At 36.1% G+C, this 44,326-nt stretch carries 32 protein-coding genes (1 of these 32 running past the window's edge); 16 read left to right on the forward strand and 16 right to left on the reverse strand.

Going from position 1 to position 44,326, the window contains the following annotated elements:
- The 8 genes from HGC4_RS09550 to HGC4_RS09585 form a co-directional block, all read right to left on the reverse strand.
- On the reverse strand, positions 1-388 hold the 5' portion of the coding sequence (locus HGC4_RS09550; protein WP_050709906.1) for a carboxylesterase family protein. It extends 377 nt beyond the left edge of the window; the window shows 388 of its 765 coding nt (coding positions 1-388); it begins with the start codon at positions 386-388; its stop codon lies beyond the left edge, outside the window.
- Between the two features lie 61 nt (positions 389-449).
- Positions 450-2,204: a family 43 glycosylhydrolase gene (locus tag HGC4_RS09555; RefSeq protein ID WP_050709938.1), complete on the reverse strand. Its 1,755-nt coding sequence runs from the start codon at positions 2,202-2,204 to the stop codon at positions 450-452.
- 160 nt (positions 2,205-2,364) lie between these two features.
- On the reverse strand, positions 2,365-3,729 hold the full coding sequence (locus tag HGC4_RS09560) for a glucoamylase family protein (RefSeq protein WP_050709907.1): 1,365 nt from the start codon (positions 3,727-3,729) through the stop codon (positions 2,365-2,367).
- Positions 3,730-3,889: 160 nt separating this feature from the next.
- Positions 3,890-6,157 (reverse strand): beta-glucosidase BglX, encoded by a 2,268-nt coding sequence (gene bglX, locus HGC4_RS09565; RefSeq protein ID WP_242047148.1) that lies wholly within the window; start codon positions 6,155-6,157, stop codon positions 3,890-3,892.
- Positions 6,158-6,180: 23 nt separating this feature from the next.
- Complete coding sequence (locus tag HGC4_RS09570) at positions 6,181-7,215, reverse strand: glycerophosphodiester phosphodiesterase (RefSeq protein WP_050709909.1); 1,035 nt, start codon at positions 7,213-7,215, stop codon at positions 6,181-6,183.
- A gap of 60 nt (positions 7,216-7,275) precedes the next feature.
- Positions 7,276-8,811, reverse strand: coding sequence for a RagB/SusD family nutrient uptake outer membrane protein (locus HGC4_RS09575; RefSeq protein ID WP_050709910.1), 1,536 nt, complete (start codon positions 8,809-8,811; stop codon positions 7,276-7,278).
- Positions 8,812-8,830: 19 nt separating this feature from the next.
- Positions 8,831-11,875: a SusC/RagA family TonB-linked outer membrane protein gene (locus HGC4_RS09580; protein ID WP_050709911.1), complete on the reverse strand. Its 3,045-nt coding sequence runs from the start codon at positions 11,873-11,875 to the stop codon at positions 8,831-8,833.
- A 269-nt stretch (positions 11,876-12,144) separates the two neighbouring features.
- On the reverse strand, positions 12,145-14,943 hold the full coding sequence (locus HGC4_RS09585; protein ID WP_050709912.1) for a triple tyrosine motif-containing protein: 2,799 nt from the start codon (positions 14,941-14,943) through the stop codon (positions 12,145-12,147).
- A gap of 188 nt (positions 14,944-15,131) precedes the next feature.
- On the opposite strand from HGC4_RS09585, the gene HGC4_RS09590 reads away from it, so the two are divergent.
- The 5 genes from HGC4_RS09590 to HGC4_RS09610 all read left to right on the forward strand — a co-directional run bounded on the left by HGC4_RS09590 (position 15,132) and on the right by HGC4_RS09610 (position 20,861).
- Complete coding sequence (locus tag HGC4_RS09590; RefSeq protein WP_050709913.1) at positions 15,132-16,568, forward strand: TldD/PmbA family protein; 1,437 nt, start codon at positions 15,132-15,134, stop codon at positions 16,566-16,568.
- 40 nt (positions 16,569-16,608) lie between these two features.
- Positions 16,609-17,325, forward strand: coding sequence for a DUF1003 domain-containing protein (locus HGC4_RS09595; RefSeq protein WP_050709914.1), 717 nt, complete (start codon positions 16,609-16,611; stop codon positions 17,323-17,325).
- 93 nt (positions 17,326-17,418) lie between these two features.
- The gene (locus HGC4_RS09600) at positions 17,419-18,129 is read left to right on the forward strand and encodes a DUF5020 family protein (protein ID WP_050709915.1); all 711 of its coding nucleotides are present in this window, start codon (positions 17,419-17,421) and stop codon (positions 18,127-18,129) included.
- 12 nt (positions 18,130-18,141) lie between these two features.
- On the forward strand, positions 18,142-19,470 hold the full coding sequence (locus HGC4_RS09605) for an NCS2 family permease (protein WP_050709916.1): 1,329 nt from the start codon (positions 18,142-18,144) through the stop codon (positions 19,468-19,470).
- Between the two features lie 59 nt (positions 19,471-19,529).
- Positions 19,530-20,861 carry a TldD/PmbA family protein gene (locus tag HGC4_RS09610; protein ID WP_087880161.1) on the forward strand — a complete coding sequence of 444 codons (1,332 nt, stop codon included), beginning with the start codon at positions 19,530-19,532 and terminating at the stop codon, positions 20,859-20,861.
- Between the two features lie 81 nt (positions 20,862-20,942).
- Here HGC4_RS09610 and HGC4_RS09615 read toward each other — a convergent pair whose 3' ends face one another.
- Positions 20,943-22,256 (reverse strand): T9SS type B sorting domain-containing protein, encoded by a 1,314-nt coding sequence (locus HGC4_RS09615; protein ID WP_050709917.1) that lies wholly within the window; start codon positions 22,254-22,256, stop codon positions 20,943-20,945.
- A gap of 107 nt (positions 22,257-22,363) precedes the next feature.
- Positions 22,364-23,575 (reverse strand): serine palmitoyltransferase, encoded by a 1,212-nt coding sequence (locus tag HGC4_RS09620; RefSeq protein WP_050709918.1) that lies wholly within the window; start codon positions 23,573-23,575, stop codon positions 22,364-22,366.
- 359 nt (positions 23,576-23,934) lie between these two features.
- Here HGC4_RS09620 and HGC4_RS09625 point away from each other — a divergent pair, with 359 nt between their 5' ends.
- The 7 genes from HGC4_RS09625 (at position 23,935) to HGC4_RS09655 (ending at position 31,778) form a co-directional block, all read left to right on the forward strand.
- Positions 23,935-24,801 carry a murein hydrolase activator EnvC family protein gene (locus HGC4_RS09625; RefSeq protein ID WP_050709919.1) on the forward strand — a complete coding sequence of 289 codons (867 nt, stop codon included), beginning with the start codon at positions 23,935-23,937 and terminating at the stop codon, positions 24,799-24,801.
- A gap of 7 nt (positions 24,802-24,808) precedes the next feature.
- Positions 24,809-25,957: a 1-deoxy-D-xylulose-5-phosphate reductoisomerase gene (locus tag HGC4_RS09630; protein ID WP_050709920.1), complete on the forward strand. Its 1,149-nt coding sequence runs from the start codon at positions 24,809-24,811 to the stop codon at positions 25,955-25,957.
- Positions 25,958-26,038: 81 nt separating this feature from the next.
- Positions 26,039-27,376 carry an RIP metalloprotease RseP gene (rseP, locus tag HGC4_RS09635; protein WP_050709921.1) on the forward strand — a complete coding sequence of 446 codons (1,338 nt, stop codon included), beginning with the start codon at positions 26,039-26,041 and terminating at the stop codon, positions 27,374-27,376.
- Between the two features lie 107 nt (positions 27,377-27,483).
- A complete protein-coding gene (locus HGC4_RS09640) occupies positions 27,484-28,434 on the forward strand; it encodes a methylenetetrahydrofolate reductase (RefSeq protein ID WP_050709922.1) in 951 nt (316 codons plus the stop codon).
- 89 nt (positions 28,435-28,523) lie between these two features.
- On the forward strand, positions 28,524-29,642 hold the full coding sequence (locus HGC4_RS09645) for a DNA polymerase III subunit (RefSeq protein ID WP_050709923.1): 1,119 nt from the start codon (positions 28,524-28,526) through the stop codon (positions 29,640-29,642).
- Between the two features lie 53 nt (positions 29,643-29,695).
- Positions 29,696-31,306, forward strand: a complete 1,611-nt coding sequence (locus HGC4_RS09650; RefSeq protein ID WP_050709924.1) for a PSP1 domain-containing protein — start codon at positions 29,696-29,698, stop codon at positions 31,304-31,306.
- Entirely contained in the window at positions 31,254-31,778 is a 525-nt protein-coding gene (locus HGC4_RS09655; RefSeq protein WP_242047143.1) for a gliding motility lipoprotein GldH, read from the forward strand. Before HGC4_RS09650 ends, HGC4_RS09655 begins: the two co-directional genes overlap by 53 nt.
- A 61-nt stretch (positions 31,779-31,839) precedes the next feature.
- Here HGC4_RS09655 and hemH read toward each other — a convergent pair whose 3' ends face one another.
- The 3 genes from hemH to HGC4_RS09670 all read right to left on the reverse strand — a co-directional run bounded on the left by hemH (position 31,840) and on the right by HGC4_RS09670 (position 34,827).
- Positions 31,840-32,808, reverse strand: coding sequence for a ferrochelatase (gene hemH / locus HGC4_RS09660; RefSeq protein WP_050709926.1), 969 nt, complete (start codon positions 32,806-32,808; stop codon positions 31,840-31,842).
- Between the two features lie 558 nt (positions 32,809-33,366).
- Positions 33,367-34,344: a type I phosphomannose isomerase catalytic subunit gene (locus HGC4_RS09665; RefSeq protein ID WP_050709927.1), complete on the reverse strand. Its 978-nt coding sequence runs from the start codon at positions 34,342-34,344 to the stop codon at positions 33,367-33,369.
- 36 nt (positions 34,345-34,380) lie between these two features.
- Positions 34,381-34,827, reverse strand: coding sequence for a NanQ anomerase/TabA/YiaL family protein (locus tag HGC4_RS09670; protein WP_050709928.1), 447 nt, complete (start codon positions 34,825-34,827; stop codon positions 34,381-34,383).
- A 277-nt stretch (positions 34,828-35,104) separates the two neighbouring features.
- Between HGC4_RS09670 and HGC4_RS09675 the strand changes: the two genes are divergently transcribed.
- Positions 35,105-36,664, forward strand: coding sequence for an NAD(P)/FAD-dependent oxidoreductase (locus HGC4_RS09675; RefSeq protein ID WP_050709929.1), 1,560 nt, complete (start codon positions 35,105-35,107; stop codon positions 36,662-36,664).
- Between the two features lie 99 nt (positions 36,665-36,763).
- Here the strand turns inward: HGC4_RS09675 and HGC4_RS09680 are convergent, their stop codons facing one another.
- From HGC4_RS09680 to HGC4_RS09690, 3 genes are all read right to left on the reverse strand, one after another.
- A complete protein-coding gene (locus HGC4_RS09680) occupies positions 36,764-38,032 on the reverse strand; it encodes a replication-associated recombination protein A (protein ID WP_050709930.1) in 1,269 nt (422 codons plus the stop codon).
- 79 nt (positions 38,033-38,111) lie between these two features.
- Entirely contained in the window at positions 38,112-39,182 is a 1,071-nt protein-coding gene (locus HGC4_RS09685) for a hypothetical protein (protein ID WP_050709931.1), read from the reverse strand.
- A gap of 101 nt (positions 39,183-39,283) precedes the next feature.
- Positions 39,284-40,348, reverse strand: coding sequence for a hypothetical protein (locus tag HGC4_RS09690; protein ID WP_050709932.1), 1,065 nt, complete (start codon positions 40,346-40,348; stop codon positions 39,284-39,286).
- Between the two features lie 224 nt (positions 40,349-40,572).
- On the opposite strand from HGC4_RS09690, the gene ilvA reads away from it, so the two are divergent.
- The 3 genes from ilvA to eis all read left to right on the forward strand — a co-directional run bounded on the left by ilvA (position 40,573) and on the right by eis (position 44,282).
- Complete coding sequence (gene ilvA / locus HGC4_RS09695; RefSeq protein ID WP_050709933.1) at positions 40,573-41,835, forward strand: threonine ammonia-lyase IlvA; 1,263 nt, start codon at positions 40,573-40,575, stop codon at positions 41,833-41,835.
- A gap of 161 nt (positions 41,836-41,996) precedes the next feature.
- Positions 41,997-42,902: an endonuclease/exonuclease/phosphatase family protein gene (locus HGC4_RS09700; protein ID WP_050709934.1), complete on the forward strand. Its 906-nt coding sequence runs from the start codon at positions 41,997-41,999 to the stop codon at positions 42,900-42,902.
- Between the two features lie 156 nt (positions 42,903-43,058).
- The gene (eis, locus tag HGC4_RS09705) at positions 43,059-44,282 is read left to right on the forward strand and encodes a GNAT family N-acetyltransferase (RefSeq protein WP_050709935.1); all 1,224 of its coding nucleotides are present in this window, start codon (positions 43,059-43,061) and stop codon (positions 44,280-44,282) included.
- Positions 44,283-44,326: the final 44 nt, after the last annotated feature.

A 44,326-nucleotide genomic window follows, 5' to 3' on the forward strand; every position in this document is an offset into this window, starting at 1 on the left:
AGGTTAAAGTCTCCATGGAAGGAGTTGCTTTATCCGAAAGACCGAATGTAAATGTAGTTTGATTCTTGAAAGTTTGCCTTTCTACGTTTGCCCAATAAGTTGTGGCAGGACATTGAGGTGCAATAACTATTGCAGGATATTCGGCTTGAAAATTATTAATCAAGAAATCTTTACCATGCGTAAGCTGTTTTTCGTTGTCATCACCACGTTCGCCCGCTCCGTGTAAGAATACCAGAAGTGGATATTGTTTGGTTGCATCATAATCTTTCGGAAACATTACCTGATAGGGTAGGGTGTAACCGTTGATCATATAGCTTGCTGCCTCAAACTGTGCATAAGTAAGAGTGGAACAGAAAAACAAGAGTACAATTAATAATTTCGATTTCATATTGTTAATAATTAATTCGTTTTGAATATTTATTACTGCATTTTATTAAAGGTATGAGACCTTATTTAGCTTCTCCTCGTGTCCAAGTTGATGTACCGTTTTCGTTGATGGCTTCAATTGCAAAATAATAAGGTTTGGTTCTATCCATACCCGCATAATAATACTCGTTTACATTATGAACCATAACACTACTATATAATTTATCAGGTTCTATTCCGATATAGATATTATAAGCGTAAGCGTTTTCAACAGGTTTCCATTTCAACCATGCACTGCGTTTGTCTGTTTCTGTACGTAATACCATAAACTGTTCAACGGCGCTAGGCTTTTCACCCGCTCCAAATCCAAATGCACGGAATCCAGAGATAGCAAATTTACCGGTAGGCATATGGATGTTTTCAAGCTTCAAGTAGCGTGCTTTAACAGGTTTTTCCAGTTGTACATAGTCATGAGGAACATCTGTTTTGTTGCTGCTTTTATCTATCAATACATCCCACTTTTTACCATCTAAAGACGAATATACTTTATATTGATGAAATTTCCCGGAAGTTTTTCCAAGAAATTCAACATCCTGATCAGCATAATTAAGCTGTACGGCATATACTGTTGAAACTTCGCCTAAATCAGAGATTAGCCATTCTCCTTTATCAGCCGTTTTAGCACTCCAATAAGTTTTAATGTTCTCGTCTACAATATTATTTGCATAATGTGTGCCCAAAGTAGATGATACCAGTACCGGTTTGTTGTAGTTGAGAAGCATCCATCCTGTAAATTGGCTTTTCAAATGATCAGCTTCTCCTGTTGGAATATAGTGTGGATAATCTCCGAATGTAGTATTGCAATACATATTGCCATCGCTATCAAATCCCGCAGGCCATATTCCGATACGACGTTCGAAGTTATTCTTTACATTGATAACCATAGTTGATGTATGCCAATAGTTATTCCAACGGTCTTGGAAAGTAGCTCCATGCCCTGCTCCACGTATAAAGCCTCCGGCTTTCATGCTCAAAGGTAAAGATGCATGCTCAAAAAATCCAAGAGGACTATCGCTTACCGCATATCCATCTGCATAGTGACTGAATTCTGTTCCGGGGCCTCCCCATTGCAGGTAATATTTACCATCGTGTTTTGTCATCCATGCACCTTCCATAAATGGTTTAAGGAAAGTATTATCCATATGCTCGCCGAAACGATGCCATCCTATTTTATCTCCATCCGTCAATAATAACTCTTTTCGGGTTCCTATTGGTTGGAATGTTTTTCTGTCTAATTCGATACCATATAACGGATATACGTTGCTACTTCCGTTGTACATGTAGAGTTTGCCATCGTCATCGGTAAAGAATGCAGGATCCCATCCTCCGATATCGAAATGTTCCACAGCTTTTTCCCATTTATTATTCTTAGGATCGGTACTGATCCAAATGGGGAAAATACGAGAGTATGTAGATCCAAAAACAACAAGTGTATCACCCATTGTCCATGCCGCAGGAGCGCAAAGATCGTCCCACTTATTGGCTGTTTGCTCTACTGCTTCTTGTGTAAGGAAAGGACGCGATACAAAGTTCCAGTTTAGCATATCGCTACTCCACCAATATCCGCTCTGATTTGTCGAGAAAAGATAGTAATCTCCCTTGTAATTAACAATGGCAGGATCGGCAGAGGTGCGATGTTTACCCCATTCCGTAAAGTTGGGAATCGGGCAATATCCGTAATCAATATTTATGGGATTGCAATATGTATTTTGCTGTGCATAGGTGTTTAATCCCAAAGCACATAACATAAGTAGTAGAGTGTATTTGAATATTTTCATGATGGTTATTAGATAAGTGATAAACATAGAGAGCTTGTTTTTGCAACAAGCTCTCTATTGTATCTTAATTGATCAAAGAATGTTACATATCTATTGCTGCATTATATAATAGCTTTTTCTGTTTATTATACTTTGCTAGGCAATAAAAAGGTATGTGATCTTATTTTTTCAAAGAAGGACTTCCGAAATTTAATTTCTTCAATCCATTTTGAACATCAGGATGGCTCATAAATAGTTTCCAAAGCAATTGGCTACGGTAGTTCTCTATCATTACAGAGATTGGACCTTGGTCTATTGCCAAGTAACGTTGAGGATACCAATTGTCAGTTTCGCTATATGCATCATAGAAACCATATTTCCCCCACATTTTGTCTCCCATAGAATAAAGGTTACGCATAACTTTCATTGACTCTTCGGGTGTATAAACAATTGAAGAAAGAGCAGCAGTAGGGGTAATTACACCATGATCGCCTCTCTCAGCAGGTTCGTGAGCTGCATATCCAACAGTAGAATAACTAGCAGTTAGTCCCCATGAATTTTCGCCATAACCTTTAAAACCTTTAGGGTTACGGATGCAGTATGCACGATTAACCAATGTGTAGTTTTTCATTTCTTCGAAATAATTAGGACTATAATCGTCTTTTAGATCGGTAGGATTCAATCCTAAGAAAGAATAATGTGCCCAGAATAAAGGACCAGCCTCTGTTCCTTGGTAACGTAGGTTCAGTTTAATACCTTCTATTGTATGAGGTTCTACTATTGCTCCGTTTTCAGCCCAACCTTCGTGATATACTTCGGCAGGTACTCCGTGAGTTGGAGAAGCCGCTGCAAGAACATAAGTAATCAGACATTCGTTGAAACCATGAATAGCAAAGTTCATTTCCCAAGAATGCTCAGGACTCCAGTGCCAGTATAGTACATTTTTGCCATTACGGTGCCAGTTCCAATCTACAGCTCTCCATAGTTTGTCGATACGGGCAGCTACAGCTTTTTCAGTATCAGTTCCGTTTACATAATATTGATGAGCTGCCAAAAGACCTTGCATAAGGAATGATGTTTCTACTAAGTCTCCTCCATTATCTTTGTCGCTGAAACCTCTTACTTTACCAGTTTCTCCATACCACCAGTGAGGATAAACTCCGTGGAAGCTATCTGCTTTTTCCAAGAATGAAACAATTTTGTCCATTCTCGCTACACCTTCTTCACGGGTAACATAGCCACGATCTATACCGGCTATAATTGCCATGATACCAAAACCGCTACCTCCTGAGGTTACTACGTTCGCATCGTCCAGAGGATATTCTCCATCTATATGATAACGTTCGCGAGCCATTCCGCTTGTTGGTTCTGCACCATCCCAAAAGTAATTGAATGTACGACGTTGAACACTATCAAGCAGAGCTTCATCAGTAATCTGTACCGATGGGTTTTCTTTACTGACGTCCGTATTATTATTGGTGTTTTTACAATTTGTAAAGACCAATAAAGAACTAAATATTATAAACGGCGTTAATACCTTTTTCATAAGATAAATAATAAAAATATTTAATGATATGCTTTAGAATGATATAGGCGATATAGCCTAAGCAAAGTATAAATAGGTCTACAGGTTAAAGATCGAAAGAGATTGCCTGAAATTATTCTGACAACCTCTTTCTCTTGAAATTATAGAACCTAAGAACAGTTTAATTTAAAGTGAATCGGGCTGTTTTGACATCTTGGCTATCACCACCAATCATAACATCAAAGTCTCCTGGTTCAAATACATATTCTAAATCGTAGTTATAGAATTTAAGTAATTCAGGAGTAATTTTGAAACTTACAGTTTTAGTTTCTCCAGCTTTTAATTCTATTTTCTCGAAACCTTTCAATTCTTTAACGGGACGAGTTACACTTCCAACTATATCACGAATGTATAATTGAACAACTTCTTTTCCATCATATTTTCCGCTGTTTGTAACAGTGATGCTAGCAGTAAGTTCTCCATTTGAATCCAATTGTGAAGAGCTAAGAGCAACATCTCCATATGTAAACTGAGTATAGCTCAATCCGTATCCGAATGGATAAAGAGCTTCGTTGCTAACATCTAAATAGTTACTACGGAATTTTTCAAACCATCTGCCTTCTCCTAATGGACGACCTGTGTTTTTGTGATTGTAGAAAAGTGGAATTTGACCTACATTTTGTGGGAAAGTTGCTACCAATTTACCACTAGGATTAACGTCTCCAAATACTACGTCTGCAATTGCAGGAGCAGCTTCGCTACCACCAAACCAAACGTTTAAGATTGCAGGTACGTTTTCATTTTCCCAAGTAAGAGTCAATGGACGACCAGTGAATAGAACTAACACTACAGGTTTACCTGTTTTTAGAAGTTCTGCTAAAAGTTCTTTTTGAACATCTGGAATATCTATGTTAGTACGGCTACTAGCTTCACCACTGAATTCAGAAGATTCACCTAATGCAGCAACAATAACATCTGCATCTTTAGATGCTTCAAGCGCTTCGTTCAACAATTGTTCTTTAGTACGGTCATCTCTGTTTAATGAGCGTCCAAACATAGTTGCATGCTCTTCCAATTTCGCATCTGCTGTTAGGTTACTACCTTTAGCATATACAACTTTTACGTCTTTGCCACCAACTGCTTGCATTGCTTCGATAACAGTTTGAGGTTTGTCAAGATTAACAGCTACACTCCATGTTCCGGGCATATTAGAGCGAGTATTAGCCAATGGACCAACTACTGCAATTTTGCCTTGTTTTTTCAGAGGTAAAACATTTCCTTCATTTTTTAGAAGTACGAAACTTTCTGATGCTATTTTACGAGCTACAGCACGATTGGCATCTGTGTATATTTCTTTTTTAGCGCGTTTAGCGTCTAAATATTTGTAAGGATCTTTAAATAGACCTAATTTGTATTTAGCTTCAAGAATACGACGACAAGCCAAGTCAATATCAGCTTGTGATACTTTTCCTTCTTTTAGAGATTTAGCGATAGTACCTGTAAAACCTTCAGCTACCATATCCATATCTACACCAGCTTTAAGTGCACGTGCTGAAACTTCTTGCAAGTCTCCAATACCATGCTCAACCATCTCGCTGATTCCGGTATAGTCAGTTACAACAAATCCGTCAAATCCCCATTGTTTGCGAAGTACGTCTGTCATTAACCATTTGTTTGCAGTAGCTGGTACACCATCTACTTCATTGAATGATGCCATAACGCTACCTACACCTGCTTCAATAGCAGCTTTGTATGGGTACATATATTCATTCATCATACGAATACGACTCATGTCTACTGTATTATAATCACGTCCTGCTTCACCTGCACCATATAGAGCGTAGTGTTTTACACAAGCCATAATGTGAGTATTATCCGAATAGGTATTATCTCCTTGATAACCACGAACCATTGCTTTCGCAATTGCTCCACCTAAGAAAGGATCTTCTCCGTTTCCTTCAGAAACACGTCCCCAACGTGGATCACGTGAAATATCTACCATTGGGCTGAATGTCCAAAATATACCATCAGCACTAGCTTCTATTGCAGCAATACGAGCCGATTGTTCGATAGCTTTCATATCCCAGGTTGCAGATAAACCTAATGGAATAGGAAATACTGTTTCGTATCCGTGGATAACATCCATTCCAAAAATCAATGGAATTTTCAGACGACTTTCTTCTACAGCTACTCTTTGTACATCGCGGATTTTAGCAACTCCTTTGATGTTGAATAATCCTCCAACCTGACCTTCTTTGATTTTAGAAGCGATATCACTACTCTTTGCCTGCCCGGTAGTAATGTCTCCGGCACTAGGTAAGTTGAGCTGCCCGATTTTCTCTTCGAGAGTCATTTTACTCATCAGATCGTCGATGAATCGATCCATTTTTACATCTCTTGCATTACTCTGCTGTGCTCCAACACTAATTGCGGCACAACAAAAAAGCATAGTTAATAGTTTTTTCATATCTATTATTTATAATGTGTTTCAATAAATTTCAAAAGTAATTCTGGCTCGTCAGTAGTAATATAATCTACACCCTGTTGTAGCAAATGTTGCATTTGCTCTTCGGTATTTACTGTCCAAACATTAGTTGTTAAGCCCAATTGTTTTGCTTTCTCTGTAAGCTTTTCATCGTTATAAAAAGCACTGTAATGATAATCTATTCCATCTACTTTAGTTGCAGATAATTCTTCCAAAGTTTTATTAGTTTCCAGATATGCAATAGTTGCTGTAGGGTCTAATTGTTTTACATGTAGCAGGGCTTCATAGTCGAAACTAATATAGTCAACCCAAGCCTGAGCCTTGTATTTATGAACGAGCTGAACAGCTGAGTCAGCAAGAGCTAAACTACGCTCTTTTCCTTTTTGTGAACCTTTAAGTTCTAACACCAAACGTGTTTTATTTTGTTGTTGTATACATTCAAGATATGCCTCAAGTGAGGGAACAAAATCTCCATTTTTTAATGGAATCTCCATCAATGTCTGAGCAGGAGTATCTTCTACAACCTTGCCACCTATTGTTGGGTCATGAGAAAGAATCACTTTATTGTCGGATGATAACCAAACATCAAATTCGGCAGCTTCACATCCTAATTCTATTGTATTTATTAATGAACTCATCGAGTTTTGACTGGCTTCATGATTTTTCCATGCGCCTCGGTGAGCTATTACTTTGTTGTGAATAAATTCATCTTTCACTAATTCGAAAGCTTTATTACCACAACTGCTTTTAATTATTATTTCGTATCTGAAGGGTGATGATGCAGAGAGTTCTACATTTGGTTTTAATCTAATATAACCGGATTGGTCAATTAGAAATAGGTTTGATGTGTCTTTTGCTAAAGTTACATTCTCGTTATTTGAGGATATAAATCTACCGATCGCAGCTCCTTTTACATTGACGGGTATAGTATATTTGTCAAGGGTAGGCAATATTGTTGTTGCTGAAATGGATAAACAAGACATACAAACTAATAGGAATAATATTGTTTTTTGAGCTCTCATGGGATTTAGATAAAAATATAATAGGGGCAAAAATGTGCCCCTATTATATAAATTTATTATTTAGAAATTAGGGTTCTGAACTAATACTCCATTTGATTTATCTATTTCAACCTGAGGTATCGGAAGTAATGCGTGCTTGTCTTGGTAATTTGTTTTACCTGCAGCATGTAATACTTCTTTTGCAATTCCCCAACGTACTAGGTCATAGAAACGGTCTGGTTCAAGACCAAGCTCTACTCGTCTTTCATGACGGATAGCATCTCTTAGCTCAGTTTGACCGTTAGTTGTAACTTTAGGAAGGATAGATGCATTGTTACCACGAGCACGGCTTCTTACTTGTTCCAAATAGTTTAGAGCATCTGAACTCATACCTAGTTCGTTAGAAGCTTCTGCAGCCATCAAAACAACATCTGCATAGCGTATTAATCTGATATTTACCCAGAATCCCGCATTTGTAAATTGTTGACGTAAAGCTGGGTCAGTATATGCTTTTTTATTATATGCAGCTCCCATTGCACTAGATATTGGAGACTCTCCAAATGGTGTATTGGTATTTTCTGGAGTGATAGGATCAATTACATTACCAACTTGACGACGGAAATACAATAGAGTTGCATCTTTACGTGGATCTCCTGCTTCATATGCTTTATCCTTAAGTATGCTAGTTGCCATATGCCATCCCCATCCAAGGTTCCATTGGCCACTACCTCTTACGCCTTGTACTTCTGCAAATTGACTTCCTATAGTTCCTGAATTTGGTTTAGCTGCAGTAGCTAAACATTGTAATTCGAAAACTGATTCAGGTGAGTTTTCTCCTTCATCTGTAAAGATTTTATCGTAAGGAGTACTTAGGTTATAGAAGCCTGAGTTTATAACTTCTTTTGATGCAGCTAGCATATTTGTCCAATCGTTACGCATCATATAAGTTCTGGCTTGTAATGATCTTGCTGCTCCCCAGGTCAATCGACCAGTAAAGCTATCTGACCAGTGGGTAGGTAAGTATTTTACAGCTACTTCCAAGTCTGCATCAATAAGCGCATATATATCTGCTGCTGGCGATTTCGCAATATTTGCTTGTGCAGGATCTGTCACTCTAAAATCTATCTTAGGCACTTCTCCAAAAGCTCTTACTAAATTAAAGAAAGCATATGCTCTGAAAAATTTAGCTTCAGCATAATTGATTGTGTCTTGACTTGTTTTAGTTGATTGTCCTTCAATACCGCTTATGGCAGTGTTACAGTTAACTATGATTTTGTAGTTTTCAGTCCAATAGCTAGCTAAAACTCCATTTGTTGTATTGTACTCAAAGTCATCAAAGAAGGCTGCTTGATCGGAACCATCACCAGCATCACTACCTTTTTCTGAGTCTTCAGAACGGAAATTATGTATGGCGAAAGCGGGTATACCAGCTGTAATATTGTAACCTCTCATTAGTCCGTAAAGCTGGAATACTCTTCCTTGATTTATACCACCGGGAGCATCATCTTCTGTTAAATCACCAAGAGGGCTTCTATCTAAAAAGTCACTACAACTTGTTAGAGATAGTCCGGCTATAAGTACTGCCGGAAGTATATATTTTTTTATTAATCGTTTCATAAAAATATTTTTTATATAATTAGAAAGTAAGATTTAGACCAAAAGTGTATATTGCAGGCATAGGATAAGAACCATTGTCAATACCAAATGCAGTAGCATCACCTCCTAATTCAGGTGTATAACCTGTATTGTTTTTCCAAGTTTTTAAGTTCTGAGCATTTACAAATACTTTTAATGCTTTTAAACGTACTTTTTTCAATGCATTTTGATCGAAAGTATAGCCTAATTGAATATTTCTAATTCTGAAGAAACTACCATCTTCGATATAATAAGTAGAATTTTCGTTATTGATTGTACGAGTTGTATTCAATATAGGTTCAGAGTTAGATGTTCCTTCTCCAGTCCATCTGTTAAGTCTGTGCTCCATGAAATTGAATTGAGACCAGTTATAGTTATCCCAAGTTCTGTAAATTTCATTACCTGCTACACCCATGAAATCAATACCTACATCAAAGTTCTTGTAATTAAGTCCTAATGTGATACCATAAGTGAAATCAGGAGTTGGATTACCGATCATACCTCTATCAGCTGTTGTGATTTGGCCATCACCGTTCATATCTTTAAATTTAAGATCTCCCGGTTTTACAGTGGTCAAAGTATTCTTTGGAGAATTAGCTATGTCAGCATCAGATTGATATACACCATCTACTGTATAGCCATAGAAAAATCCAATAGGATATCCGGCTGTAGTATGTGATATGTTTTTATCTCCTTTTATGATTGTATAGCCATCTTGAACAAGCGATTTTACTTTGTTATCTATTGTGGTTAGGTTACCACTTATGCTATATCCCCAATCGGAATTAATCTTGTCACTCCAAGAAGCAGCTACTTCAAAACCTTTATTTTGAATTTCACCTAAGTTTCCTAAGCCAGGAGTTGTTCCTGCAATACCAGGTATTTCAGCTAGAAGGTCTTTTGTGTTTTTCTTGTAATATACACTTTCTAAGCGCAATCTATTTGCAAGCATATTCATCTCAAAGCCAGCTTCCCAAGCTTCGATCTTTTCCCATCTTAAATTAGGATTTGGAATGTACTTCAATGAATATGAAGGATATTCTACTGATGGATTACCAAATATAGCAGATGTTGAATTAGTTAAAAGGGGTTGTGCTGGATATGGAGTCTCCATATTTTGGTTACCTAGTGTACCCCAAGATCCTTTTATCTTTAAGAAGTCAATAAATGACTGATTTTGCATGAAGTCTTCTTCAGACATAACCCATCCTCCACCAGCGGAGTAGAAATTTTGCCATTGGTTTCCTGTATAGTAGAATGCAGAAGAACCATCACGACGGAAAGAACCATTAAAAAGATATTTATTCTTATAGCTATAAAGCGCTCTTAAAAGGAATGATACTGTAGATCTCTCCCATTGCTCACTTTCTGTTTTTGATGTACTAGGGTCACCCATGCTTACATACCATTTGTCAGGGTTGTTAGGTATTGGTAATCCATTACCTTGAGCTCTTTCAGCAGTAAGACTAGTTAAGCTATTATAGAATGTCGTGAAACCTGCTGTTGCTGTAATGTTATGATCATTAATTTTATTAGTATAAGTTAAGATATAATCAGCTTGTATTTTAGTTTCATCAATTTTGATTTGTTTGATACTTGTTTTCTTAGTTCCTAAAGTATCAATAGGGTTAGGTCCTAGAATTGATGGATCATATACAGCAACGATAGGAATGTATGTGCGGCTATCATCTGATCTGTAGTCTAGAGCAAACATCGTTTTGAAATTGAAGTTTTTAAGGAAGTTGACTTCTCCATAAATATTACCTCCACCACGATAGTTTATAGCTTTCGTTGTATTGTTTCTTGCACTAACATCAACCATCGGGTTTTCTATTTGGCCTTTTTGAAAGCTAGGAAGTGCATGATATAGTTGGAATTCTTCATTGAATACCGGTGCTACTGGAGCTGCTCTCAAAGCTCTAAGAACCTCTTTTTGGTCAGCAGGAGTTAGTCTTGCTCCATTAAATTGGAATCCAACTTTAATGTCTTTAGTCAGCTTATAGTCGCTACTGAAATTTACAGTTGCTTTGCCAAATTTTTCATGCTGAATGTTTCCTTCTTCAGAAGCATAACCTACACCTAAATAGAATGTACTTTTTTCAGTAGAACCTGTTATGCTAATATTACTATTTGACATGAATCCTGTTTGGAAGATCTCGTCTTGCCAGTCTGTATCAGCTTGCCAGTTTGTAAAATCATAAGGTTTATTTCCTTGGTTTACTAATTGCTCATTGTAAAGTTCTTTAAACTGTGAAGCATTGGTAAGTTTAACCTTGTCTACAACTTTCTTAAAACCAAAAGCAGTATTAATGTTTACTAAAGTTTGGCCTTCTTTAGCTCTTTTTGTATTGATAATGATAACACCATTAGCTCCACGTACACCAAAAATAGCTAGAGATGAAGGGTCTTTAAGAATTTCCATAGTCTCTATATCTGCAGGATTCAGGAAATTAATGTTGTCATTAAATAATCCGTCTACTACATATAAAGGTTTGTATCCATTGATTGAGTTTGTTCCTCGAATACGAATCTCTGGATCTTGACCAGCTTTACCCGTGTTTATTACTTGAACCCCAGCTACTTTACCTTGGATAGAAGCTAAAGGATTGGTTGCTGGTTTAGTGAATACATCATCTCCTTTTACTGTTACAATAGATCCGGTAAGGTCTCTCTTTTTCGCTGTACCGTAACCAATAACAATTGCAGTTTCTAGTTGGTGTGTATCATCAGTTAAAACAACGTCAATTTTAGTTCTTGATCCAACTGTGATTGATTCGGGCTTCATCCCTAAAAATGAAAATTGAAGAATGTCACCTGCTTTCGCATTAATAGAGTAGTTACCATCAAAATCGGTAACTGTTCCTGTTGTGGAACCTTTTACTGTGACACTAACTCCGGGTAGTGGATCTTTTTGCTCATCGGTGACTACTCCTGTAACTGTAGTCTGAGCAAATGCATTTGAAATGCTTGCTGAGAAGATTAAGAATAGCAGAAGACAAAGCTTCATGCTCATTCTCCTCATAGAGGTTAATCTAGTTTCTTTCATGGATTTCTGATTTTACTGTTAAACATTTTTCATTCCTTCTGATAAGTATAATATTCCTTAAAGACGCCATAAAGAATTTTGGGAACTATTATCTTATTTTCTGTAAATGATTTAGAACAAATGTAAAAACAGTAAGTTCAGTGGGTACGAGATTTTTTGCATAACGAATACATCTGCCTCCGATTTAACAATGTGATCACCTCATTATTACTACTCAAACGAATATAATTATTTATATATTAAATATTTATGTTTTGTTTTTAGAGGGCTTATATTTGTAAAAAGAAGTCGTTTAAGTGCTGATGAGAAGGGATTTCAAGCTTTTTACGTAGCCTGTATCTGCTATTTTCTACTGCTCTGACCGAAATATTCATTAATGTAGCTATCTCTTTAGAATCTAAATTTAGCTTGAGACATGCGCAAAGTCGTAAATCATTAGCCGTAAGTTGGGGGTAAGTTTCCTTTATTTTTTTAAAGAAATTTGTATGTTTCTGTTCAAATTTAATAAGAAATGTTTTCCAATCTTCTTCGCTATCTAGACTGCTGTTTAGTAAAGTATTTATTTTTTGATATAGAGGTGTTAGAGTTTTGTTATTTTGTTTAGTTGAAAATTCTTCCACTTCATTTTTTATCTTTAGAATAAGTTCATTTCGCTGTATTATAAAAGAGGTTTGAGATAGAAGTTCAGCGTTCTTCTCTTCAACTTCTTTTTGTAAATGCTCATTAATAAGATTAAGACGCTTAGTTTCTAACGTACGAAGCTTCTTCAAATGTATTTTTTTGTATTTATACTGAATATAAAGTATTATAGAGGCAATAAGCATAATAAACAAGAGGCAATAAGCAAGAACAGCCCATCCTGATTGATGCCATGGGGCTAAGACTTCAAAGGGAAATTGTATTTCTTCAGATCTGTTCCCTTGTCTATCTACAGCTACTACGATGAAAGTGTATTTTCCTTTGGGCAGACGTTCATAGGTCATAAAATTTTGATTCTTTAGTGCATGCCATTGATCGTCTAAGCCCTCTAATTTATATTCAAAGGAGATATTTCGAGTAAGAGTTTCTGCTGTTGAGAATCGAAATTTTATTGTGTTGAAGGAATGATTTATTTGATTGAAATTATTATCCAGATAAACGGATTCACCATTGGCATTGGAAATTTTAATGGACTTGAAATAGGGTTGGGCTATAGGATCATTTTTTGCTGTCACTTTGTTCTGACAAAGTAAAAAGCCATTGTCTAAGCAGATGAGGCTCAGATCGTCATCTAGAGTAACTATGTTTTCGAAATTGTCAATCATCGAAAAGTTCTTATAACCGATGTCAATTATAAATTTTATTTGAGCTCTATTGTCATTATACACTACATTGTAGATAAGATCGTTTCCGATAATCCAGAAATTCTCAGGAGTGATGTTCACAACCTCTTTGAGACCCGAAATGCTACTAAAACAGTCATTTAAAGCTTGCTCTGGAACGATAGTTCCCTCAATATCGTTGTATGTATAGAATTTATTGTTTCCTAAAAAGGCTACACGTCCACCTACTTTAAAAAGTTTCAGTTTATACGGAATATCTTGTTTGTCTTCATTACCATAATACTTAAATGATTCTATTTTAGAAAAATCATCATTGAGTCGGGTTCTGTATATTCCCTTATTCATGTGTTGTAACCAAACATTATTCAAGTGATCTGTTTGTACTTTTTTTATTGGCTCTTGTACTTGATTTAGGACATGGAGAGTTTGAGTTTTCTTGTCTATGGACATCAAGCTAATATAAGTACCAAGCAAGAGGTGATCTTTGTCTTTCTCCATAGTATAAAACACACCGGTATTTATAGAGTAGGGAGATGTTACAGATAGATTCTGATCAATAATCAATAATCCTTGATTATGTGAGCAATATAGCTTATCGTCAATAACATTCAAACTCCAGGTTTGTCCTCCCGTTTTAGGAAGGAGTGTAAATTTGGATAGTGCATTCATACTATAAAGATCATTTTTGTCAATATAATATACACCTTGATTAGTTCCTATAAATAGTTTACCCTTATATAGTGAAGCAGAATAAACAGCTCCAATTTTACCAGTAGGATCAGTCATGCAACTTATTCCGTTTAGATACTGTATGCAAGAGATTCCCCTATCCAGACCTGCCCAAATTGTTTTAGAACGATCTTCATATAATGATAGTACTGTATTGTTGTGTAAGTATGTTTCGGTGTTGAAGTGATTTGTAATATTGCCATTAGGAGAAACCTCATAAATACCACTCAATATGGTTCCAAAGTAATAATTACCATTACTTGCAGCCAGACCGCAGTTCACGCTACCATCAATGAGAGATTTGTTGCTATTCCATATTTTGAACTCTGAGCCGTCGTAAATATATAGCCCCATTGACGATGTACCTATGATGTATTTATTGTCGGGTGTAGGAAGTACAGTTCTGACTTCGGTTTTTGAGAAGATTTCGCTGCCGGCTATTTTTTCGTATTGGTTACCTACGATTTTGAAAAGACTTCCCGCCATTTCCTGAATCCATAATTCATCTTTGACCTTTATCAGAAATAGTATGTCTTTTTCTTGTGGAAATTTATAAACATTGTTCTGATCGTAGATATAAATGTTTTTAAAGGATTGAAAATAAACGAGATTGTCCCTTTTCCATATTCTCCAAATATCATCATTGTGTAGTCGTCCACCCGGAAGGTTGTCGCTAAGCGATGTATATTTAAGTATTCCGCTAATATCTCTGTCCCATCGACCGAATTCTTCGTATCCTCCAGTAAATATCGTCTGATTAGAGGCTGCATATATAGCTCTTACTACATCTGCTTTATGTAATTTATTCAAGTTCCAATCAATTCCGTCGAATTCCAATAATCCGAGATCGTTTCCGATGTACATTATTCCTTTTTCGTCTTCGCTTAAAGACCAGTTTTTATTACCAGCTTGATAATCGCTTCTGCTGAAGTTTATAATGTTAGGATTGTTGGCTATTATTGGTGAATGTGATAATATAAAGACACTTATTAGTATCAAAAATAGATAACGGATCATCTTTTTACTGACTTTTTATTGTATATCTGGTATGGTTTCTGTAATGAAAAGATAAAGATATAGAAAAATAGATTAATTTTGATGTGTGAAAATATTAAAGGGTACCAATGTGCCTAATCTTAGATAAGTATTGTGCCTAAGATAGATATAATTGAGTATGGTGATAGATACTTGAAAAAGACTTATAGATGATAGAATTTAATAATGATATAAATATACAGGCTGTTTTGACACATTTTGGTGTGACAACAGAGGATTTACAAAAGGTATTATATGAAGCTTTGGCTAAAGGAGGCGATTATGCCGATCTTTACTTTGAGCATACTATAAACAGCAGTATATCTCTTCGGGATGGAGAGGTAAACAGAACCTCTTCGAATATCGATTATGGAGTAGGTGTTAGGGTAGTCATAGGAGAGCAAACAGGATATGCTTATGTTGAAAATACAGTGTTACCCGATATGCTTAGAGCTGCCCGAACTGCCGCAGGAATTGCTCATGCACCTAAGCAAAGTAATCCTATAAATATAAAAGAAGCTCATTTTCCTAATTATTATAAGGTTGGGAAATCGTGGGAAGATGTTTCAGTAAATGAGAAAAAGTCATTTATAGAAAAACTCAATGCGCGAATATTCGAAATGGATTTGCGAGTAATAAAAGCGAGTGTTAGTTTGAATCACTCAACATCTTATATTCTGTTTTTCAATTCGGAAGGAACCCTTTCGTGGGATTATCGTCCGATGGCTATAATGTATGGAGGATGTACTATGGAGCAGAATGGCAAAATAGAAAATGGTTTTGCTTCACGTGCCTATCGCAAGGGTTTTGAATTCTTGAATGATGATCTTATTGAAACATTGGCAAGAGAGTCAGTCTCTCAAACAGCACTAATGTTTGATGCTGTAAAACCTAAAGGAGGCGAAATGCCTGTTGTGATGGGTGCCGGAGGTTCCGGTATATTGCTGCATGAGGCGATAGGGCATGCTTTTGAGGCAGACTTTAATCGCAAAAACGTATCTATATTTTCTGATTCTTTAGGAAAAACGATCTGTAATCCCAATATAAATGTAGTAGATGATGGTACAATAGAATTTGCCAGAGGAGCTATAAACTTTGATGATGAAGGTATTGAAAGCCAAAAGACTTATATCGTAAGAAATGGTATTCTCGAAAGCTATTTACATGATAGAATCAGTGCTAACTATTATGGTGTGAAGCCAACAGGTAACGGACGCCGCCAATCATTTCGCTATGTACCTATGCCCCGTATGCGCGTAACGTATATGGAATCAGGTAATATGACCAACGAAGATATGATTGCGAGTGTAAAACAAGGTGTGTATGTTGATAATTTCAGCAATGGGCAAGTTCAGATAGGTGCAGGTGATTTTACGTTCTATGTAAAAACAGGCTATTTAATAGAAAATGGAAAACTGACTCAACCTATAAAAGATATTAACATTATAGGAAATGGTCCGAAAGCTTTAGCTGATATTACGATGGTGGGTAATAATCTGAAAATTGATGAAAGCTCGTGGACTTGTGGAAAGGATGGACAAAGTGTACCCGTAGGACAAGGTCTTCCTTCGGTTTTAGTTAGTAAACTGACAGTAGGGGGAGAATAGTGAATTCAGTTTTAAATTTGCATTATTAAATAAGGATGTAATGAAAGAATTTATAAGTGATATATCAAAAGAAAAATTTCCGATCTCCCAAAGGATTTCCGGAACATCAATTAGGTCATCTATTCTTGAATTGATTCAAAAAGAACATCCCGATTTTGATAGGAGTAAATTTCTTGCAATTCCGGAAATGAACCTTTTTCGCGAAAAATACATTTCGGCATATCTTACCGATCAGTTAGGTGCATTATCTGATCTCGAACAAAAAGTATTGTCTTCGGTAAAAGATCGTTCAACTTTAACAGATAAACTTGACGACGAACAAAATCAAAGATTAACAGCAGGTCAGAAAGTCGCAGATAAAGTGGCCACTTTTGGAGGAAGCTGGACTTTTATTATCTCTTTTGGCGTTTTTATTTTTCTATGGATATCATTAAATATATTTTGGTTTGCCAATAAAGGATTCGACCCTTATCCATTTATTCTACTAAATCTTTTGCTATCGTGTTTGGCTGCTATACAGGCTCCGATAATAATGATGAGCCAAAATCGTCAGGAGGAAAAAGATCGAGATCGTTCTAAAAAAGATTACATGGTTAATCTAAAATCGGAACTAGAAGTAAGAGCGTTGCATGAAAAGATAGATCATTTGATGATATACCAACAACAAGACCTTATTGAGATTCAGAAGATTCAAATAGAAATGATGAATGATATATTGGCCCAAGTAGAGAAAAATAATAAGAATAATCAATTTTGACTATATATATCCGAAGTCTGAGACTTACCTTATTCCGGCTAAATAAAACAGTATATAAATAATTAAAAAGTAATTAATCGAGCAAAGAAATCTATGAAAAAGCATTTACTTCTTTCTTTACTTCTATTCGCGGTATCCATTCTCTCTTATTCGCAGGAAATTCAATTACATTTCGATCCACGTCACACTTTGAATAATGATGTTGCTCCACGAAATTATTTTACAGCAACATTTCAGATGTTCAAGCCCGATAAATGGGGTTCTACCTTTGGTTTTATCGATTTTGATTTTAATCAAAGCAAGGGCAATATAGGTTTGGCTTACATGGAGATTTATAGAAATATAAAGGTTGGTAATAGTCCTATTATGCCTCACATCGAATTTAATGGGGGAATTGTGAGAGGTGACAACTTCTCTGGTTTTTCCATTCCCAACGCATATATGGTAGGAGGGGCGTACGATCATGCTTTTGGTTCAGTATTTATTAGTACTTATTTGGTTTATAAGTACAATACTTTTGATAAAGCGAGCCACGACGTACAGTGGACAGGTATTTGGAATACGAACTTATTCAATAATAAAGTGACATTAACGGGATTTATTGATGTGTGGACAGAAAATAAAGACAGAGTAACAGGTAAAGGTGGTAAGAAATTTATATTGTTGACCGAACCTCAGTTCTGGTATAACATAGATAAAAATATAGCTTTTGGGAGTGAAATAGAAATTACCAATAATTTTTATGCCAACTATAATAATAAGCTATATGTATTTCCTACTATTGCAGGTAAATGGACTTTCTAATACAATAGATCAATGAATAATATGTTAGAGAAAATTTTTAAACTAAAAGAAAATAATACAACTGTTCGTACAGAGTTGTTCGCAGGGTTGATTACCTTTCTGACCATGTCGTATATTCTGGTTGTAAATCCGAATATTTTGGGAGAGGCTCATATGGATAGAGCTGCTGTTTTTACAGCTACGGTTTTAGGTTCTATTATTGCAACACTCTTCATGGCGTTTTTCACCAATTTGCCGGTAGCACAAGCTCCGGGAATGGGACTTAACAACTTCTTTGCTTTTACCGTAGTGTTGACTATGGGGTATACATGGCAATTTGCTTTGACTGCAGTTTTTATAGAAGGTATTATCTTTATCCTTCTCACATTCTTTAATGTTCGGGAACTGATCGTCAAAAGTATTCCACGAGTTTTGAAAGAAGCTATTCCGGTAGGAGTAGGTTTATTTATAACATTAGTGGGACTAAAAAGTGCCGGAGTAGTAGTTGGTAACGATGCAACGCTGGTTTCTTTAGGTGATATGGCAAATCCACATGTCTGGATAGCATTAGCTGGTGTTGTTATAACAGGTGCATTATTAGCTCTCAATGTAAATGGAGCTATTCTTATAGGTATAGTTGCTGCTACAATTGGAGGTGTTTTTGCGGGAGTTGTTCACTTTCCCGAAGGTAATTGGGTTAGTTTGCCACCTTCTTTAGCTCCAACATTTGCCCAATTCGAATGGGATAAGGTCCTTAGTTTCGATATGGCCTTAGTTGTATTCACATTCTTGTTTGTGAATCTATTTGATACCGTAGGAACTCTTATAGGCGTTGTTTCTAAGGCTGGACTGACAGATAGTGAAGGCAATTTTCCACAAATTAAAAAGGCGCTGTTTGCTGATGCATTAGGTACAACTGTTGGTGCAGTGCTTGGTACAAGTCCCATTACTGCCTATGTAGAGAGTTCGTCAGGCGTTGCAGCCGGAGGGCGTACGGGATTGACTTCCGTAAGTACTGCCTTTATGTTTGTATTGGCTTTGTTCTTTGCACCTCTTTTCCTTATCGTCCCTGCTTCAGCAACGTCTCCAGCACTTATTGTTGTAGGTTTATTTATGATTTCGGCAGTGGCTAAAATTAACTTTAATGACATCACAGAATCATTACCTGCTTTTGTTACATTGATTTTTATGCCATTTACATATAGTATTGCTCAAGGAATTGTGTTTGGTATTCTTACCTTTTTCTTTGTGAAAATATTATCAGGCAGATATAAAGATGTTTCTGCTGTAATATACGTATTGGCAATTTTGTTTATAATAAAGTTAGGACTTGATGCTGCCCACATTTGGGAGAAAATGTAAAACAGATATTTCAGTAAGAAGTGTAACTGTAATTGTTTTATTTACTTAAAAAGAAAAAAATGAATCTTATAACAGATCAAAATAAAAGTATAGCACAGTGGGCAATGAATATAGCCTTGAAGAATGGGTGTTCTGCATCGAGAGTATCTTTAACTGTTGCCAACAATAATTCTTTTGAGTATCGAAATAGTCAATTAGATAAATTGCACCAGAGTTCAGAAAATAAGCTGTATGTAGAATTATATGTAGATGGTAGATATGGAACTCTTTCTACGAATAGGCTTGAAAAGTCGGAGTTAGAATCTTTTATAAAAGATGGCATTGCTTCTACTCGATTTTTAGCGCCAGATTTGTGTCGCCAATTACCCGATATGGCACGCTGTTACAAATCGGATAAAAATGAAGATCTGGATCTATTTGATCCTACATTCTTTGATTATTCTGTAGACCAGAAACTAGAACTAGCGAAGGCAACAGTAGAGGAAATTTATGGAACCGATCCGAGAATAGTATCCGTTGTATCGAGTTATGATGATGGGTGTGGAGCAGAGTATATGGTGGCTAGTAATGGGTTTGAAGGTGAGATACAAGATACAGCTTTCAGCCTTACATCTGAGGTTGCGTTGAAAACTGCGGGAGATGCCCGTCCCGAATCTTATTGGTACGATAGTAAATTGTATTGGTCTGATTTGGTAAAAGAAGGAATTTCTCAGAAAGCATTCAAAAGAGCATTGCAAAAACTAGGTCAAACAAAAATACGATCGGGTAAATACAATCTTATTTTGGATAATACAGTTTCGATGAAATTATTATCTCCACTTATTTCGGCTATGTATGGAAGTGCAATTCAGCAGAAAAGTACATTTTTATTAGATCGATTAGGTGATAAGATAGTATCGGACAAGCTTACTGTGACTGATAATCCTCACTTGAAACGCTCATTCGGATCGCGCTGGTACGATGGTGAAGGGGTTGCTACAAAAGATCAAGTGTTGATCGATAAAGGTGTTTTAAATACTTACTTTGTTGATACATATAATGCTCTTAAATTAGATATATTACCTACTATTGCATCCCCATCTATAATTAAATTGAAGCATGGAACTCGCAATCATACACAATTGCTAGAATTGATGCATCATGGTATTTGGGTGACAGGCTTCAATGGTGGAAATACTAATAGTACTACAGGAGACTTTTCTTTCGGAATAGAAGGATTTTGGGTTGAGAACGGTATTGCAACCACTCCAATCAGTGAGATGAATATTACAGGGAATGTACTTGACTTATGGAATAACCTAATAGAGGTTGGTAATGACCCTCTTTCTCTAAATTCATCTCGACAAATACCTTCTCTTTTATTTGAAAATGTTAGCTTTAGTGGGTTATAAAGATTAGAACCGAGAATTATTTATAATAGAAAAAGATGGAAGTATCACTTCCATCTTTTTTGTTGTTGTAAGGTGATAATCTTATTTTCTGCGAATCACATTTACATCACCGGCTTCTTTGTATCGTTTATTATCAGAGCCTAATGCTTCTATAACCCAGAAGTAAACACCAGTATTTACATACTTGCCATTATATTTACCATCCCATCCTTTCGACGGGTCTGTCCACTCATATATCTTGTTTCCCCATCGGTTGAATATAGAGCATTTGAACCTGATTAATGATTTATATTCTCCTATTCTGAACACTTTGGCTGTTTCGCTATTTGCATCAGGGGAGAAATAATTCGGTGGTTTTTCAAGCGAAGATTCCGATATTGAAAATTCTACACTTGTGCTGGTTAGGCAAGACGGACCTCTACTAACAGATTCCAGAACAACTTTATAGTTTCCAGATTCGTTGAATGTAAATCTAATGTTTCGATCAGTGTAGCGTACTATTGCATTCTCCAAATCGGAGGTGTTGTAAATAAACCATGTATAGAAATGTGCCGTTGGTTCATTGGCATATCCATAGAAGTTTATTTCGGCTGGAGCAGAACCTCCTAAATCTGAGGTTACCCCATTTGAAGCACTTGCTGAAACCTGCTCGGCTACAATGAAAACTTTGGTTGCAATGGCAGTATAATCTGTACTCTCTTTGTATATGTTTAATTGGAAGTGTTCAGCAAACTGATCTCCACTTATTTTGAATTTGGTATTCGTCAAAGGAGCATCAATTGTTCGATATGTACCTATATCAATTGGACCTATTTCTCTAATCAGAGGTGTGAAATCTTTAGTTGATCCATCCAGATCAGCGTATTCTATAGTGTATTTTCTAAGTACAGAGTATTCTCCTCCAATAGTAGAATAATAATGTAGATCGTCAGATTTATCAATAAGTAATCTCAAAACAGTACACTGTTCTTCTGTTTCAGCAGATCTGTCTGGTTCGATAGAGTTGAAGATGGGTAAATGTTGACTGTAATCTATAATCCATATTATGGGATTAGCTTTTCCGTTTACTTCAGCGAAATATCCTCTTGAATCCTGAAGATTATTTATAGTGTAGGTGGTTTTGTTTCCACTATTGCTCGTTGAGATTTCAGAGTAAGGTATTAATACTTTATCGTCAATAGAACGTGTGTACTTATAGAAACGTACTACCGCTGCATCGGATGTATAAGATATACTTGCTCCCGAAAAAGTATTTAATAGATAAACTTTCTCTATGCCCGTGCCTGCTAGTCCTTCTGTATATTCGTATGGCTGTCCTAGCCCGCCCGACACAGTATATTGTGCGGATAGGGTGAGGGTGAATAATAATAAAAGATTAGCTAAAAGATACTTCATTCTGTATGGAATTTCTTGCTAAGATAGTGTTTTGAGACTTTATTGAACAATAAACCCTCTATTCTTAACGAAAGAGGGTTTTATTTTATTATGTAGTAAGCTTTGTTTTAAGCTTTTTCCATGTTATTTGCAAGTACACCCATTTTTTTGAAAATGGCTCCGATTTTATCTAAGGCAATGTCTACTTGTTCTTTAGTATGAGTAGCCATTAGAGAGAATCTAATTAGTGTATCTTTAGGCGCAACAGCCGGCGATACTACAGGGTTTACGAATATACCTTCTTCGAATAGAGTACGAGTTATAATGAATGTTTTCTCGTTGTCTCTGATGTATAATGGTATAATCGGACTGCTTGTATGTCCTATTTCACATCCTAATTGGCGGAAGCCGTTCAATGCGTAATTGGTAATATTCCACAGATTCTCTACACGATCGGGTTCGCTCATCAATATATCAAGTGCAGCATTAGCGGCAGCAGTTGCTCCCGGAGTTACACTCGCACTGAATATATAAGGGCGTGAGTTGTGACGAAGATAATCGATAATTGTTTCTTCTGCTGCGATAAAACCTCCGATAGATGCTAGTGATTTGCTGAAAGTACCCATGATAAGATCCATGTTATCGGTTAATCCGAAATGATCATGAACACCTTTACCATTGAAATCACGACCGAAAACACCTAATCCATGAGCTTCATCGATCATTATGTTTGCATTGTATTTTTTAGATAACTCAACAATTCCAGGTAAGTTAATAACGTCACCTTCCATGCTGAATACTCCATCAACTACAATAAGTTTTACTTTGTCTGGTTCACATTTTTGAAGTTGTTTCTCCAAAGATTCCATATCGTTGTGACGAAATTTCAACTTTGTAGATAGTGAAGCTCTGTTTCCCTCGATAATAGATGCGTGATCTAATTCGTCCCAGAGGATGTAATCTTCACGACCGGTTATACAACCAACTACGCCTTGATTTACATTGAATCCGGTTGAATATACTAAAGCATCTTCTTTACCAACAAAAGCAGCTAATTTTTTCTCTAGCTCAACATGGATGTCTAGCGTTCCGTTTAGAAAACGAGAACCCGCCATACCAGTTCCGTATTTACGGGTGGCAGCGATAGAAGCTTCTATAACTTTAGGGTGATTAGTCAATCCTAGATAGGCGTTTGAGCCAAACATTAAGACTTTTCTACCATTGATAACGACCTCAGTGTCCTGATCGCTTTGAATTTCTCTGAAATAAGGATAGATACCTGCCGCACGAGCATTTCTGGCAGCATCATATCGATATAGCTTATTACTTAATAGGCTCATAACTTTATAATAAATAGGAATATTAATTATAACTACTTTTTCAAGCTTTTCTTCTCAAAAAAAGCAGGCTGCAAAAATAGCTAAAAAAAATTAAAGAAACGATTTTGGTGGAAATATTTTACTGAATGTGCTATTAAACGAATTAAAATGATCTAATTTAATTTTCTTTAATGAAATACTAAAATGCAAAGCCACAATCTGTGTTTCTTTTATTAAATTTGCATTCTTGATTATATTGGAGATAATGAATAGGTACGTACGTCCTTTTTGTATTTCTCGGATAGATGCCACATTTGAAACGGGATATAATCCTTTAACGTATCTGGAAGCATCAATATACTAGGGAGTGGAATAATTTAATGGCAAAAAGAAAAGATAAGAATCGACATAGTTTTTGGAAACGACTACATTTTAAGTACCGTTTATCTATTTTAAATGAAAATACACTTGAAGAAGTGTGGAAACTTCGTGTTTCTATGTTTCATGGTATTATGTTGTATCTTACTTCTTTCTTCATACTGATGGTTATTGCCTCAGTTATTATTATAACAACACCTATCCGTAACTATTTACCGGGTTATCTTGATTCTGAAATCAGGGAACAAGCCATTCGCGCAGCTATTCAGGTCGATTCGTTGGAGCGTCAGCAAAGTTATCAGTTGGCGTATCTTGACAACATAAAAGATATTTTTGCAGGAAAGGTTCAGCCTGACTCTGAAAGTAAAGTGGATACTGTGACCATCTCAGAAACAGATAAGTCTTTGCAAAGTACCGATCGCGAACGCAAATATCGTTCTGAGTATGAAGATGCGGAGAAGTATAACTTGTCAACTATTTCTACTTCGGATGCTACTCCTACCGAAGGGGTGACTTTCTTTCGCCCGATTAAGGGTATAATTACAGGTAAATTTAATCTTCCTTCTCGTAACTATGGGGTTCAGATAGTAACGGCTGGCGAAAGTGTAGTAGCTACGCTCGAAGGCTCTGTTGTATTTGCTGGATATGCGGACAATGGATACATTATGCAACTTCAACATAAAAATGGCTTTATATCTGTGTACAAAGGAGTATCAATGGTTTTGAAGAAAACGGGAGATAAAGTTCGAACCGGTGAGGCTATTGCTATGGTAGGTAGTGGAAAAGATAATTCAGAAAAGAAAACATTACAATTCGAGCTTTGGTATAAGGGTAACCCTATCAATCCCGAATTATATATATCATTCTAAAAAATAGATGAAACGTAAACTCGCTATATTAGGATCAACAGGATCAATAGGAACGCAAGCATTAGATGTGGTTAGAGAGCACCCCGATAAGTTTGAGGTATATGCTATCACTGCAAATAATAGCTTGGATTTGCTGGTGAAACAAGCCCGTGAATTTCAACCTGAGGTTGTTGTGATTGCTAATGAAGATAAATATCAGGCATTAAAAGATGCCTTAGCCGATCTGCCAATTAAAGTTTGGGCAGGAATGGATTCTATTGTTCAGGTCGTTCAAAGCGAACCGATAGATATTGTTCTGACTGCTATGGTTGGTTATGCAGGTTTGGCACCCACAATCAGTGCTATAAAAGCAAAAAAGCCTATCGCTTTAGCTAATAAAGAAACGTTGGTTGTTGCAGGTGAATTGATAACCGAATTGGCTTTAGAGAACAAAGTGCCTATATTACCTGTAGATTCGGAACATTCGGCTATCTTCCAATGTTTAAATGGAGAGAATAGTCCGATTGAAAAAATACTACTCACAGCATCGGGAGGTCCTTTTCGAAAACTCAGTAAAGACGAGTTGCAAAAAGTGACTAAACATCAGGCTCTGAAACACCCTAATTGGGATATGGGGGCTAAAATCACTATTGATTCGGCAACCTTGATGAATAAAGGGTTCGAAATGATCGAAGCTAAATGGCTGTTTGGACTTACTCCTAGTCAAGTAGAGGTGGTTGTACATCCACAATCTATAATCCATTCGATGGTGCAGTTTGAGGATTCCTCTATAATAGCGCAAATGGGATTGCCCGATATGCGTTTACCCATTCAGTATGCATTTGCCTATCCGAATCGTTTGAAATCTAACTTCGAGCGTCTCGATATATTTAAGTTGGGTACTATGACCTTCGAAGAGCCTGATATGGATCGTTTCCGTAATCTGGCTTTTGCTTTCGAAGCGGCTAATAAGGGTGGAAATATGCCATGTATAGTAAATGCTGCAAATGAAATTGTAGTAGAAGCATTCTTAAAAGAAAAAATAGGATTTCTTGAAATGAGCGAAATCATTGAGAAAACAATGCTAAAGGCTTCATTTGTAGAGAGACCAACATACGACGACTATGTACAGTCGAATATCGAAGCCCGGGAAGTTGCCTCCGGTTTTGTAAACTAGTTGAAAGACAAGGGTTACGGCACGAACAAATTATAGAAAAAAGATCAGCGATCTTAATTATTTATTTTCTAAAACAGACTGATGGAAACATTTTTCATAAAAGCGTTACAATTAATTCTAAGTTTATCAATATTGGTTATTGTCCATGAATTCGGACACTTCTTTTTTGCCCGAGTATTTAAAATAAAGGTTGAAAAGTTTTACCTTTTCTTTGATATAGGTTTTTCTTTATTCAAGTTTAAGCCTAAAAATAGCGATACAGAATATGGTATCGGTTGGTTACCTCTTGGTGGGTATGTGAAAATTGCTGGAATGATTGATGAATCGATGGATAAAGAGCAAATGCAACAGCCTGAACAGCCTTGGGAATTTAGATCGAAACCTACATGGCAACGTCTATTGGTGATGATTGGCGGTGTATTGTTCAACGTTATTCTGGCGATATTTATATATTCTATGATTCTTTTCTCGTGGGGCGATTCTTATATCTCTTTTAAAGATGTGAGTCATGGAATGGAATTCAGTCAGGTTGGAAAAGATGCAGGTTTCCAAGATGGAGATAAAATTATAAGTGCGGATGGTAAAGAGTTGAAATTCCATATGGATAAAACATTGGATATAAATACTCTGATGAAATTTGCAAATGCTAAAGATGTTGTTGTAGAGCGTAATGGAAAGCTCGAAACAATAGCTATGCCTGATGATTTTGCCGATAAGATGATCTCTTCTAAGAAGATGGCCTATGAAATGAAGATTCCTCCTCTTGTAGATAGTGTGATGGTTGGAGGTGCAGCCGAAAAGAGTGGATTAATGAAAGGAGATAGCATTGTCTCTGTAAATGATAAATCTGTAGAATCTTTCGCAGGAATTAGACGAAATATTAGCGAAAATCTTAATGCTGATGTGGTAATTGGTTATTACAGAGGAGACTCGTTGCATCAGACAACTGCTCGTGTTGATAGTTTAGGTATTTTGGGTTTTACAGCAGTTCCTTTGACTTCTATTTGTGAGTTAAGGCATGATAATATTGGCTTCTTTGCGTCGTTTCCGGCAGGAGTAAATCTAGCAAAAGAGACATTTCAAGGATATATTGCACAGTTCAGATTCGTATTTACGAAAGAAGGTTTATCTAACCTAAGCGGATTTGGTGGTATAGGTGGCATGTTTCCTGCTACATGGGATTGGCAAGCGTTTTGGTTTATGACAGCATTTTTATCTGTGATTCTTGCTGTGATGAACATTTTACCAATACCAATGTTGGATGGTGGACATGTAATGTTCTTGCTATATGAAATGATTACTCGCCGAAAACCAAATGAGAAATTTCAGGAGTATGCTCAACTAGCAGGGATGGTATTTATTTTTGCTTTGCTGATTTATGCAAACGGAAATGATATATTTAAAGCAATATTTAAATAAGGTCTCAGACCTTTTGGTTATTCAGGCAAGTAAAATAACTATAGTTTAGCTATAACTTTAAAATATAGCATCAAATATTCACATTACTTAAAGAGTAAATACGGATAATGAAGGTCACAGATTTAATTCAAAATAATGGAAAAACCGCTTTTTCTTTTGAGATATTACCTCCTTTAAAAGGAAATAGTATTCAGAAAGCGTACAATATAATAGATAAGTTGATTGAGTTTGACCCTAAGTATATAAATATTACAACGCACCATAGCGAGAATATATATAAGGAGATGCCCGATGGAACAGTAACGAAGGTGAATGTAAGAAAACGCCCGGGCACTGTGGCTATTGCAGCCTCTATACAGAACAAGTACAATATTACAGCTATTCCTCACATGATCTGTAAAGGTTTCAGTAAAGAGGAAACAGAATATGCTTTGATCGATTTAAACTTCTTAGGCATTCATAATCTTTTATTATTGAGGGGTGATGCTCATAAGCTAGAGTCTGATCAATTGGCGGGTAATATGAATCAATACGCAACAGATCTGCAAATACAAGTAAATCAGTTTAACGAAGGCATAACCGCGGATGGAAGTAATTTCGAACGTTTCGAAACTCCGTTTTCTTATGGAATGGCGTGTTATCCGGAGAAGCACGAAGAAGCACCTAATTTAGAGTCGGATATCTATTATCTGAAAATGAAGCAGGCGCAAGGTGCAGAATATTTTGTGACTCAAATGTTTTTCGATAACAGTAAATATTTTTCATTTGTAGAACGCTGTCGTGCCGAAGGTATTACTATACCTATCATTCCGGGAGTTAAACCAATTTATAAGATCAATCATCTGACTCTTTTACCTAAAACATTCAGATCTGATATCCCCGAAGAACTTGCTGCCGAATTGAGAAAATGCAAATCGGATATTGAGGCAAAAGAAGTGGGTATAGAGTGGGGTATTAAGCAATGTAAAGAATTGATTCGATACGGAGTGCCTAGCATTCATTTTTATGCATTAATGGCTACCGAAAGTGTACGTCGTATAGCTAAAGAGGTATATTAATTAAATAAGTCTTGGACTTGTTTAAGTAAAAAAGACTCCGCAGTTTGATAATATACAAGTGATTATTCTAAAAAAGAAGATAAAGAAAAGTGTTTTTTAAAGATATAATAGGGCAGGAAGACGTAAAAGAGCAATTAATAAGTTCGGTAAAAAAAGGTATTATACCTCATGCCCGACTCTTTTGCGGACCGGAAGGGATAGGTAAATTATCTCTAGCAATCTCTTATGCCCAATATCTGAACTGCCTTGACCCTCAGGATAATGATTCTTGTGGAAAATGCAGTTCTTGTCTTAAATATAAGAAACTGGCGCATCCCGATCTTCATTTTGTTTTTCCAGTAATAAAGAAAGATAAAAAAGAGGTGTGTGATGATTATATTAATGAATGGAGAACTTTTGTAGGTGAACATCATTATTTTAGCTTAAGTCAATGGCTTGCATATGTTGGTGCAGAGAATGCTCAGGGTATGATTTATGCCAAAGAAAGTGAAGAGATAATCCGTAAACTTAGCCTTAAGATATATGAGGCCAAGTATAAAACGATGATCATCTGGTTACCTGAAAAAATGCACGAGGCTTGTGCTAATAAATTGTTGAAAATCATAGAAGAACCCTATGATAAAACTGTTTTTATATTAGTCTCTAACACGCCCGATCAGATTATAACAACAATACAGTCGAGATGTCAGCGTGTCAATATTCACAATATAACAGAAAGTGCTATTGTTGAAGCCTTGAAGTCTGACTATAATATATTACCCGAAGATGCTGTTTCGGTAGCCCACATTGCCAATGGTAGCTATCTGAAAGCTGTTGAAACAATAAGTTTAGATGAAGAACATAAGTTCTTCTTTAATCTTTTTGTACAGATGATGCGAGCTTCTTATGCTCGTAGTATCAAAGATATCAAGACTATTGCTAATGAAATAGCAACGGTTGGAAGAGAAAGGCAAAAGAATTTTTTAGTATATTGTCAGCGAATGATACGAGAGTACTTTGTCAGTAACCTCAGACACTCGGAAATGGTATATCTAAATCAGGATGAGAACCGCTTCGGAACTCGTTTTGCACCTTTTATCAACGAAAAAAACATAATAGATTTTACTGCTGAATTGGCGTTGGCAGAACGACATATTGAGCAGAATGTAAATGCAAAGATGGTTTTTTTTGACTTATGTCTTAAAATAACCATGCTTTTGAAAAGATAAATAATATAAACCCACAAAGTCGGAAAAGGGGCTTTGTTTTATTTTTAAACATTATGGAACTTAATTTAAATCCCAATAAACAGTACAAACCGGTAAACGATTGTTTAGGCACATGCAAAACGCCGACTGGTTGTACATGCGGTAGAAAGAAACAAACCGTTATAGTAAATGGACTGACAGTGAAGGCTTGTGGTTGTGGTAAAAATCCGGGAGGAGCTTGTGGTGGGGCCTTGAAAAAGGCTGAAGCTGAGGCTGCCGCGGGTTCATCATCAGAATCGGCTGCTCCGGCAGCATCAACAGGAGGAAGCTGTTGTTCGTCAGGCGGTGGAGGTTGCTCATCGGGTGGTTGTTCTTCAGGCGGCTGTTCGTCCGGAGGGTGTTCATCAGGTGGAGGCTGTTGTGGAAGTAGTAGTAAAGGTACTCATAAGCTAGAGGTTTTTGACTGGCTTTATGACATGCCAGAGTCTCAATTAGAGACCCAAATGGTAGAGGTTCAGTTTAAAAATACACGTAAAGGTTATTATTTGAATAGTAATAATCTTGATTTGTATAAAGGCGATATTGTTGCAGTAGAAGCTACTCCTGGACATGATATCGGTGAAGTTACTTTAACAGGAAAACTTGTTCTTCTGCAAATGAAGAAAAGTAATAATAGAGGACAACAAGGTGAACAGAAGCGAATCTATCGAGTTGCTAAACCTTTGGATATTGAGAAATTCAATGAAGCAAAGGCTTTGGAGCATAAAACAATGCTTAGAGCTCGTGAACTTGCAGAGAGTCTAAATCTGAATATGAAGATCAGCGACGTAGAGTATCAAGGCGATGGTAACAAAGCTATATTTTACTATATTGCTGATGAGCGTGTCGATTTCCGTCAGTTAATCAAGGTTTATGCAGAGCAATTCCGTGTAAAAATTGAAATGAAACAAATCGGAGCTCGCCAAGAAGCAGGAAGAGTAGGAGGGATTGGACCTTGCGGTAGAGAATTATGCTGTTCAAGTTCTATGTCTAACTTTGTTTCGGTATCAACGTCTGCGGCTCGTTTTCAGGATATATCTTTAAATCCTCAAAAACTTGCTGGGCAATGTGGTAAACTGAAATGTTGTCTTAATTATGAAGTAGATACTTATGTAGAGGCTCAAAAGAAATTGCCTTCTCGTGAAATTGTACTGGATACAAAAGATGGTGCATTTTTCCACTTTAAGACAGATATACTTTCGGGTATGATGACCTATTCTACCGATAAACATTTTGCTGCCAATTTAGTGACAGTAAATAAAGATCGTGTATATGAGGTGATAAAGATGAATAGAAACGGAAATAAACCTGTGAGAATAGACATCGAGAATGTTGAAGTTCAGGAAAAAGCCGGAGCTATGGATATCTTAGAGGATAATATCAATCGTTTTGATAACAATGCTAATAATAAAAATAGGAAGAAGAAGGTTGTAAAAGGTGGTGGACGCCCTCAGACTGAGGCTGCTCAAGCAACAGAACGTGAGCCTAAAGATGTAGCTGTTGTTAATCCCGAAAACAGAGAATCTAATCCTAATCAACAGCGTAGCAAGAGTCGAAATAATAACAACAGATTTAAAAATCGACCTCGTAATAATGAAAATCGGAATAATAACCGAAATGACAATTCGCCTCAGAATGAAGGATAAATTTATATACATAATAAGTATATTAATAATAGTATTTGTATGTCTCTCGTGTGAAAAACGAGAGGCATATTATCGTTTTAGCGAACTTAAGGATGCTAGTTGGAGTAGGCTCGATACGCTTTATTTCGATATAGACTCAATATCTGTTCCTCTTAATATGCCTTTGGATGTGACGATAGAGTTGGTAAATAACTCAGACTATCCCTATCAGAATATCTGGTTATATGCTTTGGATAATTTTGAAGATAGTGTGTTTACTCTTGAAGAAAAGCAGTATGAATTGGCTGATAAACTAGGTAAGTGGCATGGTTCAGGTTTTGGCTCTTTATATCAATTGCCTTTACTATACAAGAAGAATGTAGTGTTTTCTGAAAAGCGTAACTATCAATTGAAGATTGTGCATGGCATGCGTGATGAACCTTTGTTAGGTATCGAAAAAATAGGAGTTAAGATTGAAAGTGCTCAAAATTAAGTCTTTCGTTTGTCTGCCGCTATTCTGAGTAATATAGAAGTAGATGCGGCTATTTATAAGGTTATACTTTATTCGTTATTATTTTAATAAGACCTTCAACCCAATATTGTTCAAAGTTTAAGCAAGGAACAAAGGTAAATTCTTCACCTCCTGCTTTCATAAAGTTATCTCTGGCTACAATACCTATATCATAAAGAGTCTCTAAATTATCAGCCGGAAATCCCGGAGTGATAGTAATAACCCTTTTACTTCCATCAATGGGTAGCTGTTTCATAGTTTCATTCAAGTCAGGTTTCAGCCATTTACGACCAATTGCCGAAGAATAAACAATCCTATTCTTTTTAGGGTCAATATCTAGCTCTTTACTAACTAATCTTACCGTTTCTTTGATTTGATATACATAATCAAAGTCTTTTCCTTTTTCCCACCCTATTTCAACATGTGTCAGCGGTAAACTGTGAAAACTAAATACCAATCTGTCATATCCCTTTGCTATGTGAGGCCTCAGGCTTTCAGCCAAAGCATGTATATAGTTGGGGTCATCATAATATGGTTCTACTATTTTCAATCTAAAAGAATATGGCTTCTTATAAAAATGATTTCCAATAGCCTCTACCACTGTCTTATAAGATGACTGTGCATATTGAGGGAAAAGAGGCACAACTACTACTTCATGTAAAGTTGCACATTTCGCTTTGAGTTTACTTAGTGCTTCGGGAATAGAAGGCGAACCATAGCGCATGGCTATTTCTACAGGCATGCTGGTAGCTTTCTCTATCTTCTTAGCTAACTGTTGTGTATTGTATAATAAGGGCGATTCGGTATGTTTATCATCCCAAATGAGAGAATAGTGTGATGCCGAATTAGAGGCTCTCAGCGGTGCTATAATTTTAGTAGCAAGCCTTGTTCTAAGCCAATCCGGTGCTGTCATTACCAACGGGTCAGATAACATAGCCCCAATAAAGAATTTGACGTCTTCTCTATTTTTGGTCTTGGGACTTCCTGTATTGATGATAAGAATGCCTCTCATTTGATCTTATTGCAATTAAATATATGTTTAAGAGTAATAAGTATAAAAATACAATAAATTATTGATTATTGCCATTACTCAGAGTTCCATTTTAGGAGAATAGGCTCAAAGACAAGAATTACGCCAATTACTAATTGGAATCTTTCTCGTATAAAATAATAATTTCTTGCCTGATTGATTTTATTTATACTATTTGATTGTTGTTTTACTTTAGAATAGCTTTCTAGTGTATTCTATTTTAATAGATTATTAATCAGATTTTAGAGTAATTAATATGATTGATCTTTTTATCTGTTTAATTAGTAATGTTTTGAAAATTCTATCAGTGTGGATTAATTCTGTTCGTCTATTATATGTTGTCGCTGTAATGCTAAAATTTTAGTAGTTAAGCTTTTTCTTAATATGTTTAGAATTAGAGTTGTTTATACACTTAATGTAATTCTCAATAAGGTTAATTCTATCTGTCTGTATTGTAATAAAAAAAAGGAATAGAGTAAAAAAACTCTATCCCTCTTTGTAACTTGAATATCAGATATTCTGATTTCTCAGGATACTTATTTATACATAAGTCTCCAATAATTGAACGTAACTATTAGGAGTAATCGTGATGCTTTTTGTATTTGCTGCGGGTACTAATAAAGTCTCGCCTTGTTTCAATTCTATTGTTGTATTATTAGAATCTTTAATTTCACAACTACCATCCATACAGATATAGATTATAAAAGAATCTTTATCACTGTGGTCTTGAGTGTGAGGTTTGTCTAGTTCCAATAGATTTGTTGTGAAATATTTACACGATTCCAATTGAACAGTGTCGTTGGCTTTGTGTGAATAATCTATTTGATAGTTATCATACAATTTAAAATCTATTGCATCCTTAGCCAACTCTGTATGTAATTCTCTACCATTACCATTTGCATCTTTACGATTATAATCGTAGATACGATAAGTAATGTTAGATGTTTGTTGGATTTCTGCGATAAATGTGCCTGCACCGATAGCGTGTACACGTCCTGCAGGAAGGAAGAAAGAATCCCCTTTTTTCACATCGTGTTTAGCCAGATAGTCTACAAAGGTATTGTCTTCAATACTTTTTACGTATTCGTCGGGACTAAGAGGTTTGGCGAATCCTGAATAAAGGAAAGCTCCTGGCGCTGCATTGATAACATACCACATCTCGGTTTTTCCGAATGAGTTATGTCTTTTCATTCCTAATTCGTCATCAGGATGAACCTGTATAGATAGATTGTCTCTAGCATCTATAAATTTGATTAAAAGAGGAAATGTTGCTCCAAATTTCTCAAATACGTGTTTTCCTACAAGACTCTCTTTATATTGTGCTATTAGGTTTTGAAGGTTAAGACCTCTAAGGTCTCCATTGTCAACAACTGAAATGTTGTTTTCAACCCCCGATATTTCCCAACTTTCACCTATTCCGTCTTGTTGGGGAGTGATACCTTTAAATTTACAAATATCAGATCCTCCCCAAATGATCGGCTTGAGGATTGGACTGAATTTCAGTGGATATAAATTCATGATTGTTATATAAATTTGATTAATATCTTTTTATTATTACATTTTCACTTTTATAACAATCTTAATAACCGAGCCTTCCCCGACACATGGAGCATGTCCATCTTGCGGAAAAAAGATAACAAAGTTACCCGGCATCAAATCAAATCTAACAGTAGGTTTATCTTCGAAGAATTGAATGTCTTTAGTGGTGTCAAAAGGAGCTGCTTCTTTTTTTAAACTGCTTCTTTCGATCCATCCAAAGCCTTCAGCCTTAGAAACGGGTATTTGTATATCCAAATACTTATTGTGTACCTCTAATCTAGCCTGTTCCGGAGTTTTTAGATTGCTTTCACTAATGATTGCAAATATATTTTGTCCGTCTATTTCAACTTTTCCTAGTGCAAGATTTTTCATATCCAGAGATTTGATAAACTCAATCGCTTTAGGAAAAAATGGATTCAAGCTTTCATAGTTTGAAATTTTTTCAATACTGTCTATTATCATGATGTTTTTTATTTAAGATTATAGACAAAAGTAACAATTTATTGCAAGAATAGAATACGAATAAGTAGAGTAAAGTATTTATTGTTGCTCTAACAATCTCTGCTAAACAATCTTTAGTGCTTTAATAGGAATTAGAAGTACCTTATTTAATCTTTTGAAAAGTAATATTATTTTCTGAATAGTGGTATTCTTTTCATATTTTTTAATAGAGATAGTTTATTAAGAGGGTAATCTATTTTATTTTCATTTATCTTTGCGATTAAAGACTGAATTTTTTATGCAAAAAGATATAGATTTAAGAATAAGCCCCGATCAAGCTGCAGATATTAACCTTATTAAAGGTATTGCTGCTGATAGAACCAATACGAAGATGACTGAAATTACAGACGTTCGTATATTGAAGCGTTCTATTGATGCACGTCAGCGTAATATTTTCATTAATTTGCGTGTTCGCCTATATATAGGAGAATCTCAACCCGAAGTGTTATTCGAACAAACGGAGTATCCTGATGTAAGCAATGCAACTCAGGCGATAGTAGTTGGAGCGGGTCCCGGTGGATTGTTTGCCGCTTTACGACTAATAGAGCTAGGAGTTAAACCGATTGTTGTTGAAAGAGGCAAATCGGTAAGAGAGCGTAAAAAAGACCTAGCTACAATTAATAGAGAGCACATTGTTGACGGCGACTCTAATTATTGTTTTGGAGAAGGTGGTGCAGGAGCATATTCGGATGGTAAATTATATACACGGAGTAAAAAACGTGGTAATGCAGATAAAATATTGAATGTATTTTGTCAACATGGTGCAACTACTGATATTTTGATTGATGCACATCCCCATATTGGTACAGATAAATTGCCAGCAATTATTCAAAAAATGCGTGAGCAAATAATTTCAGCAGGCGGAGAAGTGCATTTCGAAACTCGTATGGATGAGTTACTCATCGAAAACAATGAGGTAAAAGGGATTAAAACTAATACCGGTAAGATATTTGAAGGATATGTAATATTAGCAACTGGTCATTCGGCTAGAGATGTATATTACATGTTGCATGATAAAAAGGTAAAGATAGAAGCCAAAGGCCTAGCTATAGGTGTTCGTGTAGAACATCCTGTACACTTGATTGATCAGATACAATATCATAGCCCTGAAGGAAGAGGAGAATACCTACCTACTGCTGAGTATAGCTTTGTGGTTCAATCAGGAGATAGAGGGGTATATTCGTTCTGTATGTGTCCGGGTGGAATTGTTGTAGCTGCTGCCAGTGGAGAGCGTCAGTTGGTTGTAAATGGAATGTCACCTTCTAACCGTGGATCGAAATGGTCAAACTCTGGAATTGTCGTAGAAATACATCCGGGAGATTTTCCCGAATACCAAAAATATGGAGAACTTGAACTTTTGAAATTTCAAGAAGACATAGAAGAAAAAGCTTGGATTGCGGGAGGTAAAACTCAGGTTGCACCAGCACAGCTTATGGTCGATTTTGTGAATAATGTACAAAGTACAGAATTACCCAAAACATCGTATGCTCCGGGTATTGTATCGTCTAATTTGCATGATTGGCTACCTCCATTCATTTTACAACGTTTGCAAGATGGACTTCAAAAAGTAGGAGCAAGCTATAAAGGTTATTTGACTAATGAGGCTGTTTTATTAGCTGTTGAAAGTCGTACATCGTCGCCTATTCGTGTTTTGCGTGATAGAGAAACAATGCAACATGTGGAGATAAAAGGTCTTTATCCTTGTGGTGAAGGTGCTGGTTATGCTGGTGGAATAGTTTCTGCCGGAATGGATGGTGAGCGTTGTGCTGAAGCTTTAGCAAATGTTTTAAAGGGCTAATTACTAATTGATATGATATATTGTAAGGGTGAATAATTATTCACCCTTTACTTTTTAGTGGTAGTAAATAAAGGTATAGATTATAAAACGTATGTGATTTTAATACCTATTCTTCCACAATTTACGTAAGTGTTCCAATATTTTTGATTCAGCAGGGTTTGCTTGTGGTTCCCAGAATCTAGTGTTTTTTATTTCCTTAGGCATATAATCTTGTTGGATAAAATTATCCTTATAATCATGAGCGTACTTGTACTCCTTGCCATAATCCAACTCTTTCATCAATTTGGTCGGGGCATTTCGTAGATGCAGAGGTACGGGTAAGTTTCCTGATTCTTCAACTAATGCTAAAGCTTTGTCGATAGACAAATAAGCCGAATTACTTTTGGGAGAAGTTGCCAGATAAACTGTAGTCTCAGCCAGAATAATACGTCCTTCGGGCCATCCTATTTTTTGAAGGGCATCGAAGCATGCATTTGCCAAAAGTAAGGCATTAGGATTTGCTAAACCGACATCTTCTGCTGCCGAAATAACTAACCTGCGAGCTATGAATTTAGGATCTTCACCTCCTGCAACCATGCGAGCAAGCCAATATATAGCAGCATCAGGATCGCTTCCACGAATAGACTTGATAAATGCCGAGATTATATCATAATGCATCTCCCCACCTTTATCGTAGGCTGCTGGGTTTTCTTGCAGACGTTCTGTTACGATCTTATCTGTAATAATGGTATCACCTTCATCTGCCGATATTACAAGATCAAGTATATTTAATAGTTTTCGGGCATCACCTCCCGAGTATTTAAGGAGAGCATCCGTTTCTTGTATATTTATATTTTTTTCTTTGAGAATAAGGTCTTGCGTTACTGCTCTTTGTATTAGTTCAAGGAGATCAGCTTTATCCAAAGATTTGAGGACATAAACCTGACAGCGTGAAAGAAGCGGACGAATAACTTCAAAAGAAGGGTTTTCGGTAGTTGCCCCTATCAATGTGATTACACCTGTTTCGACAGCTCCAAGAAGTGAATCTTGTTGAGATTTACTGAAACGGTGAATTTCATCAATAAAAAGAATAGGACTTTTTGTGGTATTGAAAAAAGTATTCTTTTTTGCCGTATCTATAACCTCGCGTACATCTTTTACTCCCGAGTTAATAGCACTTAATGTGTAAAAAGGGGTGTCAAGTGTATTCGCAATGATTTGAGCCAGAGTTGTTTTTCCTACACCCGGAGGTCCCCATAAAAGAAAAGAGGGAACACGACCCGATTCTATCATTCGGCGTAATACGGCTCCTTCGCCGACCAAATGTTTTTGACCGATGTATTCGTCCAATGATCTGGGACGTAGGCGTTCTGCTAAAGGCTGGCTCATGACTATTCTAAGTTAATGATAATATAAAACGGCATGTTTCGAAAATGATAATAGTATTTGCTGTTATACTCCCGAGACCTTAATTTATTTGTTGAAGCACTTCGTCTAATTGTTCGCTAAAATGGGTATTGCCATTTCGCTCATCAAATCGTTGTGCCAAATTGGTTGCAATAGTATAATAGTGATTGTACAGATCATCCAGATTATAGGTGTTATCTTCTCTGTAATAAGTATGATCGCTATTTATGCCTTCTATAACCCGAGTACCTCCTCCTTTAAATAATGCAAGTGTAGAGGCTGCAAAGTCGAATCGAATGCCGTCTTCCGCACTAATCTCCCAGTTGACATATTTACAGAAATATATCCATGCTTTTTCTTTTTCATGCTTAGACATATAGTACATCACTAAAGTAACTTCGTATAACTGAAAAGGAAAATGAGCTAATTCTGAAAATTCTTTATCAACTTCGGCAAAATATTCGGCTGCTCTCGGATCATTCATTTTTCCTCCAAAATAATAGATAAGCCCACTATAAACAGGTATATGATTCATCTTGTGGACAGATTTCTTTGCCATGAACTCCTGAATATGAGAAATAGCCTTGTCGAAGTCTCCTTCAAACATTTCAACATATATGGTTGTAATGAGGTCATTACTCAAAGAGGTCATGTTGTCTTCCGCTTCACTATCTCTTAAATCGAGATATTTACGTGCATCTTCTCTGCTACCCAGAAATAGAGACCAGTTAGCCATTACATTGTAATATTCGCGACTACTCATTCCATATTTGATAGACCTCTGTCTAAAATCTTCAAGAATGGCTTCTACCTGTGCTTTCGATATATTCAGATTATTGTATGATACAGATGCCATCCATTTGTATTCATTCAGAATTTCTTCTTCCGAAAAGAATTCGGGATCAGAATCATAAGCATTCAAAATCCATGCAAATGCAGGAAAACTTTCACGCGAGTGAGCAGTAAACTGTTCGTTACGAATTAAATCCATTCTGAGATCGAATCCCCAATCTATATCATTATTGGCATCTGCAATCTGAATTGCTTGCTTTAATAACTTGATTATGTCGTCTGCGTTGTTGGAATTCTCAGTTTCTAAAAGTATTTTTTGTATCTCTAGATTATAATTCATTCTATTTTAAGTAAATGAAAGTATTTCATGAAATACTTTCCGATTGTCATAAGCTATAATCTGTATATTTACGAAAGCAGTGAAAAGCTTACAACTTTTAGTTACACTGATACAACTTCTTCTAACGCTTTCGAGAACGAATTGGTTTCGTTACGAGCGTCAAATTGTTGAGCCAATTCGTTTGCTTTCTTATAATAATAATCGTAAAGATCAGCTATATTGTAATTACCATCTGCTTTGAAATAAGGAAGCTTTTCGCTCATAGTCAATTGCTTTTGCCCATCCTCTTTCAATAAAGTCAGAATGTTTTTAGAAAAGTCGAAACTAATAGAATCCTCTGCTCCAATTTCCCACTCAGCATATTTTTGGAAATATTCCCAACCTCTGTTTCTATCATACTTATTCAGATAATAAATAAGATCTGATATATTCGAAATAAGAGAAGAATCGTTTTCTTCTGCTTCAGCAATTTCCTCTTCTGCTTTTTCGAAGAACTCGGCAGCTCTTTCATCAGCTGCTTTAGACAGGTAATAAGTCAAATTACAAAAAGTGGAGAGAGGCATAACGCCACACGTAAGCTTTTTAGTAATTAAATCATTTGCAGTAGTAATAGCTTTGTCAAACTGACCTTCTATAAGTTCTATTTCTACTCTTGTATCTAGTTCACAAGCGGGGCAGTGCGACATTCTGTCTCGTGTCGTATTATCGCGTAGCTCTAGGTATTTATTAGCTTCCTGCATATCGCCAATGAATAGATTCCAATAGATCATTACGCTGTAATATCCGCGAGGAGTATATCCGTTGCGTTCCATCCTTACTTTAAGATCAGCCATAATAGATTCTACTTGCTGACGCGAAATGTTCACATTACGCCTTGCTGCGGCTGCCATCCATTTGTATTCCCAAAGAAAATCATCTTCATTAAATAACTCAGAGTTAGAATCGTAAGCACTAAGTATCCACGTAAAGGCAGGAAAACTTTCAGTACAATGCGATGTGTCTTTTTCTTGTGATATAAGATCAAGTCGCAAATCGAACCCCCAATCGAGATCGTTATTAGCATCTGCAATCTGAATGGCTTGTTTCAGTAAATTTATTTTATCTTCTGGATGCGATAATGTATCCAATTTCAATAATATCTTTTGTATTTCCAGATTATGATTCATCTATTAGCTTATTTAGTGTTTGAGTAATAACAAAGGTAAAATAAATCTGAGGATATTCAATAAAAAGAAAGTTTTAGACCTTTCTGGTGTTTTTGTAATGGTGTTGCATAATAGATAGTTAGGTCAGAATAATCTCTGTCTAATTATTTACAGTATTTATATCGTGTATATAATCTATCTAATTTGTACATTTGCCAATGCAAAATGTAACGATACAAAATTAAATGCTACCAAAAATTACTGAAGAATTTGATCTTCATATTGAAGAAGCTGCAATCAGATTGAGCGAGGTTATCAGAAAAACTCCATTAGAATTAAATCTCTCATTATCGCGTACTTTCGACTCAAATATATATTTGAAGCGTGAGGACTTGCAAGTAGTACGTTCTTATAAGTTAAGAGGTGCGTATAATATGACGAGTTGTTTGGATGCCGAGCTTCTGAAAAAAGGAGTGGTGTGTGCCAGTGCTGGTAATCATGCACAAGGAGTTGCTTATAGTTGCAATCAGATGGGTGTGAGAGGCGTTATTTTTATGCCGAAAATTACACCTAAGCAAAAGATAGAGCAAACGAGAATGTTTGGTAATGGCAATATCGAAATAGTCTTGGTTGGAGATACATTCGACGATTGTGCCAATGCTGCAAAAATATATACAAAAGAGCATAATATGACTTTTATTCCTCCTTTCGATCATCCTCAGGTGATAGCAGGGCAGGGTACAATAGGTCTCGAAATTTTAAAAGAAATTCCTAAAGGAACTATCGACTATCTTTTTATTCCTATTGGAGGAGGTGGTTTATGCGCTGGAGTGGGTGCATATATAAAAGATCATTCGCCCAATACCAAAATAATAGGAGTAGAACCTGCGGGAGCACCTTGTATGAAGGCTGCTTTCGATGAGAAGCATCCGGTAACACTAGCTCATATAAATAAGTTTGTTGATGGAGCAGCGGTTCAACGTGCGGGAGATATAACTTATCCTATTTGCAGGAAAGTTGCAGATGATATTTGCCTGGTTCAGGAGGGTGAAGTATGTACTACTATTCTTAAGCTATACAATAAAGATGCTATTGTAGTAGAACCTGCAGGAGCATTAGCTATTACGGCTTTGAATCAATATTCGGAGGAGATAAAAGGAAAGAATGTAGTTTGCATAGTAAGCGGAAGTAATAATGACATTAACCGTATGCAAGAAATCAAAGAACGCTCTTTGATTTTTGAAGGCTTGAAACATTACTTCATCATCAGACTTCCACAACGTACGAATGCGCTTAAGGATTTTGTAAATGAAGTTTTATCTGAGCATGACGATATTGTTCGTTTTGAATATATGAAGAAGAACGATCGTGAAAATGGTCCTGCGCTAATAGGTATAGAAGTAGATACGGTAGGAGAATACGATAATTTGATTGCCCGAATGCTTAAATATGGACTCGATTTTACCCAGCTTGATCCAAATAGCGACTTGGGGAAATATATAGTATAGTTTATCTTTTAATGAAGATAAGGTAAGAGGCGTAATTTATTATGTCTCTTTTTCTTTTGTTACTTTGGTTGGTAAAACAGTTATAGAACGTTATATTCTGAGAATATATTATTAAATACTTAGTTTTACTTATTACCTTTAGTTCTCAAATTTATTTTATCATGAAACAATTTTTTATCAGTGCAGTACTACTAATGGCTGCCTTTGCTATTAATGCACAAAATTTTAATGTAGGAACTTATAATGTTCGAAACGATAATCCATCGGATGTGGGTAATATGTGGAATGATCGTTCTCCGTATATTGCTAAACTAGTGCAGTATCACGATTTTGATTTCTTCGGAACGCAGGAAGCTTTGCCACATCAATTAGAAGATATGAAGGCTGCTTTACCTGGCTATGACTATTATGGAGAGGGTAGAGATGGAAATAATCAAGGAGAACATTCTGCTATATTTTATAAAACGGCTAAATATAAATTATTAAATAAAGGAGACTTCTGGTTGTCTGCAACTCCCGATGTTCCTTCTAAAAGTTGGGATGCGCCTTGTTGTAATCGTATTTGTACTTGGGTCGAATTGCAGGATATAGAATCGGGAAAGAAATTCTTCGCATTCAGTGCACACTACGATTATGAGAAAGATTATGCACGTAATGAGAGTAGTAAACTGGTACTGGCTAAGATTAAAGAAATAGCAGGTGATAATCCTGTGATATTTATGGGCGACCTTAATGGCGGAATGAATAGTTCGTGGGCTCAAATCATCAATAATTCGGGAATTTTGAGAGATACTTATTATGATGTTGAAAAACCATATGCAAACAACTCTTCATTTAATGCATGGGGTAAACCTCTTGACCAATTAGATGCATTGGATAGAGGTATCATAAGTAATAACGAAATATTAGATCATATCTATTTTAGCAAACATTTCCAAACTAATAGATGGGGAATGTTGACAGATACTTATAACATCGGAAAATTTCCATCAGATCACTTTCCTGTTTTAGTTAATGCTGAATGGATAATTGAGCCTGTTAAAAGAAGTGATATGAGCTATAAGTAATATAGTAATAGCAAGATAAAAGAGGAGGGAGATATTCCTCCTTTTCTTATTATAACTCTATTCAGAATCGAATAAAGGATGTACAGTAAACAATTTTTTCTGTATCCCGTTAAATAAGGAGATTTAATACTTTTAGAAAATAACATAAATCTGGTTATGGAAAGGAATAAAATAAGAGAACGATTAACATTAAAACCCTTTGGATTAGAGTACATAGACCAGTTTAATGAGTTGTTACGATATGTGTTTCAGGTAACAAATAGTGATATTCAGGAAAGTGGATACGAGGATGGGGAGATCGTAAAATCGAAGCGTCCGATCCTTAAAAATGCCGATGTGATTGGTTGGTTCAACGAAGATCAGTTAGTGTCACAATTATGTATCTATCCTTGTCAGGTAAATATTCATGGAAAAATATTTTCGATGGGTGGTCTTACAGGTGTTGGTACATATCCTGAGTATGCCAATTTAGGTTTGATGAACGATTTAATAAAATCGGGACTGCAAATAATGAGGGATAAGGGGCAATGGATCTCCTACCTTTATCCTTATTCAATACCCTATTATCGACGTAAGGGGTGGGAGATAATGTCCGATCATTTGACTTTTACCATAAAGGATAGTCAAATACCTAAAAATGTTGGTGTAAAAGGTTTTGCTGAGAGACTTCCCGTTACCGATAAAGATGTGATTGCTGTTTATGATAAATTTGCACGAAGTAATCATGGTGCTTTAATTCGAGGAAAACAAGAGTGGGAAGAGTATTGGAGATGGGAAAACGAAGATGAACGGACGGCTGCCGTCTATTATGATAAAGATGATGTTCCGCAGGGGTATATTTTATATTGGATAGAAGAAGATATATTTCATATCAAAGATATTATTTATTTGAATCAAGAGGCTAGGGTAGGTCTTTGGAATTTTGTCTATGCTCATTATTCGATGGTAGATGAGGTACAAGGAAATATCTATAAGAATGACCCTCTTCATTTCCTTTTAGATGACGGACAAATAAAAGAGACTATAGAGCCTTATTACATGGCAAGGGTAGTTGATGTGACTGAGTTCTTGAATAACTTCCCCTTTAAAGAATCGGATATATTTACACCTTTCCATTTTGTAGTTTCAGATTCTATTGCAGAATGGAATAATGGAGTATTTGGTCTCTATAAAAATGAAAAAGGAAAGCTTACGCTTACAAATGAAGTAGTAGGTAAAGCTGTCTATTTAGATATTCAAACTTTGACTACTATGTTAATGTCTTATCGTAGCCCGTCTTATTTGCATAAGATAGAGCGTATTGAGGCTGATAGTAGTACATTAGAAATACTTGAACAAATAATTCCAGATAATCAGCCCTATTTTTCTGATTATTTTTAATTGTTTTTTAGCCTATAAAATAAGCGAAGCCCTATGTCTTACAT

The sequence above is a fragment of the Dysgonomonas sp. HGC4 genome (assembly GCF_001261715.1).
Lineage (GTDB): Bacteria > Bacteroidota > Bacteroidia > Bacteroidales > Dysgonomonadaceae > Dysgonomonas_A.

Coding starts and splice junctions, on each gene's coding strand:
- HGC4_RS09555 (WP_050709938.1), bottom strand. CDS start 2,204: ATGAAAATATTCAAATACACTCTACTACTTATGTTATGTGCTTTGGGA.
- HGC4_RS09560 (WP_050709907.1), bottom strand. CDS start 3,729: ATGAAAAAGGTATTAACGCCGTTTATAATATTTAGTTCTTTATTGGTC.
- bglX (WP_242047148.1), bottom strand. CDS start 6,157: ATGCTTTTTTGTTGTGCCGCAATTAGTGTTGGAGCACAGCAGAGTAAT.
- HGC4_RS09570 (WP_050709909.1), bottom strand. CDS start 7,215: ATGAGAGCTCAAAAAACAATATTATTCCTATTAGTTTGTATGTCTTGT.
- HGC4_RS09575 (WP_050709910.1), bottom strand. CDS start 8,811: ATGAAACGATTAATAAAAAAATATATACTTCCGGCAGTACTTATAGCC.
- HGC4_RS09580 (WP_050709911.1), bottom strand. CDS start 11,875: ATGAAAGAAACTAGATTAACCTCTATGAGGAGAATGAGCATGAAGCTT.
- HGC4_RS09585 (WP_050709912.1), bottom strand. CDS start 14,943: ATGATCCGTTATCTATTTTTGATACTAATAAGTGTCTTTATATTATCA.
- HGC4_RS09590 (WP_050709913.1), top strand. CDS start 15,132: ATGATAGAATTTAATAATGATATAAATATACAGGCTGTTTTGACACAT.
- HGC4_RS09595 (WP_050709914.1), top strand. CDS start 16,609: ATGAAAGAATTTATAAGTGATATATCAAAAGAAAAATTTCCGATCTCC.
- HGC4_RS09600 (WP_050709915.1), top strand. CDS start 17,419: ATGAAAAAGCATTTACTTCTTTCTTTACTTCTATTCGCGGTATCCATT.
- HGC4_RS09605 (WP_050709916.1), top strand. CDS start 18,142: ATGAATAATATGTTAGAGAAAATTTTTAAACTAAAAGAAAATAATACA.
- HGC4_RS09610 (WP_087880161.1), top strand. CDS start 19,530: ATGAATCTTATAACAGATCAAAATAAAAGTATAGCACAGTGGGCAATG.
- HGC4_RS09615 (WP_050709917.1), bottom strand. CDS start 22,256: ATGAAGTATCTTTTAGCTAATCTTTTATTATTATTCACCCTCACCCTA.
- HGC4_RS09620 (WP_050709918.1), bottom strand. CDS start 23,575: ATGAGCCTATTAAGTAATAAGCTATATCGATATGATGCTGCCAGAAAT.
- HGC4_RS09625 (WP_050709919.1), top strand. CDS start 23,935: ATGGCAAAAAGAAAAGATAAGAATCGACATAGTTTTTGGAAACGACTA.
- HGC4_RS09630 (WP_050709920.1), top strand. CDS start 24,809: ATGAAACGTAAACTCGCTATATTAGGATCAACAGGATCAATAGGAACG.
- rseP (WP_050709921.1), top strand. CDS start 26,039: ATGGAAACATTTTTCATAAAAGCGTTACAATTAATTCTAAGTTTATCA.
- HGC4_RS09640 (WP_050709922.1), top strand. CDS start 27,484: ATGAAGGTCACAGATTTAATTCAAAATAATGGAAAAACCGCTTTTTCT.
- HGC4_RS09650 (WP_050709924.1), top strand. CDS start 29,696: ATGGAACTTAATTTAAATCCCAATAAACAGTACAAACCGGTAAACGAT.
- HGC4_RS09655 (WP_242047143.1), top strand. CDS start 31,254: ATGAAAATCGGAATAATAACCGAAATGACAATTCGCCTCAGAATGAAG.
- hemH (WP_050709926.1), bottom strand. CDS start 32,808: ATGAGAGGCATTCTTATCATCAATACAGGAAGTCCCAAGACCAAAAAT.
- HGC4_RS09665 (WP_050709927.1), bottom strand. CDS start 34,344: ATGAATTTATATCCACTGAAATTCAGTCCAATCCTCAAGCCGATCATT.
- HGC4_RS09670 (WP_050709928.1), bottom strand. CDS start 34,827: ATGATAATAGACAGTATTGAAAAAATTTCAAACTATGAAAGCTTGAAT.
- HGC4_RS09675 (WP_050709929.1), top strand. CDS start 35,105: ATGCAAAAAGATATAGATTTAAGAATAAGCCCCGATCAAGCTGCAGAT.
- HGC4_RS09680 (WP_050709930.1), bottom strand. CDS start 38,032: ATGAGCCAGCCTTTAGCAGAACGCCTACGTCCCAGATCATTGGACGAA.
- HGC4_RS09685 (WP_050709931.1), bottom strand. CDS start 39,182: ATGAATTATAATCTAGAGATACAAAAAATACTTTTAGAAACTGAGAAT.
- HGC4_RS09690 (WP_050709932.1), bottom strand. CDS start 40,348: ATGAATCATAATCTGGAAATACAAAAGATATTATTGAAATTGGATACA.
- ilvA (WP_050709933.1), top strand. CDS start 40,573: ATGCTACCAAAAATTACTGAAGAATTTGATCTTCATATTGAAGAAGCT.
- HGC4_RS09700 (WP_050709934.1), top strand. CDS start 41,997: ATGAAACAATTTTTTATCAGTGCAGTACTACTAATGGCTGCCTTTGCT.
- eis (WP_050709935.1), top strand. CDS start 43,059: ATGGAAAGGAATAAAATAAGAGAACGATTAACATTAAAACCCTTTGGA.